We start from the raw sequence: 57,027 nt of genomic DNA on the forward strand, positions 1-57,027 counted from the left end.
GGCGGCGATCGCCGCCACGGCCGCGAAGCGCCACGACGCGCGCAGCCGCGCCACCAGCGTCAGCACCACCGGGGCCAGCAGGTAGAACTGCTCCTCGACCCCGAGCGACCAGGTCATCAGGAGCGGATTCATCTCGGCCGCCGGCCGGAAGTAATCGATCGAGCGATACAGCGTGATGTTGGACACCGAGAACACCGCGGCCACGGCGTCGCGCCCGAAGTCGTGGAACTCCTGCGGCGACGCCAGCAGCGCCATCGCCACGCCCGTGAACAGCAGCACCGCGATCAGCGCCGGCACGATGCGGCGCGCGCGCCGGTAGTAGAAGCGCGCGTAGCTGAAGCGGCCCTCGCGCGCCTCGCCGTAGATGTGGCTGCCGATCAGGTAGCCGGAGATGACGAAGAAGATGTCGACCCCGGTGAAGCCGCCGGGCAGCGGCAGGCCGAAGTGGTAAGCCACCACGCTCAGCACCGCGATCGAGCGCAGGCCGTCGATGTCGTGTCGGTAGCCGGGCTGCCGGGTCGGGGATGCCGTCATGAATGCCTCGTTGAATCGCATCGAGGGCGCGCGAAGCAATCGGCGATCCCGGTAAACGGCGCGCAGGGGGCGCTCAAAGGGCGCGGGCGCTCGCGCTCGAAACCGCGTGTTCCGGTTCCCTCCTTAGAATTGCCCCCTCCCAAGCGATGACGTCCCGATGTCGGGGCGATGACGATGACAGCTGCTGTTCGGACCGCCGCCTCGCGCGCGCCCGTGGTGATCGTGGGCGCCGGCCTGGCCGGATTGACCGTGGCCTTGCACCTCGCCGACGACGTCCCCGTCATCGTCCTGGCCAAGCGTGAACTGGGCGAGGCCGCCACGGCCTGGGCACAAGGCGGCATCGTCGGCGTGCTGGGCTCCGACGACAGCATCGAGAGCCATGTCCGCGACACGCAGGACGCCGGCGCGGGCCTGGTGGACGAGGCCACCGCCCGCTTCATCGCCGAGCGCAGTGCCGATGCCGTGGCCTGGCTGGTCGGCCAGGGCGTGCCCTTCACGCCGGACGAGCAGGGCCCGCTGGGCCTGCACCTGACCCGCGAGGGCGGCCACGCGGTGCGCCGCATCGCCCACGCCGCCGATGCCACCGGCAAGGCCATCCACGACGCGCTGCTGGCCAAGGCCGCGGCGCATCCCAACATCGAGCTGCGCCAGCGCTGGATGGCGCTGGACCTGATCACCTCCCGCCACGTGCAGCGCGAGGAGCCGTCGCGCTGCTACGGCATCTACGCGCTGGACATGGATGCGCGGCGCGTCGAGGCGATCGCCGCGCGCGCCGTGGTGATGGCCACTGGCGGCGCCGGCAAGGTCTACCGCTACACGACCAATCCGGACACCTCCACCGGCGACGGCATCGCCATGGCGTGGCGCGCGGGCTGCCGCGTGGCCAACATGGAGTTCATCCAGTTCCACCCGACCTGCCTGTACCACCCGCAGGAGCGTAGCTTCCTCATCACCGAAGCGCTGCGCGGCGAGGGCGGCCACCTGAAGCTGCCGGACGGCACGCGCTTCATGGCGCAGCACGACGAGCGCATGGAGTTGGCGCCGCGCGACGTGGTGGCGCGCGCGATCGACTTCGAGATGAAGAAGCACGGCCTGGACCACGTCTGGCTGGATGCGACCCACCTCGGCGAGGACTTTCTCAAGGAGCACTTCCCGACCATCCACGCGCGTTGCCTGGCGCTGGGCATCGACATCGCGCGCGAGCCCATCCCGGTCGTGCCGGCGGTGCACTTCACCTGCGGCGGCGTGGTGTCGGACCTGCACGGCCGCGCCGACCTGCCGGGCCTGTACACCGTCGGCGAGACCGCCTACAGCGGCCTGCACGGCGCCAACCGGCTGGCCAGCAACTCCCTGCTGGAATGCGTGGTGCTCGGCCGCACCTGCGCCACGGACATCCAGGCGCAGCCCGACACCGAGCCGGCCCCGCTGCCCGCCTGGGACGAGAGCCAGGTCGAGGACGCCGACGAGCAGGTCGTCATCGCCCACAACTGGGACGAGCTGCGGCTGCTGATGTGGAACTACGTCGGCATCGTGCGCACGACCAAGCGGCTGGAGCGCGCGCTGCACCGCATCGACCTGCTGCGCGCCGAGATCGACGATTACTACGCCAACTTCCGCGTCAGCCGCGATCTGCTGGAGTTGCGCAACCTGGTCGATTGCGCCGAGCTGATCGTGCGCTCCGCGCTGCTGCGGCACGAGAGCCGCGGCCTGCACTACAGCCGCGACTATCCGCGCACGCTGCCCGCCAGCCTGCCGACGGTGCTGGTGCGCAACGGCCATACGCGCGGCGGCGTGCGCTGATCCGTCGATCGCGCGTCGGCCGTCGGGCCGGCAACGCGTGCTCGGCGCTCAGCGCTTGGCCCGCAGCACGCTGCGCGCCTGCACGAAGTTGAAGGCGTAACCCACCGCTTCCTTGATGGCGGCGTCGACGTCGAGCCGCTCCTGCTCCGTCAGGTAGAACGAGTAATCCACCGCGTGGCGGATGTAGCGCGGCGGCAGCCGGTTCAGCGCGACGCAGGCGACGTCGGCCAGCAGCTCGGGGTCGCGGTGGATCTCGGCAAACTGCGGCGCGGTCTCCATCACCGCGGCGAACACTTCGCGTTCGTGATGGTTGTAGAGCGAGGTGAAGTCCATGAGGGCATCGTCCTGGGCAAGGCGGAATGAGCCACAGCATAGGCGCGCGCCGCACCAAATGGAAAGCCCCCGCGGACGCTCGTTCGGGCGGGGGGAGACGGGGGCGCAAGGGCGTCGCGCCGGCCCCGGCGAACGGTCGCCGGCCAACCGCGATCGAGCTGTCAGCCGTCCATCGACCGGATGATCGAGCCCTGGGGGGATCGAGGTCAGCCGATGAGCGATCGGCCAACGAGGACCCCGCCGCCGCGCGATGCGGTGATCAGGCGGCGCCGAGGCCCGGCACCAGCGCGCCGGCGGCCTGCGCGGCCTTCTTCGCCTTGAGCGCGGCGGTGAAATCCAGCATGCGGTCGATGCAGGACAGCGCCTGCGCGCGGATGGGCTCCTCGACGAAGATCTCGCCGGTGCCGCGTTCCAGGCAGTCGACGATGCCCTGCAGGCCGTTCATCGCCATCCACGGGCAGTGCGCGCAGCTCTTGCAGGTGGCGCTGTCGCCGGCCGTGGGTGCCTCGATCAGCACCTTGCCCGGCGCCAGTTGGCGCATCGCGTGCAGGATGCCCTTGTCGGTGGCGACGATGTACTCGCGCGCCTTGCCCTCGACCACCGCCTTGATCAGCGCCGAGGTCGATCCCACCACGTCCGCCTGCGCCACCACGGCGGCCGGCGATTCCGGGTGGACCAGGATCATCGCGTCGGGATGGCGCTCGCGCAGCAACTCCAGCTCCAGGCCCTTGAACTCGTCGTGGACGATGCAGGCGCCGTTCCACATCAGCATGTCGGCGCCGGTCTGCTCCTGGATGTAGCGGCCCAGGTGGCGGTCGGGCGCCCACAGGATCTTCTCGCCGCGGGCCTTCAGGTCGGCCACGATCTCCAGCGCGCAGGAGCTCGTCACCATCCAGTCCGCGCGCGCCTTCACCGCGGCGCTGGTGTTGGCGTAGACGACCACGGTCCGGTCCGGATGCGCGTCGCAGAAGGCGGCGAAGTCGTCGGCCGGGCAGCCCAGGTCCAGCGAGCAGGTCGCGTCCAGGTCCGGCATCAGCACGCGTTTCTCGGGGCTGAGGATCTTGGCGCTCTCGCCCATGAAACGCACGCCGGCCACCACCAGGGTCCGCGCCGCGTGGTCGCGGCCGAAGCGCGCCATCTCCAGCGAGTCGGAGACGATGCCGCCGGTTTCCTGCGCGAGGTCCTGCAGGTCCCCGTCGACGTAGTAGTGGGCCACCAGCACCGCGCCCTTGGCCTTGAGCAGCTCGGCGGCGCGTTGCTTGAGGGACTGGCGCTGGCTGGGGGTGAGCGGCGACTGCACCTTCGCCCAGGCTTGGGCGGTGCAGGTGGCGCCTTCCGCATCCTGGCGGGCGAAGTCGTACAGAACCTGTTCCATGGGGCGCGATTCTAGGGAAGGCGAGAGGGGGCGTCGCCGTGCGGGCCATTCGCCGCCGCCCGGGGCGCCCTCATGACGGCGTCATGGGCATGGCGACGGCGATCGCGGCGACCGTCCCCGGGGAGACCTGCCGCGGCACTAGCTCTGCCCGAAGAACCGGCTCGGCGGCATGCCGACGGTGCGCGTCACCATCGCGGAGAACGCGCTGGCGCTGGCGTAGCCGAGCTCCGCCGCGATCAGCCCCATCGGCGTCTTGCGCGCGGCCAGCCGCAGCGCCTCGGCCAGCAGCGCCTGCTGGCGCCACTGCGCGTAGCTGCTGCCCAGTTCCTGCCGGAACAGCCGCGACACGGTGCGCGCGCTGGCGCCGACCTGCGCCGCCCAGTCGTCCAGGCTGGCGTGGCGCATCGGCTCGGCCAGCACCGCCTCGCACAGCCGGCGCAGGCGCTTGTCCGCGGGCAGCGCCACGCCCAACTGCAGGCCGCGCGCGCGGCCGATCTCGTCCAGGATCAGCTTGCCGATCCAGACCTCGCGATCGGTTACTGCATCGCCGGGCCGCACCTCGTCCCGCGCCAGTTGCACGACCAGCTCGCGCAGCAGCGGGGATACCTCCAGCACCCGGTTCTGCAGCCACTGCCCGTCGTCGCTGGGCGGGTCGAGCAAATAGAGCGTGCGCAGCTCGCATTGCTCGACCGCGGTCACCGCGTGCACCAGCCCCGCCGGAATCCAGACCGCCCGCGACGGCGGCACGAGGAAAGTCGCGCGGTCGGTGCTGACCCGCACCACGCCCGACACCGAGAAGACAAGCTGTCCCCAGGCATGGAAATGCGCCTGGATGTCCATGTTGCCGTCCATGCTGCGCGACTTGGCCCGCACCGGCCGCGACGGGCCGGGCGCATAGCGGCTCGGGTCCAGCGGCGGCACGCTGGTGCGGCCGGGCACCTCGCCGTCGGACGAGGGCACGGTGCGGCGGGATTTTCGGGTCATGGCGGAAACTCGACAGAACTTGTCCGGCTATCGTAATTCCGTCGCGCCGGCCCTGTCACCATCTCGGCCATGAACACCGCCACCACCACCGCCGCGGGCGCGGGCCCGCTCGGGCTCAGCGCCGAGCAGAGCGCCAAGCGAGACATCCAGACCATCAGCCTGATCGGCCTGGCGCACGGCACGTCCCACTTCTTCCACATGCTGCTGCCGCCGCTGTTCCCCGTCTTCATGCGGGAATTCGGGCTGAGCTATTCCGAGCTCGGCCTGCTGGTCACGATCTTCTTCGTGATCTCGGGCGTGGGGCAGGCGCTGTCGGGCTTCCTGGTCGACCGCACCGGGGCGCGGCCGATCCTGTTCCTGGCGCTGGGCTGCTTCGTGCTGGCCTCGCTGGCGGCGGGCACCGCGCAGGGCTTCTCCGGGCTGGCGCTGGCGGCCGCGCTGGCGGGGCTGGGCAACTCGCCGTTCCATCCGGTGGACTTCACCATCCTGAACAAGCGCGTGTCGCAGCAGCGCCTGGGCCATGCGTTCTCGGTGCACGGCATCACCGGCAACCTCGGCTGGGCGCTGGCGCCGGTGCTGCTGATCACGATCCACGAGACCACCGGCCAGTGGCGCTACGCCTATGTGGCCACGGCGCTGTGGGCGCTGGCGGTGATCGCGCTGCTGGCGTTCAAGCGCGACGCGATCGACGACCGGCAGGGCGCCTGGGCGCATGAGAAGCCTGGTGCCGCGGCCCCCGTCGACGAGCACCCGATGGCGTTCCTGAAGCTGCCGTCGGTGTGGCTGTGCTTCTCGTTCTTCTTCTTCACGACCTCGGCGCTGAGCGCGATCCAGAGCTTTGCCTCGCCGGCGCTGTCGGCGATGTACGGCCTGAGCCTGGCCAGCACCGCCTTCGTCGTCACCGGCTACATGCTGGCCGGCGCGGCGGGCATGATCGTGGGCGGTTTCCTGGTGGCGAAGTCGCAGAACCTGGAGCGCAACATCGCCGGCGCGATGGCCGCGGCGGCCGGCCTGCTGGTGCTGACCGCGACCGGCTGGCTGCCGGCGAGCCTGGCGCTGGTGGCGGCCGCGACCGCCGGTTTCGGCACCGGCCTGGCGGGCCCGTCGCGCGACATGCTGATCAAGCGCGCCGCCCCTCCCGGCGCCACCGGCCGCGTCTACGGCACGGTGTATTCGGGCCTGGACACCGGCTTCGCGGTCGCGGCGCCGATCTTCGGCGCGATGATGGACCGCCACTGGAACAACGGCGTGTTCCTGGGCGCGGCGGCGGCGCTGCTGATGGGCGTGGGCGCGGCGAGCCTGGTGCGCAAGGGCAAGACGCACTGAGCGCCGCGCCCGGTGTCCCCACGGCCGATCGAGACATCGATCGCCAAGCCACCCGGACCTTGCGATAGCGCAAGGCCTGACCCCGCGGCGCGCCGAGGCCGCGACATCGGGCCGCCCTCGCGCTTGCAATGCCCGGGGCGCTCGCTACAGTCGGCGGCCATGGATCAACACCGTCACCCCGCCCGGCCCGCCGGGCATGCGCTGGTCGAGGCCCTGGTCGAGCAGGGCATCGATACCGTTTTCGGCGTTCCTGGAGAGTCCTACCTGGCCGTGCTCGACGGCCTGCACGAGCACCGGGAGCGCATCCGCTTCGTGGCCTGCCGCCAGGAGGGCGGCGCCGCGTTCATGGCGGAGGCGCAAGGCAAGCTGACCGGCCGACCCGGTGTCTGCTTCGTCACGCGCGGGCCCGGCGCGACCAACGCCAGCATCGGCCTGCACACCGCGTTCCAGGACTCGACGCCGATGGTCCTGTTCATCGGCCAGGTGGCGTCGGACCAGCGCGACCGCGAGGCCTTCCAGGAAGTCGACTACCGGCAGATGTTCGGGCCCGGCACGCTGGGCATGGCCAAGTGGGTCGGCGAGATCCAGGACGCCGACCGCCTGCCCGAGTACGTCGCCCGCGCCTTCCACACCGCGCAGCAGGGCCGTCCCGGTCCCGTGGTGCTGGTGCTGCCCGAGGACATGCTCACCGAGTTGACCGAAGCCCCGGTGCTGCCGCGCGCGAAGCCGGCGGTCGCCTGGCCTGCGCCGGCCGACCTGGTCCAGCTGCAGGCGCGGCTGGAAGGCGCGCAGCGGCCCTTCGTCATCGCCGGCGGCGGCGGCTGGACCCCCGAGGCCTGCGCGGCCCTGCAGGACTTCGCGCATGCGTGGCAACTGCCGGTGGGCTGCGCCTTCCGCTTCCAGGACCTCTACGACAACCGCGATCCGCTGTATGCGGGCGACGTCGGCATCGGCATCAATCCCGCGCTGGCCAGGCGCGTCGGCGAGGCCGACCTGATCGTCGCGATCGGCCCGCGCCTGGGCGAGATGACCACCGGCGGCTACACGCTGCTGAAGGCGCCGCGGCCGACGCAGCAGCTGGTGCACATCCACGCGGGATCGGAAGAGCTGGGCCGCGTCTATGCCGCGGACCAGATGATCCAGGCCAGCATGAGCGGCGCCGCGCTGGCGTTGCAGCAACTGCGTCCGCCGGGTGGTCCGGGGGAGCTGCCGTGGCTGGACTGGAGCCGCGACGCGCATGCCGACTACCAGCGCAACCAGCAGTCGCAGCCGGTGACGCCGATGGACATGGCCGAGGTCATCCACCTGATCGACCGGCTGCTGCCGGCCGAGACCATCTTCACCAACGGCGCCGGCAACTACAGCGGCTGGCTGCATCGATTCCATCGCTACACGGCCCTGCATCAGGGCGGGCGCAGCCAGCTGGCGCCGACCAGCGGCGCGATGGGTTACGGCTTCCCGGCGGCGGTCGCGGCCAGCCTGCTGCAGCGCGACCGGTGGACGGTCAACATCGCCGGCGATGGGGACTTCCTCATGAACGGCCAGGAGATGGCCACCGCGATGGCCTACGGCGCGCGGCGGCTGATCTGCGTCGTCGTCGACAACGGCAGCTACGGCACCATCCGCATGCATCAGGAGCGGGAGTACCCCGGCCGCGTCAGCGGCAGCGACCTGCACAACCCCGACTTCGCCGCGCTGGCGCGCGCCTACGGCTGGCAGGCGTTCAGCGCGACGCGCACCGAGGAAGTCGAGCCGGCGCTGCGCCAGGCCCTCGCCACGCAGGCGCCGACGCTGATCCATCTGAAGCTGCCGGTGGACGTGTCGACCAGCCGCGCCACCTTGACCGGCATCCGCGAGGCCGCGCTGAAGCGGCAGGGCGCCGCGGGCGGCTGAAGGACAATGCGCGAATGTCTTCTCCCACCATCCCCTTCGCCCTGCGCGGCGAATTCATCGAACTCGACAAGCTGCTCAAGGCCACCGGCCTGGCGGGCAGCGGCGGCACCGCCCGCCATCTGATCTCCGAAGGTCAGGTGAGCGTGGACGGGCAGGTCGAGCTGCGCAAGACCGCCAAGATCCGCGCCGGCCAGGTGGTGGTGTTCAACGGCGAGCGCATCGAGGTGCAGGCGCCGGCCTGAGCGTCACGACGTCCGACCGGTTCAAGGAATCCCCCGGCGGCACGCGCGGGGACGTTCAAGGAGTAACGCCGAATGACGACCCCGACTGCCTCGATCCGTTTCTCGACCTGCGATCTCTGCGATTCGCTCAAGGCCGACACCAGCGGAGACACGCGCTGGTTGCCCGGCAGCCTGTACCGCAGCTATGGCGCCTTCGTGCGCTTCGCCGGGCCTGTGGCAACGGTGCGATGCCTGGATGACAACTCGCTGGTGAAGGCCGCGGTGGAGAGCTTCGGTGCGGGCCGGGTGCTGGTGGTCGATGGCGGCGGGTCGCTGCGGCGCTCGCTGCTGGGTGGCAACCTCGCCGCGAGCGCGGCCAGGAACGGGTGGGCCGGCGTGCTGATCCATGGCGCCGTGCGGGACCTGGAGGAACTGCGCGCCGCCGGCGTCGGCATCTTCGCGCTCGGCCATGTGCCGATGCCGACGGAGCGCCGCGATCAGGGGCTGGCCGACATCCCGGTGCTGATCGAGGGCGTGTGGATCCGCCCCGGCGATTGGCTCTATGCCGACGAGGATGGCGTGGTGATCGCGCCGAAGGCGGTGCATTCGGTGGGGTGATGCCGATGCCGTCGCGGCATGTGTCCGGCGACGAAGTTCAGGTGGAATGGGGGCGCTGACGTTGCCATGCCGGCCACGCCGACCATCCGTGACGCGCGGCCTCCAGCAGCGATCGGGAGCGCCCGACGCGCGTCGACTTTCGCAACAGCGTCTCGTCGCCCGATTTCATGGTGATTCGTCGTTTGCCGCAGAAGTCGCGCAACCATTGCGCCTGCGCCAGATCGTCCGGAAGCTGGAGTTCTCGCAGGCCCGTCATCGTCTTCAATTGCGTCATGAACGCGCGCTGTTGATCGGGCTGCGTCAAGACCGCCGTGTCCGTGCGCGACACCGCGCGCAGGTCCAGTCTCCGGAAGGTCGGCAGCGCGGTGCCGGCGGGCAACGCGCCGTCTCGCAATGCCCACACCATCAGCGTCGGGGACGTCAGCGCCGCCACGCTTCGCCGGAAGGACTCCGGCGACGCGACCCCGTTACAGCCTACCTGCACGCACAGGGGGATCCGGTCCCGTCCGATGCGGCACGCCTTCAGCATCGCCGCCGGCGGCAGATCGACCGGCGGCATCGTCGCGGCGCCGTCGCGGGGCACGATCAGCGTGCGGATCGACGCGTCACCTTCCGCGTTCAGCACGAGCCGGGCCGTGATGAGGCGTTCGATGCTGCGGCTGGTGGTCAGGTGGCCGGCGTTGCCCCCGAACGACCATCGGGTCAGGTCGTCGAGCAACTGCGGCATCGTATCGACCGCTTCCGTCGATGCTTCCGATGCGGTTGAGGCCGTGGAGGTGGATTCGGAACTCTGCCGGTTCAGGTGGTTCAGCGCATCGCCCAGGAGTTGGAGGCGCCGCGGTCTCGGCGAATCCGGGCTGGACGCCTCGGCAGAGGTGTCCCATGTCCACGGCCCCGCCTCCACCTCCGGCGAGGTCGGGGGCGATGACGAGGTCGATGACGACGACGAGGTCGAGGTCGAGGTCGAGGTCGAGGTCGAGGTCGATGGCGACGGCGGGCGGGAGGACCCGAAGGCCGACTCGCCGCGTGGCACCGAATGGGCCAGACGGTACCCGACGGCCGTCGTGCCGCGAGGAAGCGCGATCTTGCCGAGTGGGGCGGAAAGGGTGCCCTCGTGGCCGTACAGGGTCAGCGGCCTGCCGACGACGCGCGGGAGGGGGGCACCGGCGCGACGGCTGGCGGCGACACGCTGGTCGCGGGACTCCGCGACCTCGCGCATCAACGCGCTGAACGGCAGGTCGGGGTCCGCCGCGGCGACGCAGCGGTGCCGATGCGCGGCGTGTACGCGATCGCGGCTGTCCTGATCGGTGACGAAGACCTCCAATCCATGCGGGAGCGACAACGGCCTTTCCACATCGCCCCGTGGTTGCCAGGCCATCAACCCCGTGAGGCGGGGCAGGCCGTGCATCAGCGTCTGCAACGCGGCGATCGAGCATCCGCCGGGCACCGCCAGATGATGCACGCCATCGCAGCCGTGAACATTGAAGAAGCTGACCCGGTCGAAGGCGTCTGGCGACACGTGGCGCAGGTCGGCGGCGCCATCGACCGGATGACGCAAGGTCGCGACGATGAAACGGGTTTGCCGGTCCAACTCGACGTTCGGCGGCAGGTCACGGCGGACCGGGATGTCCGCGTGCGGAAGCCAGGGGTCGAACGATTCTTGGGGGCGGGAGATCGGCATGAAATGCAGTGGCAGGATGACAAGGAGACGCCCTAGTGCGGGGCGCATCTCCGGCCACCTGCAAACCGCCGCCGGATGTCAACGGCGGGTCGGCGTCATCCACGCCACCAGGGCCTCCGCGCCCATGGGCTTGCCGAACAGCCACCCCTGCGCGACCTCGCAACCGAGCTGCAGCAGGATGTCGCGTTGCCCCTCGGTCTCCACGCCCTCCGCGACCACCGTGAGGCCCAGGGCCTTGCCGATGCCGATCACCGCGCTGGACAGCGCGCGGTCGTCGGCGTCGTGCGCCAGGTCGCGGACGAAGCTCTTGTCCAGCTTGAGTTCGGTGACGGGCAGCCGCTTCAGGTAGCTCAGGCTCGAGTACCCGGTCCCGAAATCGTCGACCGACACGCCGACGCCCATTTCGTTGAGCTGCTGCAGTTGCTCGCGCGGTCGGCTGTTGTCGTCCAGCATCAGGCGTTCGGTGACCTCCAGCGTCAGGTCCCGCGCCGCGAGGCCGTGACGCGCCAGCAGCGCGCGCGCATGGGCCGCGACGTCGTCCTGATGGAAGCGCTGCGGCGAGACGTTGACCGACATGCCGGGCACGTTCACCGCCTGCGCGCGCCACGCGGCCAGTTGCGCGCAGGCCTGGTCCAGCACCCATGCGTCCAGCGCGTTGATCAGGCCGCTTTCCTCGGCGACCGGGATGAAGCGGTCCGGCGGCACCCAGCCGCGCTGCGCGTCATGCCATCGCAGCAACGCCTCGACGCCGACGAGCTGGCGGTCCGACAGGCGCAGCTTGGGCTGGAAATGCAGTTGCAGCAGTCCGTTCGACAACGCGTGGCGCAGCGCGGCCTCGATGTCGAGCCGCTCGTCCAGCGCCTGGTTCATCGCGCGCAGGAAAAAACGCGCGCAGTCGCGGCCGGCGCGCTTGGCCTCGTACATCGCGATGTCGGCGTTCTTGAGCAACTGGTCGAGGTCGGCGCCGTCCCTCGGATAGGCGCAGACGCCGATGCTGGCGGTCATCTGCACGCGGGCATGGCTGCCGTCGAGCGGGATCGGCGCCTCCAGCGCCGCGCGCAGCTTGGCGGCCACATGCATCGCATCCTCGGCGGTGCAGCCGGGCAGCAGCGCGACGAACTCGTCGCCGCCCAGGCGCGCCAGCGTGTCGCTGTCCCGCAGCGTGTCCAGCAGTCGCGCGGAGATGTGCTTCAGCACCTGGTCGCCCACCGCGTGGCCCAGCGAATCGTTGACGGTCTTGAAGCGATCGATGTCGAGCAGCAGCAGCGCCGCAGGCGCCTCGGCGCGCGAGGCGAGCAGCAGCGTCTGGTGGGCGCGATCGGCGAGCAGCGTGCGGTTGGGCAGGCCGGTGACGCCGTCGAAGTAGGCCAGGCGTTCGATCTCGCGCTGGTGCCGGTCATGCATGAACGCGATCTGGCACAGCTGCGCGCAGGCCTGCACCATCTGGCGATGGAAGGGCGCGGCGCCGCGCGGCTCGCGGTAATACAGCGCGAAGGTGGCGACGACCAGGTCGGCGCCGACCAGGATGGGTGTCGACCAGCACGCCGCGAGGCCGTGCCCGAGCGCGAGCTCCCGGAACGGCGCCCAGAGCGGATCGTTCGCGATGTCGGTCACCTCGACCGCTTCGCGCCGCCAGGCGGCGGTGCCGCAGGAGCCCGCCTGCGGACCGACCGTCAGCCCTTCCAGCGCGCCGCTGAAGGAGGTCGGCAGGCTGGGCGCGGCGAGCGGATGCACGTTGCCGCTGTCATCGACGGACAGGACCGAGCAGATCACCTCCGGCGCCAGCGCCTCGACGCCGCGGCACAGCAGGTCCATCACCGCCTTCAGCGGGCGGCCGAGCGCGACCGCTTCCAGGACGTCCCTTTGCAGATGATCGATCCCCGCCTGGCCGTCGCGCCGACCGCCGGCCGGCTCCGCCCCGAGGGCCGCCATCGGCGCGGCCCACCTTGTCGCGTGCTGTTGTGGCATCGCTGCTCCCTGTCTGTCCGAGCAGCATGGCAGGGAAGCCGGCGCGCTTCAAGCGGCGCCGCCCCCCATGTCAACGGAAAACGTCGAGCAAACGGTCCAGGCCGCCGTCGTTGATCGCGATCATGGCCTGCGCGCGCACCGCCGGCTTGGCGTGATAGGCCACGGACAGGCCGGCCGCGCCCATCATGGGTAGGTCGTTCGCGCCATCGCCGACGGCGATGCACTGCGCCGGCGAGGCGCCGATCCGGGCGGCGCAGGCCAGCATCATGCGGCGCTTCTCCTCGCCGTCGCAGATGTCGCCCCATTCCTGCATGACGAGGCCGCCGGTGAGCCGGCCGTCGACGATCTCCAGTTCGTTGCTGCGGACGAAGTCCATGCCGAGCTCGGCGGCGACATGGCGCGTGAAGTAAGTGAAGCCGCCGGAGACCAGCACCAGGGTCAGCCCCGCGGCCTTGAGCGCGGCGCAGAGGTCGCGCGCGCCGGGGTTGAAGGTCAGGCGGTCGCGCAGGACCCGGGCCAGCGCGTCCTCGTCGACGCCCCTGAGCAGCGCCAGGCGGCGGCGCAGGCTGTCCTTGAAGTCGGTGATCTCGCCGCGCATCGCGGCCTCGGTGATCGCGGCGACCTCGTCCTTGCGGCCCGCGGCGGCGGCGATCTCGTCGATGCACTCGATCGAGATCAGCGTCGAGTCCATGTCGAAGGCGGCGAGCTTGAAGTCGGCCAGCGACAGCGGGGCGGTGAAGCCCTGCAAGACGAGGGGGGACGACGAGGCGGGCGACGAGGGCGACGAGGGAGAACAGGAAGTCATGCGAGCGAAGCCTGGGTCGGAATCTTGAAAGAGGAAAGTCCCCGCCGACGATTCAGCGCGAGCGGTCGACGGGGACGGGCGGCAGCTTAGCGCAGTCGCCGGGGTGAGCTTCAACGCGCAGGGGACGAGGTGGAGGGCATGCCGCGGGAGGAGGCCTCAGATCAACCATCACGTGATGCATCGGGCGCTCAAGAAGGTTCGATGCGGACCGGTCCAGGAGCTCGTTCCATTCAGCGCACTGCCTGGAACCGATGGCGTCGCGTGTCGTCTTCCAGCAGATTGCGCGATGACTGCCGAATCCTGGGGATGACGAATGAAAACGGCGGCCAACAGGCCGCCGTCCATATCGTCGCCGTACGCCACGGTGGCGCCGCACCTCAGGGCTGCGTCACCGGCGCCCCCAGCAACCTCAACACCTCCCGCACCGCCTGCGCCCGGTCCTTCGGATCGGTCAGCGCCTTGTCGATGCGGAGCTTCTCGTTGCCCACCAACTTGATGTTGCGGTTCTTCTGCACCAGCTCGATCACCCGCAGCGCGTCGATCGGCGGGTTGGGGCGGAAGTTGATGTTGATGACCGTCGGCGCGGCGTCGATCTTCACCACGCCGTAGGGCTTGGCCAGGACCCGCAAGCGGTGCGTGTCGAACAGCGTCTGGCCCTGCGCGGGCAGCTTGCCGAAACGGTCGGTGATCTCCTCCAGCATCGCGTCGATCTGATCGGTCTTGTCGGCCGTGGCCAGCCGCTTGTACAGCGACAGGCGCTGGTGCACGTCGCCGCAGTACGCGTCGGGCAGCAGCGCGGGCGCGTGCAGGTTGATCTCGGTCGTGGCGGACAGGGGGCTGAGCAGGTCCGGCTCGCGGCCGGCCTTGAGCGAGCGCACCGCCTCGGACAGCATCTCGTTGTAGAGCTGGAAGCCGATCTCCATCATGTTGCCGCTCTGGTGCTCGCCCAGCACCTCGCCGGCGCCGCGGATCTCCAGGTCGTGCATCGCCAGGTAGAAGCCCGAGCCCAGCTCCTCCATCGCCTGGATCGCCTCCAGCCGCTGCGCCGCCTGCTTGGTCAGGCCCTGCACGTCGGGGACCATCAGGTAGGCATAGGCCTGGTGGTGCGAGCGGCCCACGCGCCCGCGCAACTGGTGCAGCTGCGCCAGGCCGAACTTGTCGGCGCGGCTGATGACGATGGTGTTGGCGCTGGGCACGTCGATGCCGGTCTCGATGATGGTCGAGCACAGCAGGAGGTTGTGCTTGCCGCCGACGAACTCGCGCATCACCCGCTCCAGCTCGCGCTCGGGCATCTGGCCGTGCGCCACGACGATGCGGGCCTCCGGCAGCAGCTCCTCGAGCTTCATCCGGCGGTTCTCGATCGTCTCGACCTCGTTGTGCAGGAAGTAGACCTGCCCGCCGCGCTTGAGCTCGCGCAGCACCGCTTCGCGGATGGTGCCGCTGGTCTCGGCGCGCACGAAGGTCTTGATCGCCAGGCGCCGCTGCGGCGCCGTCGCGATCACGCTCAGGTCGCGCAGACCCTCCAGCGCCATGCCCAGCGTGCGCGGGATGGGCGTGGCGGTCAGCGTCAGCACGTCGACCTCGGCGCGCATCGCCTTCATCGCCTCCTTGTGGCGGACGCCGAAGCGGTGCTCCTCGTCGATCACCAGCAGGCCCAGGCGCTTGAACTTGACGTCGCCGGACAGCAGCTTGTGCGTGCCGATGACGATGTCGATCGAGCCGTCGGCCAGGCCCTCCATCGCCGCCTTGATCTCCTTGGCGGACCGGAAGCGGCTCATCTCCGCCACCTTCACCGGCCAGCGGCCGAAACGATCGGCGATGTTCTGGAAGTGCTGCTCGGCCAGCAGCGTCGTGGGCGCCAGCACCGCGACCTGCTTGCCGCCCATCACGGCCACGAAGGCCGCGCGCAACGCGACCTCGGTCTTGCCGAAGCCGACGTCGCCGCACACCAGGCGGTCCATCGGCTTGGGGCTGATCATGTCCTGGATCACCGCGTGGATGGCGGCGCGCTGGTCGGGCGTCTCCTCGAAGCCGAAACTGGCCGCGAAGGCCTCGTAGTCGTGCGGCGAGTAGCGGAACGCGTGGCCCTCCCGCGCGGCGCGGCGGGCGTAGAGGTTGAGCAGCTCCGCGGCGGTGTCGCGCACCTGCTCCGCGGCCTTGCGCCTGGCCTTGTCCCACTGGCCGGAGCCCAGCCGGTGCAGCGGCGCCTCCTCGGCGCTGACGCCGGTGTAGCGGCTGATCAGGTGCAGTTGCGCCACCGGCACGTACAGCGTCGCCTTGTCGGCGTATTCGAGGTGCAGGAACTCGCTGGCGCCGTCGCCCAGGTCGATGTTGACCAGGCCCAGGTAACGGCCGATGCCGTGGTTGGTGTGCACGACCGGGTCACCGACCTTGAGCTCGGACAGGTCCTTGATCAGCGCGTTGACGTCGCTGACCTGCTCCTGCTTGCGGCGCCGGCGCGTCGTGGGCGTGGTGGCGAAGAGCTCGGTCTCGGTGAACAGCTGGATCTGGCGCCCGTCGTCCGGCTCGTTCCAGAAGAATCCGGCCGCCAGCGGCGCCGCCGTGATCGCGAAACGTTCGTCCTTGTCGGCCTCGAATTCCGCCAGGTCCTTGACCGACGGCGGATCGATCTTGTTGTCCCGCAGCAGTTCGAGCAGGCTCTCGCGGCGGCCCTCGCTCTCGGCCAGCAGCAGCACGCGGTAGGCCGTGCTCTTCAGGTGGGCGGCCAGGCGCGCCAGCGGCTCCTGGGCGCCGCGCTCGACGCTGACGTCGGGCAGCGGCCGGGCGTAGTCGACTGCCTCGGCACCGCGCACCGACAGCACCGCATGCCGATGCGTGGCGGTGAAGAAGTCCTCGGGCCGCAGGAAGATTTCCTCGGGCGGCAGGATGGGCCGGTCGGGGTCGTGCTGCAGGAAACGGTGGCGCTCGCGGGTGTCGGTCCAGAAGCGCTGCAGCGCGTCGTCGACCTCCCCGTGCAACACCAGGCCGGCTTGCGCGGGCAGGTAGTCGAACAGGCTCGCGACCTGGTCGAAGAACAGCGGCAGGTAGTACTCGATGCCGGCGGTGGCCAGGCCCGTGTCGATGTCCTTGTAGATGCGCGACTTGGTCGGGTCGCCGTCCATCTTCTCGCGCCAGCGCGCCCGGAAGGCCTTGCGCGAGGACTCGTCCATCGGGAACTCGCGGCCGGGCAGCAGGCGCACGTCGGGCACCGGGTACAGGCTGCGCTGCGAGTCCGGGTCGAAGACGCGGATCGAGTCCACTTCATCGCCGAACAGGTCGACGCGGTAAGGCACCGGCGACCCCATCGGGAACAGGTCGATCAGGCCGCCGCGCACCGCGTATTCGCCGGGCGACACCACCTGGCTGACGTGCTGGTAGCCGCCCAGCGTCAGCTGCTGCTTCAAGCCGGACTCGTCGAGCCGCTGCTTCTGGCGGAAGTTGAAGGTCGTCGCGGCCAGGAACGACGGCGGTGCCAGCCGCGCCAGCGCGGTGGTGGCCGGCAGCACCACGACGTCGAGGTCGCGATCGGCGGTCGCCTTGCCATTGGCCTGCAGCAGCCGCCACAGCGTGGCCAGCCGTTCGGAGATCAGGTCCTGGTGCGGGCTGAAGCTGTCATACGGCAGCGTCTCCCAATCGGGGAAGACGGCCACGCGCAGTTCCGGCGCGAAGAACTTGAGCTCGTCCTCCAGCCGCTGGGTGTCGCCGGGCTCGGCGGTGACGATCAGCGTCAGCCGGCCGGCGGCCACCTGCTGCCGCGCGAAGCGCGAGAGCAGCAGCGCGTCGGCGGAGCCGGTGGGGCGGGGCAGGGTGAAGCGTTTGCCGGGGGAGAGTGGGGACAGCTGCATGGCGCACAAATGAGGACAGCCCCGGGTGGGGGCCGAGGGGAATTGTAGGGAGCGCGGCGCGCGTCGGCCGGCCGTCATGGCAGTCGTCGTACCCGGCCCGGGGTTCCTGGTGGATTCCAGGGTCGAGCGCGCGCGGCACGACCACTGTCGCCGCCTGGCGTGACGGATCGCGGTCATAGGCGGCGGGCGGCCTGCTTCGAAGAATGACGGCTTCCTTGGAGGTCGTTTTTCTATGCACAGTTCCTTCTTCTCCGGCCACGGCGCGCGGCGATCCGCCATCGCCGGCGCCGTCCTGATCTGCTGCCATCTGGCGGCACCCTCGGCAATGGCCGAAGCCGTGATCCCCTTGTCTCCAACGGCGTTGCCCGAGGGGCGGGTCGTGACCCGCGGCCGCTTCGGACCGACCTCGTCCGCGGACGGTGTCATGCGTATCCGGCAACTGGATGGCCACGGCGTGCTCGATTGGAACGCGTTCGACATCGGACGAGCCGCGAAGGTGACGTTCGAACAGCCGGGCCGCGAGTCGGTGGTCGTCAATCGCGTGGTCGGCGCCGAAGCGAGCCGTATCGAAGGCACGTTGTCGTCGAACGGTCAGGTGTTCCTCCTGAACGAATGGGGCATCCTCGTCGGGCCCGAGGCCAAGATCGATGTCGGCGGGCTCGTGCTTTCGACGGTGAAAGCCGCGGAGGAAGGCCTGATGCGCGGCGATGTCGTCATCGGTGGGCTGACCCCCACGGGCGGCGCCGAGCAGGTCCGGCAGTACGGCCGCATCCGCATCCACGACCGCGGTGTCGCGGTGCTCGCGGGTGGGCAGGTGACGATCGGAGCGGGCATCCAGGTGCCGGGCGGTCGAGTGATCGTGCGGGGGCAAGGTGTCGAGATCGCAGATTCCGCGGTCCTGATCGATGTCTCCGGCGAAGGCGCGATGTCCGCCGGGGAAATCGACATGAAGTCCGCGAAGACGTTGTCGATCATCGGTCAACTGAGGGCCGGCGCGGAGAAGGCGAGTGGCGGCGCGATTCGGCTGGCCGGCGACGACGTGGTGCTTGCGGGCAGCCTGACCACGAGAAGCCTGGCGCGTGACGGCGGCAACGTTGTTGTCACCGCGAACCGCGGCGTGGAGCAAACGTCAGCGATCCTGGCGGGCGGAGGGCGTGATGGCGGCTCGGTGCGAATCGATGCCGGACGCGGCGCGCTCACGATTCGGGAGGCGCCGTTGGTGGTCAACGGCCTGGAGGGGGCCGGGGGCAGCGTCGATTTGCGCGCCACGTCGTTCTCCATGCAGGGAGGCGAGATGCTCGCCACCGGCGCGACTCGGGGCGGGCGGGTGACGGTGGAGGCGAGCGGTGCGCCGGAGTCAGCGGTGCTCGGGATCGCCGGTCGCGTCGATCTGAATGCCAGCGCCACGCAGTCGGGCGACGGCGGAAGCGTGACGCTGAAGTCCGCAGGCGCCATCGCAGCCGCGCCGCGCGTCAACCTCCGCGTCAACGGAGCCGGGCCCCAGGGGCGTCAGGGCACGCTTGAACTGCGGGCCGGCAGGGGCAGCCCGATGGGGGCCTACCTTGACCTCGGCAAGGAGGCCGGGCGCGGCGGACAACTGAATCTGGGCGCACCCGCCTGGCTGCTGTCGGAGGTGAAGCCAGATGGCCGCTCCGGGGACGGTGCCTCGCGAAGCGACGCGGCCGGTGTCAGCGCGCCCGTCGGATTGATGGTGAGCGAGCTCTCCACTTGGCTGGACCGCGGACTGTCGGTCGAACTCGCGGCCACCGACCGGATCGAGCTGGCCCATCCGCTCGCGACCCAGGCCGTCGACTCCGGCCGCCTGACGCTGCGTGCCGCGGACATCGCGTTGAATGCCGACATTCGACGCGCGACGGGGGGCCTCGCGGCCACGCTGATCTCGCGAGCCACGCCGGGATCAATCGCGATGGCTGACGACACGCGTGTCGAGATGCCACGGTCCACCGTCACCTTCGAGGTGCCGGGGCCGGCCAGCCGCACGGATGCCACCAGCACACGGCACGGCCTGAGACTGGCCAGGGTGTCGGCGCAGGCGTTGAAGATCGAGTCACGAAGCGCCGGCCTGAGCTGGGCCGTGGCGGACAAGACCTACGACGGCACCACGCGAGCCGACGTCGAGCACGCCACTCTGCACGGCGTGAGCTTCACGCCGGACAGCAATCTGCGCGTACATGTCGATGCGACTTTCGCCGACCGGCGCGCCGCTAGGGACGTGGTGGCTACGGCCACCGTCTCGCTCACGGGCCACAACGGCGACCAGCGCACGGAGGTGCGTCTGCACGAGATCGAGATGGATCTGAGCGACACCGTGACGCGGTCGAATCGCGAGTGGGAGACGGTGGCGACCATTCGGCCCAGACTGTTGCCCGTCACCGCCGTGTCGACGCCCAAACCCTACGACGGCACACGAACGGCGCTGGTGGAGCTCGCCGTCGAGCCGCTGCCGCAGGACGAGGTCCTGGTGGCTCACGAGCGGGCCGAGTTCGACGACCCCAGGCCGGGCGTTGGCAAGACGATCACCGTCAGCGGGCTCACCCTGGGCGGAAGGGATGGCGGGAACTACAGGGTCGAGCCGTCGACCTTGACGCTTCGCGATGGTCGAATCGACGGCGTGGTGCCATCCGAACCCGTCCCACCGACGGCGATCACGCCACCGATCGCACCACCGATCACGCCACCGATCACACCACCGGTCACACCACCGGTCACACCACCGATCGCACCACCGGTCACACCACCGATCGCACCGCCGATCACGCTTCCGATCACGCCGCTAGTCACGCCACCGATCGCACCGCCGATCGCGCCGCCCGTGCCGGAGCGATCGTCGATCACGGATCGATCGAACTGGGCCTGCCCGCGGTCGTTCGACGTCGAGATGCGCGAGATCACGACCTGCGATGGACGGGCGGGCCGGACGGAGCCCTTGCTCCTGGGGCCGGATCTGCGCCTCGATGACGGCATCCGGCTTCCCGATGCGCGCCGTCCGATCTGATCGGACCTCCGCCGAAATCACCCACGCGGCGAGAGCCGCCGCCTGTCTGAGAAACCTCTGCCCGACGGCATGGAGCGCTCCTCCATGCTCGCGATAGCCATGAAGACCATGAAGACGTTCATTCCTTGTTCTTTCAACGCCCAGGCCACCGGCGGCGACGGGGCCCGACCGCGATCGAATCGCCGGTGCACGCCCCTCGGCGTGCTGGGGGGGCTCGCGCTCCTGCTCCCCAACTTGCCGGTCCTGGCCGCCGACCCCAGTCCGTCGATCGTCGCGTTGTCCTCCACCGCCGCAGGTAGCCCGCACGCGTCGACAGGCGGAACTCAGGTCGGTCCATCGATGCCGCATCGCCTTCGCATCGATGGCGTGACGGTGCTGGATGGCGCGGCGCTCGCGATCGAGCTGCAACCGATGTTGACGCACCTGGCGCCGCCCGATCGACTCGAGGCGCTGGCACGACGTGTGGAAGCTCAGGTGCGGGCGGCGGGGCGCCCATTTGCTCGGGCCTACGTGCCCTCGCAGGATCCGGCGCGAGGCGAATGGCGGATCGCCGTGGTCGAGGGACGTTACGGGCGCGTCGAACTGAACGGCGATGCGACCGGCGACGCCAGGCCGTGGTTCGCCGATCTGAGCTCGGGACTTCCCATCGGCACGGAGTTCGAGCGGCAGGTGCTCATCGCTTCGCAGTTGCCCGGCATATCGGTACGGGCCGCCCTCGGGCCGGGCGCGGCGGTGGGCGAGGGCGACGTGGTCCTGACATTGAACCGGGCGCGGCGCTGGGAGGCGGAGATCGATCTCGACAACCACGGCAATCGTCATTCGGGACGCCATCGTCTGACGGCCTCGGGGCATGTCAACGGGGTGCTGCGCTTCGGGGATCGTCTGTCCGTGGTCGCCGGTGGGAACGACGGGCGCGGGTGGCAGGGATCGGTCGGATACGGCCTGCCGATCAGCACGCGCGGGTCGCGGCTGTCCCTGTCCGGTGGCCATCATCACTACGAACTCGGCGGGGAGTTCAAGCCGCTGCGAGCAGAGGGTCAGGTCGATATCGGTGGACTCGCGGTCACGGTGCCGCTGGTGCTGACCGAATCGTCGCGCGTGAGCTGGCACATCGGCGCGGCCATGCGGCGAATGGTCAATCGGCAACGCGCCGTCGCCTTGGAGGACCCTCGGCGGTCGACGTCGGTGACAGCCGGCCTGCGGGGGGTGACATCCCTGTCTTCAGGCAGCGTCGCCTGGGGCGGCGTGGCGATGGAAGCAGGCAAGGTGCGGCTGCGCGATCCCGCCTGGGCCGCCATCGATGCAGCGGGTCCCCGCGTGGCGGGCGAGTTCCTGGTCATCTCCGCCGACGCCGCGCTGCTGAAGCAGTGGTCCGCATGGGGACTGCTGCTGAGAGCCAGCGGACAGATCGCGGACAAGAACCTCGACCCGTCGAGCAAGTTCGTTCTCGGGGGCCCGGCCAGCGTGCGCGCGTGGTCGCTCGGGGAGGTCTCGGGCGATCACGGCGTGCTTGCACAGACGGAGCTGCGTTATCGCTGGAATGCCCTGGAGCCGTTCGCCTTCATCGATGCGGGGCGCGTCAAGTTTCACCACACACCGTGGGCGGCGCCCAAGGCCAGGGTGAAGGACCGCGACGGGCGGACGCTGGCCGGAACGGGCCTGGGACTGCGCTGGCGGCACGGGCGCTGGAGCGCCGAGGGAACGGCCGCCTGGCGGCTGGCGTCCGTGTCGCAGCGTCGGTCGGCATCTGACTCCCGCGCCAAGGTGCCGCAGGTATGGGTCAGCGTGAGCTACGCCCTTTGACATCGAGCAGCAGGAGACAGCGAATGAACGTTGGAATGAGCAAACGGACGCGGACTCGATTGAGCAGCATCGCCGGGGCGATGCTGCTGGCGGGGTTGATCTCCATGGCCGGACCGGCGCGAGCCAGCCTGCCGACCGGCTACAAGGCGCGATATGGCGCGGAGGCGGTCGCCATCACCACCGATGGCAACGTGATGACGATCAAGCAGACATCGCCGGTGGTCAAGCTGGATTGGGATAGCTTCGATATCGGGACGGGTCACACGGTCGACATCTTTCAGCCGGATGCGACGTCGCTCCTCGTGAATCGGGTCGTGGGCGGAGCTGGAAGCCAGATCGACGGATCGCTGATTGCCGATGGGCGGGTGTATCTGATCAATCCCCATGGAGTGCAACTCGGCAAGAGCGCGATGGTCGAAGCCGCGGGCCTGATGGTCGCCGGCATGTGGGTCGATGAGGGGCAGATGGTGGGGGCGGGGCCCATCACCGATCTGCGCATCTCCGACCGAGGCGAGGTCGTCAATCGAGGAGCCATCGCCGTGTCCCATGGTGGTATCGCGACACTTGCCAGTGGTCGTGCCCTAGCGCAAGAAGGATGGATGGAGGCACGGCGCGGATCGATCAACCTGGTGCTCAGTCCGACGCTCGTCCTGGGAGCGATCGGCGATATCGCTGGCACGACCAACCAGCCGGCGTCCGCCGAGCGCGGCATGCGTCATGGGGGACAGACCCTAGCCTCCGGTGGGCAGATCGATATCCGCGATGGGGTTGGACCGATCAATCTGGGCGGCATGCTGCAGGCCGCTGATGGCGGGCGAGTGTCGATCTATGCACGGCATGGTCTGTCCGAGGGATCACACATCGAGCCGGAGGTCGACCACCTCCAGCTGACGATCCCGGGGCTGCGCGTCGATCAGGTCTCGAAAGGGCGGTCGATCGCCGCGGCGCAGGTGCTCGGTTGGCTCGAGGAGGGAACGGACGTCGTCCTGGGCGCGGAGGCCTACGGCAGCCTGACCGTCGATGCGCCCCTCCATTCCGACAAGCATGAGAACGGCCGGTTGCGTCTGGTCGGTCCGAGCGTCGACATCAGGAAAGACATCCGTCTGACGGGCGACATCCGAATCGAAGCGAACGGCCTCGGCGGGCGCATCGTCATGCAACCAGAAACGGCCGTGACAAGTCGAACCGGCCTGGTGAGTTTCAAAGCCCCGCCACCGGCGTCGTTTGCCGGGCCTGCCCCATTGGTGCTGGGCACCGTCGAGGCAGAGCGACTGTCGGTGGAGTCGCCGGTGTCCGTGACGTTTCAGGCTGGGAGCAAGGTCTATGACGGGACTCTCGACGTGCCCCGCGTGTCCAACGAAGAGCTGCGCGGGATCGATTTGACAGGTGGCAACCTGAGATTCGCGCCGTCATTCGTCCTCGACAGTCCGAACGTGGGCGACCGCACCGTGTCCGCGCACGTCGACATCGTCGGGTTTCATGGCGATCGGAAGACGTCTTTGAAGGTCGTCGAGGCGGACGATTCGCTCGGACGCAAGGTTCGTATCGAGCCGCGGCCGTTGGGGGTCGACATGCGCCCCGTTCGGAAGGTGTTCGACGGCAACAATGAGGCGAAGGTCGAGCTGTTTCCTGCCGACGCGCTCGCGGGAAGCGACTTGAGCGTGTCGTATCGGTCCGCCACCTTTGACAGCGCCGAACCAGGATCGCAGCGCATCCGCGTATCCGGATTGGCGCTCTCCGGGCGCGATGCGAAAAACTATCGCTTGAAGGAAACCTCCATCACCGGCCCCGGCGTCATCGACCCCAAACCCATCGAGCCGGTGACGCCTACCGTCGAGCCGATCGGGCCCACGGTACCGGAGAAGCCGGTCGATCCGCTCAAGCCCGCCTCGCCGGTGCTGCCCAGCGGCCATGTGGTGCGGCACGGCGATGTGCGCGTCGATGCCGTCGGCACGGTGATGACGATCAGGCAGACGTCGCCGGCAGCCAAGCTGGACTGGGATCACTTCGACATCGGGAAGGATCACGCGGTGCGGATCGAGCAGCCGGATGCGACCGCGTTCATCGTGAATCGAGTCACCGGCATGGGCGGCAGTCATCTGGACGGGGCATTGACGGCCGATGGTCGGGTGTATGTGATCAACCCCCATGGCATCAGCGTGGGCAAGACTGCCAACGTCGACGCGGGGGGCTTCTTGGCGTCGACGGTCGGCCTGGCGGACGACATGATGAACGGGGCGTCCGCGCCGCGGGGTCTGACCGGCGGTGATGGCGGCCTGGAGCAACGGGGCACGATCTCGGTCAGGAGGGGGGGCGTCCTCACGCTGCTGGCATCCGGATCGCTCTCGCAATCGGGACGGATCGAGGCGCCATCAGGCACGGTGCACCTGATCAGCGCCCAGGCGGCCACGCTCGACGATACCGGCAAGGTGGCCAGCATCGAGGGGGCGTTGGGGGGGCTCGACCACGCCGGGACGACGTCGGCGCATGACGGCGAGGTGCTGATTGCGGCGAATGATTCGCTTGTGCTCGACGGCGCGGTCAGCGCGGCAGGCAAGGGGCGCGTCACGTTGAGATCCGACAGTCCTGAAGTCGACTTGCGAGGTGAACTGACGCCAGGGCACCAGCTGTCGTTTGTCGATTCGATCTATCAGATTTTTGACATCGACGGGCCTGGAACTCTGGCGTCCAGCCGAATCGAACGATGGCTGAATGACGGTGTGGACGTGGAGATCGGCAGGACCGCCAGGAACGAGTTCATCTACCTGGAGAGCAGCATCACCGCCGAGAAGAACTCCCGCGGCCGTTTGACTCTGGATGCCCTCGTTTCCATTGCCGCTCCCCTCGATGTCGGCGCCGGCGATCTGGTGATCAAAGGCTCGGGCATGTCCCAGTCCGATGCGGCCCCCATCCATAGCCGCGGGGGCTCCGTGACCATCGAGAGCATCGGGGCCATCAAGCTGGGAGATGTGCAGGCTCGGACGCTCTCGATCACAAGGCCGTTGCAGGTGGACTTCCGCGCGAGCAGCAAGCCGTACGACGGCACGACCGCGGCCCAGGTCGACCGCGTGGTGTTCTCGGGCATCGATCTGGCGGAGAACGGCAATCTGAGATTCCTTCCGACCTATCGATTCGACAGCCCCGAGATCGGGCTGCGCCAGGTCGGCGCCCGGGTGGATCTCGTTGGATTCAACGGCGAGGCGAGGTCGCCGTTGAGCGTGCTTCATGGCGAGGCCGGCAGCAGGACTGCGCGCATCGAGGCCGTGGCAGAACCCACCCGACCTCCGCCGCCATGGGAGCCGACGCGCCCGCCAACACCACCGCTGCCCGAGCCAGCGGAGCCCGAGCCAGCGAAGCCCGAGCCAGCGAAGCCCGAGCCGGTGACGCCCGAGCCGGTGACGCCCGAGCCGGCGAAACCCGCCCCGATCATTCCGACGCCTCGACCGAATCCTCCGCAGGCACCGCTCCCGGCGCGTCAGGCCATCGCCTGCGCCGGCGCGCGCGATGCCCAGGATTGCGACAGATCGCTCGCGCCCACGCCGGCGGCTGCCGCATCCGCGCCTCGCGTGCGCGGCATCCGGCTGCCGCCGGAGGCGATTCGCCCGTAGCGCCGACGCTTATCCCGCCGGCGTGATCCGTATCGCCCGGCGCGTCGCCGCCGACGCCTCGCGCGGCAGGTCCAGGCTGCGCGCGCGCAACTGCCCGCAGCCGCCTTCCACGTCCTGCCCAGCCGAGTCCCGGAGCTTGGTCAGCACGCCGCGCTCGTGCAACCGGCGCGCGATGTCGCGCGCCTTGTCCCAGTCCGGGCGAACGAACGGCAGCGTCGGCACGCTGTTGTACGGAATCATGTTCAGCACGCCGTACTTGCCCTTGAGCAGCTCGACGATGCCGTCGAGCTCGTCCTCGCCGTCGTTGACGCCGTCCAGCAGCGTCCATTGGTACTGGATCGGATAACCGGTCTCGCGGGCATAACGCTCGCCGGCCTCGACGAGTTCCCGCGGCGTCAGGCGCGGCGCGCGGGGCAGCAGCTCGCGGCGCAGGGCCGGCTTGGTGGTGTGCAGCGACAGGGCCAGCGCGGGTTTGACCGGTCCGTCGCTCAGGCGCTCGAACGCGCGCGGATCGCCGACCGTCGAGAACACCAGGTTCTTGTGGCCGATGTTGCCGGCCGTGCCCAGCAGCTGGATCGCCTCCAGCACCGCGTCCAGGTTGTGGGACGGCTCGCCCATGCCCATGAACACGACCTTCTTGACGGCCCGCTGCCGCCGCGCCAACGCCACCTGCGCGACGATCTCGGCGCTGGTGACCTGCCGCAGCAGCCCGTCGCGTCCGGTCATGCAGAACTGGCAGCCCACCGCGCAACCGACCTGGCTGGAGACGCACAGCCCGTCGCGTGGCAGCAGCACGCTCTCGACCGTCTGCCCGTCCCGCAGGCCGACCAGCAGGCGCGCCGAGCCGTCCTCGCCGGGATGCGATTCCAGCAGGCGCGTCAGGCCGTGCAGTTCGTCCATCAACGCCGGCAGCGCGTCGCGCACCGCCTGGGGCAGGAAGTGCTCCAGCTTGCGTCGGCCCTCCGTCAGGGGCCGATCCTGCACCCAATGGCGCAGCACGCGCTGCACGTGCGCGTCGTTGGCGCCCAGGGCGGTCAGGCGGCGTTCGATGTCGGCGATGGCGATCACGGTGGGCAGGGGCGGCAGGACGGAGGGAAGGCCGCGGGGCGGCGCTCGCGGACGACGCCCCCGGCATTCCCGGCGAGGAGCCCGGAAACGCCGCGGGACGGCGGGAGGGACCCTGAAGGGTCGCATCGAAGGGATGGATTTTCGCCCATCGGCCCGGACGGGGCGTGCTCCCTACAATCGCGCCCCATGACTTCCTTTCCGATCGGTCTCGTGCCACGCTGCTTCGCGCTGGTGCCGGCCGCGGGCGTGGGCAGCCGTTCCGGCGCCGACCGCCCCAAGCAGTACGTGCCGCTGGCCGGCCAGGCCATGATCGCGCACACCTTGGCCGCGCTGGCCGCCGTGCCCCGCATCGACGCCACGCTGGTCGTGCTCTCTCCGGAGGACGACCAGTTCGAGGCCGCCGTGCCCGGCTTCGCGGGCGAGCGCGGCTGGATCGCCCGCGACGGCGGCGCGACGCGCGCCGACTCGGTCGCCGCCGGCCTGCGCGCGCTGCGCGCGCGCGGCGCCCAGCCGCACGACTGGGTCCTCGTCCATGACGCGGCCCGCTGCCTGCTCCGGCCCGAATGGGTCGACGCGCTGATCGACGCCTGCGACGACGACGAGGTCGGCGGGCTGCTCGCGCTGCCGGTGGCGGACACGCTCAAGCAGGCCGTGGTCGGGGCCGATGAGTCCCCGGCCGGCACCCGCGTCGCCGCCACCGTCGACCGCCGCGGCAAATGGGCCGCGCAGACGCCGCAGATGTTCCGCCTGGGCCTGCTGATGCCGGCGCTGGCCGGGCCGCTGGACGGCATCACCGACGAGGCCAGCGCCGTCGAGGCGCTGGGCCATGCGCCCCGGCTGGTGGAAGCCTCGATCGAGAATTTCAAGGTCACCTATCCCGCCGACTTCGCGTTGGCAGAACGCTTGTTGAGGAGCCGCTCATGACCGTCGAATCCGACGCCGATATCCAGGGCCTGAAGGCCGTCGGCGAGGCCGTCGCCACCGTGCTGCGCCGCATGCTCGACGCGATCCGCCCGGGCATGACCACCCGCGAGCTCGACGAGATGGGCGAGCGCTGGCTCACCGAGTTCGGCGCCAAGTCCGCGCCGCGGGTCATGTACAACTTCCCCGGCGCGACCTGCATCAGCATCAACGAGCAGGCCGCCCACGGCATCCCCGGCGACCGCGTCATCCAGAAGGGCGATGTCGTCAACGTGGACGTCTCGGCCGAGCTGAACGGCTATTTCGGCGACACCGGCGGCACGCGCATCGTCCCGCCCACGACGCCGACGAAGACGCAGCTGGTCTTCGCCGCGCAGTACGCGCTGGATCAGGCGATGAAGGAAGTGAAACCCGGCGCGAAGCTCAACCGCATCGGCCACGCCATCGAGCGCGTCGCCAAGGGCCACAAGTTCAAGATCATCGAGAACCTCTGCAGCCACGGCGTCGGCCGCTCGTTGCACGAAGAGCCCAAGAGCATCCCGGGCTATTTCGATCCCAACGACACCCGCGTGCTGACCGAGGGCATGGTCATCACCATCGAGCCCTTCCTGTCGACCAAGAGCCGCTGGGTCGACGAGGAGGCCGACGGCTGGACCCTCTCCGGCATGAAGGGCAATCTCTCCGCGCAGTTCGAGCACACGATGATCGTGACCCGCAACGGGCCGCTGGTCGTCACCCACGCGCTGCCCAATTGAGGTCACCGGGCGGGCGCCGAGCGGTCGCGAACCTTGAACATTCGAATCAACGCCCGACGGGGCGACCGAATGAACGCCTGAGCGCGCGGCTGAACGAATGCCTGACCAAACGCCTGACCAAACGCCTGATCAAACGCTTCACCACGCACACCCCGACGACATGGCTCTGAACATCCGCATCGGCGAGGGCTGGGACACCCACCAGCTCGTCACCGGCCGCCCGCTGATCCTGGGCGGCATCACCATCCCGCACACGCATGGCCTGCTGGGGCACTCGGACGCGGACGCGCTGGCGCATGCGTTGACCGACGCGCTGCTCGGCGCGGCCGCGCTGGGCGATATCGGCAAGCTGTTCCCCGACACCGCGGCCGAGTTCAAGGGCGCCGATTCGATGGTGCTGCTGGCCGAGGCCTATCGCCGAGTGCGCGAGCTGGGCTGGATCATCGGCAACCTGGACAGCACCATCGTCGCGCAGGCGCCGAAGATGGCGCCGTACATCCCGGCGATGCGTCAGCGTCTGGCCGAGGTGCTGGGCATCGATGCCGCGCAGATCAACGTGAAGGCCAAGACGGCCGAGCAGATGGGGCCGGTCGGCGAGGGCCGCGCCATCGAGACGCGCGCGGTCTGCCTGCTGGTGCGGGAGCAGCACTTCGGCGGTTGAGCGGGGCGTCGGGCCCGCGGTGCCCACGGGCGCGTCTTCTCGCGCCTGCGGTCGCACGCGTCGTCGTGCAATGGGGCGCCGGGACGACGTTCGCGCCCGGGCGCCCGCTCAGACGCTGGCGCGCTTGAGCCGCAACTGCGCGACGAACCCGCCGTCCACCGCATTGGCCAGGCGCAGTTGCGCGCCCAGGCGCTGCACCGATTTCTCGACGATCGCCAGCCCCAGCCCCGCGCCGGTGGCGGCGGTGCGGGCGCTGTCGCCGCGGTAGAACGGCGTGGTCAGCTTGGGCAGCTTGTCCGGCGGCACGCCCGGACCGTGGTCCCGCACCGTCAGCAGCACCCAGGCGCTGTCGGCCTCGGCGATGACCTCGACACGGGCCGGCTCGTCGCCGTGATGGCCGTAGCGGCGGGCGTTCTCGAACAGGTTCAGCAGGATGCGGCCCAGCTCGGTGGGGTCGGTCCAGATGCGCAGCGCCGCCGACAGCCGCACGCTGATCTGGATCTGCTGCGGATCGCGGAAGCCTTGCGCCTCGCGCTCGACCAGCTCGCGCAGGTTGAGCGCCTGCAGCTGCAGCTCGCTCGGGCGGGCGTAGTCCATGAACTTGTTGATGATGGCGTCGAGCTGGTCGATGTCCTGCGCGATGTAGATGCGCGCCTGCTCGTCGTTGACGCTCATCTCCGCTTCCAGCCGCAGGCGCGCCAGCGGCGTGCGCAGGTCGTGGGAGATGCCCGCCAGCATCACGCTGCGGTCTTCTTCCATCTTGGCCAGCTCGCGCGCCATGCGGTTGAAGCCCATGTTGACCTCGCGGATCTCGCTGGTCAGGGTGCTTTCGTCGAGGCGCGAGTCGTACTCGCCCTCGCGGATGCGGCTGGCGGCGATCGACAGCTCGCGCAGCGGCTGGTTGATCAGTCGCGCGATCGCCGCCGCGCCCAGCAGCGACGCGCCCAGCGCGATCGCGATCCACCACCAGTTGCTGGAGATGTTGGCCTGCAGCGGCGCCGCGTTGGTCTGCAGCCAGAACTGGTCGGGCCCGACGTCGAAGCGCACCCACAGCCCCGACACGCCGTTCAGCCCGCTGGCGAGCACGGTCTGCGGCCCGAGCTTGGACACCAGCTCCTTGCGCAGGCGCTGCGCGAAGGGGTTGTTCTCGTAGGGCAGCCAGCGGTCGGTGGCCTCGGCCACTTCGACCTGCACGGCCTCGCTGCGCGCCAGCGACTTCACCACCGCGACGCGGTTGATCGCATCGGTGCTGGAGAGCGCGACACGCGACAGGTTCACCAGGCCGGCCAGTTGCTGGGCGGCCTCGAGCGCCTTGGGCTCGGCCTCCAGGGCCTTGAAGGTCTGCTGCCATGCCAGCACGCCCGCCGCCAGCAGGAGGGCCAGCAGCGCGAAGGTGCGCCAGAACAGGTTCAGCGCCAGACGGGGTGGGGTCACGGGAATAGGCGGCTTTCAGTGAGCGGGGCGGGGACGGGACGGCGCCGGCCGGCCGCGCGACGTGGCGCGCGCCGCAACCGACGCGCCCGGGCGGACGCGAGCCTCAGCCCGTCACATCGTCTCGTCGGGCACGAACACGTAGCCCACGCCCCAGACGGTCTGGATGAAGCGCGGCTGGGCCGGGTCCTCTTCCAGCAGCTTGCGCAGGCGCGAGACCTGCACGTCCAGGCTGCGGTCGAAGGGTTCGAACTCCCGGCCGCGCGCCAGCATCGCCAGCTTGTCGCGAGACAGCGGCTGACGCGGATGGCGGACCAGCGCCTTGAGCATCGAGAACTCGCCGGTGGTCAGCGGCACGGCCTCGCCGTTCTTGGCCAGGCGGCGCAGCGCGAGGTCGAACTCGAACGGGCCGAACTGCACCGTCATCGGTTCCTTGGACGGCGCGCCCGGCGCTTCCGGCGGCGGGCGGCGTCGCAGCACCGCGTTGATGCGGGCCAGCAGCTCGCGGGGATTGAATGGCTTGGCCAGGTAATCGTCGGCGCCGACCTCCAGGCCGACGATGCGGTCCACCTCCTCGACCTTGGCCGTCAGCATGATGATGGGCGTGCTGTCTCCGGCGGCGCGCAGGCGGCGGCAGATCGACAGGCCGTCCTCGCCGGGCAGCATCAGGTCGAGCACGATCAGGTCGACGGTTTCGCGGGTCAGCTGCTTGTTCAGCGCCTTGCTGTCCTCGGCCAGCAGGACTTCGAAGCCCTCCTGCGAGAGATAGCGGCGCAGCAGGTCGCGGATGCGGGCATCGTCGTCCACGACCAGGATGCGGTTGGGGCGGGTTGTGCTTTGCATGGCGGCCACTCCTGAATTTGTAACAGCGGCACTGTAAGGGCAGTTTTCGGCCCTGTTTGCGGGATGCAGCAGTCCTTACGGGTTAGTTACATCTTATGTAACAGCAGCTGTCCGCTACATGACCTTGCTAGGTTGTTATGCTGGTTACCCCCTAGGACACCCGTAGGAACCCGAATGATCCGAACCTCCAAGACGCTCTCCCGCAACCGCCTGATCGCCCCGTGGGCGGCGCTGGCGATCGGTGCCGCGGCGCTGGCGCCGGCTGTTTCGCGTGCCGAACCGGCGCGTACCGACGTGCTCAACCTGAGCGCCTCCGCCACGACGGAAGTGGCGCGTGACCTGCTCCAACTGCGCTTCTCCACCACCCGCGAGGGCAAGGAAGCCGCGGCGGTGCAGAACGAACTGAAGCAGGCGCTGGACGCCGCGCTGACCGAGGCCCGCAAGGTCGCCAAGCCGGGGCAGGTCGACGTGCAGGCCGGCAACCTGTCGGTTTATCCGCGCTACGGCCAGACCAAGCCGGGCTCCGGCGGCAGCCCGCAGATCACCGGCTGGCAAGGCAGTGTCGAGTTGATGGTGCAGGGCCGCGACATGGACGCGATCTCGCGCCTGAGCGGCCGGATCCAGAGCCTGTCCATCGCCGGCGTCAGCTACGGCCTGTCGCGCGAGGCGCGCGAGAAGGTCGAAGCCGAGATCGTCGCCCAGGCGATCGCCAGCTACAAGGCCAAGGCCGGCGCCTATGCGCAGCAGTTCGGCTACACGGGCTTCCGCATCGGCGAGGTCAGCGTGAACGCCGACCAGCCGCAGGTCGTGATGATGGCCGCCGCGCCGCGCTTCAAGGCGATGTCCGCCTCCGCCGACGAGGCGCTGCCGGTCGAGTCCGGCAAGGCGACGGTGACGGTGAACGTGAACGGCAACGTCGTGATGACGCGCTGATCCCTCCTCGGCTCCGATCCATGCGAAACGCCCGGCGGTGCCGGGCGTTTTCGTTGGCGCGGGAGTGACCGAGGGCCTGGCCCGGACAGCCCCCTCCCGCGGCCGGGCGCTTACTGCGCCGTCCAGCCGCCGTCCATCGCCCAGGCCTGGCCGCGCACGTTGATGGCGGCGTCCGAGCACAGGAACACGGCCAGCGCGCCCAGTTCCTCCGGCGTCGTGAACTGCAGCGACGGCTGCTTTTCCGCCAGCAGTTGACGCTTGGCTTCGGCGGGGTCGAGTTTTTCCTTCTCGGCCCGGGTGTCGATCTGCTTCTGCACCAGCGGCGTCAGCACCCAGCCCGGGCAGATCGCGTTGACGGTGACCGGCAGCGTGGCGGTCTCCAGCGCGGCGGCCTTGGTCAGGCCGAGCAGCCCGTGCTTGGCCGCCACGTAGGCCGATTTGCCGGCCGACGCCACCAGGCCGTGCGTGGACGCGATGTTGATGACGCGGCCCCAGCCGCGCTGCTTCATGCCGGGCAGCGCCAGCCGCATCGTGTGGAAGGCGGAGCTGAGGTTGATCGCGATGATCGCGTCCCAGCGATCGGGCGGGAACTCGTCGACGTTGGCGACAAACTGGATGCCGGCGTTGTTGACGAGAATGTCGCAGCCGCCGAACTCCTGGTCGATGTACTGCATCATGGCCGCGATCTCGTCGGGCTTGCTCATGTCGGCGCCGTGATAGCCGACCTTGACGCCCAGGGCTTCCACCTCGGCCTTGGGGCCTTCGTGATCGCCGAAGCCGTTGAGCACGATGTTCGCGCCCTGCTTGGCGAGGGTCAGGGCGATCCCCAGTCCGATGCCGCTGGTGGAGCCGGTCACCAGCGCCGTCTTGTTCTTCAACATGCCAGGTCCTCTTCAGGGTTGTTAGGATGGATGCAAAGGATACGAGCGATGTCTGAACCCTTGTTGAAAAAAGTCCAGGCGCTGAGCCCTTGCGGGCTGCACCGGGTGGCGTATTGGGAGTGGGGGCAAGCCGACAACCCGCGGGTGCTGGTGTGCGTCCACGGCCTGTCGCGCCAGGGCCGCGATTTCGACGTGCTGGCGCAGCGCCTGAGCGATCGCTTCCGGGTGATCTGTCCGGACATCGTCGGCCGGGGCGAGTCGGAATGGCTGGGCGATCCGCGCAACTACCAGTTGCCGCAGTACGTGTCGGACATGGTCACGCTGCTGGCCCGGCTGGGCGTGGGGCAGGTGGATTGGCTGGGCACGTCCATGGGCGGCCTGATCGGCCTGGCGCTGGCGGCGATGCCGGCCAGCCCGATCAAGCGGCTGATCCTGAACGACGTGGGCCCGACGATCGAGTTCGCGGCGCTGCAGCGCATCGCGAGCTACCTCGGCCGCGCGCCGCAGTTCGAGACCTGTCAGCAGGGCGCGGACTATCTGCGCGGCATCTCGGAGGGTTTCGGCCCGCACACCGACGAGCAGTGGCTCGCGTTGTCGCGCGCGATGTTCAAGCCCGACGGCGACCGCTGCCGGCTGCATTACGACCCACGCATCGGCCAGGGCCTGGCCGGCCTGACGCCGGAACTGGCCAAGGCCGGCGAGGCGCAGCTCTGGGCGGCATACGACGCGGTCCGCTGTCCGACCCTGCTGCTGCGCGGCGGCGATTCGGACCTGCTGACCCGGCCCACCGCCGAACTCATGACGCAGCGTGGGCCGCGCGCCGAGCTGCATGAGTTCCCTGGCGTCGGGCATGCCCCGACGCTGGTGCAGGAGAACCAGCTCCAGGTGGTCGAGCGATTCCTCGACCGGGGATGACGTCCGGCCCGCCGCGATCGCGATGAGGACGATCGGGGCAGCCGGACACAGGTGAGAGAAGTATGAAGACCGAATTGGGCTTGCGCGCCGATCAGGCCGCACCCATCGTGGCCCTGCTCGACGGGGACCTGCCCAGCCGATTGCCGGCGGCCCAGCCCCGGCCCGAGGACAAGGCGGACCCGATCCGCCGCGCCCGCGCGTTCGCCGAGCCGCTGCTGGCCGACCATCTGCTGGGCACCGGCGAGCCGGCGCTGGCGCATGCCGACGGCGTCGCCGCGATCCTGGCCGGCGTGGGCGCGGCGCCGTCCATGCAGGCCGCGTCCTACCTCGTGTATGCCGGCGACTATCTGAACAAGCCGGAGGAGATCGTCGCCAAGGCCTTCGGCGAGAGCGACGCGAGCCTGGTCAGCCACACGCGCCGTCTGGTGCAGATCCAGCGCGCCGCGCGCGAGGCCAAGGTTCAGGAGCAACGCCAGCAGGAGCAGACCGAGCTGGTGCGCAAGATGCTGCTGGCGTTCTCCCGCGACCTGCGGGTGGTGTTGCTGCGGCTGGCGTCGCGGCTGCAGACGCTGCGCTGGTTCGCGTCCAGCAAGACGGCGTGCCCGCGCGAGCTCGCGGCCGAGTCGCTGCAGGTCTTCGCGCCGCTGGCCAACCGGCTGGGCATCTGGCAGATCAAGTGGGAGCTGGAGGACCTGGCCTTCCGCTTCCTGGAGCCGGAGCAGTATCACGACCTCGCCCGCGCGCTGCACGAGAAGCGCGTCGAGCGCGAGCAGTCGGTCGAGTCGGTCCGGGTGACCGTCGAGCGCGAACTGCGCGGCCAAGGCATCCCGGCGCAAGTGCAGGGGCGGCCCAAGCACCTCTACAGCATCTGGAAAAAGATGCGCGGCAAGGGGCTGACGCTGGAACGCGTCTTCGACCTGCGCGCGCTGCGCGTCGTGGTGCCGGAGGTAGCGGACTGCTATGCGGTGCTTGCGCGGCTGCACGAGCTCTACCAGACCGTCGACGGCGAGTTCGACGACTACATCGCCCGACCCAAGCCCAACGGCTACCAGTCGCTGCACACGGTGGTGATCGCCGGCGACGGTCGGCCGGTGGAAGTCCAGATCCGCACCCGCGCGATGCACGAGCACGCGGAGCACGGCGTCGCCGCGCACTGGGCCTACAAGGAAGCGGGGACCAAGGGCTACGCCGGCGTCAACGCGGCGGGTGAGTTCGAGGAGCAGGTCGCGCAGGCCCGCAAGGCCGTGCTGCGCCAGTTGCTGGCCTGGGAGCGGGACTACATCAGCGAGACCGGTCCGGCCTTCGACGACCGCATCTACGTCTTCACGCCGCAGGCCAATGTGATCGAGCTGTGCGCCGACGCGACCGCGATCGACTTCGCCTACGCGCTGCACACGGACCTGGGCCATCGCTGCCGCGGCGCGAAGGTCGACGGCCAGATGGTGCCGCTGAACACGCCGCTCAAGAGCGGCCAGACGGTGGAGATCATCGCGTTGAAGGAGGGGGGGCCGTCGCTGGACTGGCTCAATCCCGAGCTCGGTTATCTGCAGAGCCAGCGCAGCCGCGCCAAAGTGCGAGCCTGGTTCAACGCGCAGGTGCAGTCGCAGACGATCGCCAAGGGCCGCGAGCTGGTCGAGAAGCAGTTGCAGCGCGAGGGCAAGACGGCGGTCAAGCTGGAAGACCTCGCGGCGCGGCTCGGCTTCAAGAGCGCGGACGCGTTGTTCGAGGTGGTCGGCAAGGACGAGTACTCGCTGCGCAACATCGAGACCCTGCTGCGACCGCCGGCGCCGGAGGCGGACGAGGAAGAGCTGCTGGTCCAGCGGCACGTCAAGGGCACGGTCGAGGAGGGGCGCACGCCCAAGGGCGGGGTGCTGGTGGTCGGCGTCGATTCGCTGCTGACGAGTCTGGCGCGCTGCTGCCGGCCGGCGCCGCCGGATTCGATCGTCGGTTACGTGACGCGCGGCAAGGGCGTGGCGATCCATCGCTCCGACTGCGCCAACCTGCGGCAGATGGCGCAGACCTCGCCGGAGCGGCTGATCACCGTCGACTGGGGCGAGCCCGCGGCGGACCGCGCCGGCAAGGCGGCGCAGTATCCGGTCGACCTGGTCGTGGAGGCCGCGGACCGGCCGGGGCTGTTGCGCGACGTGCTGGAGCTGTTCGCAAAGGACAAGCTCCATGTGCTGTCGGTGAATCAGCAGAGCGGCAAGGGCAAGCCGGCGCGCAATGATCTGTCGCGGATGAACTTCACCGTCGAAGTCAGCGACGCGCAGCGCCTCCAGCAGACGCTGGTGGCCCTGTCGCAGCTGAACGGCGTGCGCAGCGCGCGGCGCCGTTGATGCGCGTCGTGCGTTTATCGCTCGTTTTCTTGCCGGTTCATCGATAAGCCGCGGAATCCGGTCTATACTGCGAGGCTCTTCAGGCGCGTAGCTCAGTTGGTTAGAGCACCACCTTGACATGGTGGGGGTCGTTGGTTCGAATCCAATCGCGCCTACCAGAACTGGTAGGCAAGTCCTTCGGGACACCTCAACGGATCGCCCGCTTCACACCGGGCGATTTGTTTTACGGACCAGCGAATTGACCACCGCTGGCCGAGTATTTCAGGCGCGTAGCTCAGTTGGTTAGAGCACCACCTTGACATGGTGGGGGTCGTTGGTTCGAATCCAATCGCGCCTACCAAATGCGGTAGGAAAAGGCCTTGAGCGAAAGCTCAGGGCCTTTTGCATTTCCGGCATCCGACTGGCGCACGCCTATGATCGGCGCCCATGTCCGAGACCGAGTCCTTCCCCCGTCCTCGTCGCCGCAAGGGCAGCGGCGCCGTTACGCTGCGGGACGTCGCGCAATTGGCGGGCGTGGCCCCGATCACCGCGTCCCGGGCGCTCAACACGCCGTCGCAGGTTTCGCAGGATGTGCTGGAGCGCGTCACCGAGGCCGTGCGCAAGACCGGCTACGTCCCCAACCTGCTGGCCGGCGCGTTGTCGTCGATGAAGAGCCGCATGGTGGGTGTCGCGGTCCCGACGATCGCCGGCCCCGTCTTTCTCGACACCGTCCAGAGCCTCACCGAGGCGCTGTTCGAAGCCGGTTACCAGGTGCTGCTCGGCCAGACCGGGTACGACAACGCCCGCGAGGACGCCTGGCTGGACGCGATGATCGGTCGACGCCCCGACGGCCTGGTGCTGACCGGCACCAGCCACTCCGAGCAGACGCGCACGCGCCTGCGCGCGTCCGGCGTGCCGGTGGTCGAGACCTGGGATCAGAGCGACGACCCCATCGACATGCTGGTCGGCTTCTCGCACGTGGAGGTGGGCCGTGCGGTGGCGAGCTACCTGCACGGGCGCGGCCATCGCCACCTGGGCGGTGTCTCCGGCAGTGACGAGCGCGCGCTGCGTCGCTTCCATGCGTTCCAGGAGCAAGCGAGGGCGCTCGGCATCGCCGAGGTGCCGGTCGCCGCGGTCGCCACGCCGACGACGCTCGGCAGCGGTCGCCGAGGGCTGGCTGATCTGCTGGATCGGCCCGGCGGGGTCGACGCGGTGTTCTGCAGTTCGGACTCGCTGGCGCTGGGCGTCATGATCGAGGCGCAGGCGCGTGGCCTGCGCGTGCCGCAGGACCTGGCCATCGTCGGTTTCGGAGACCTCGCCCTGGCGCGCGATCTGGAGCCGGCGCTGACGACGATCCGCATCGACGGTTTCGCGATCGGTCAGCAGGCGGCGCGCTTCATCCTCGATCGCGCGGATGGGCCTGTGGAGCGCCGTGCCATCGACATCGGCTTCGAGCTGGTCCAGCGCGCCAGCGCCTGAGTGAAATCCCTCATCGCGGCATCTTGACGCTTGGGGAGGTACCGTTACCATCGGCTCCATCACAATGATGGTATCGGTACCAGTCCGCTATTGGACCGGGCCAGCATGCCCTCACGGACGGAGACCAGCGAGATGAAAACGGTGTTGCGGGCGGCGGCCCTGGCCTTGACCGCGGTGGCGGCGACTTCTGCCGAAGCGGCGGACAACTGGCCGAGCCAGCCGGTCAAGGTGATCGTGCCGTTCGCGCCGGGCGGCACGTCCGACGTGCTGGCGCGCGAGATCGCGGCGCGGCTGCAGGTCTCGCTGAAGCAGACCATCGTGGTCGACAACAAGGCCGGCGCGGGCGGCGTGCTGGGCGCGGACAACGTCGCCAAGGCGGCGCCGGACGGCTACACGGTGCTGCTGGGCACGATCGCCACGCATGCGATCAATCCGGCGCTGTTGCCCAAGATGCCCTACAACGCCGCCAAGGACTTCGCGCCGGTGATCCTGCTGGGCAAGATCTCCAACGTGCTGCTGGTCGGGCCGGGGTCCTCCGCCAAGACGGTGAAGGACATCATCGCGCAGGCCAAGGCCAAACCGGGCGACCTGACCTTCGCGTCGGCGGGGCAGGGCACGTCGCAGCATCTCTCGGGGGAGGTGTTCCGTTTGCTGACGGGGGCCGATCTGACCCACGTCCCGTACAAGGGCAGCGCGCCGGCGATCCAGGACGTGATGGGCGGACAGGTGCCGATGAGTTTCGAGACCGTGACCGTGGCGTTGCCGCAGATCAAGGGCGGCAAGGTGAGGGCCCTGGCGGTGACGTCCGCCAAGCGCAGCGCGCAGCTGCCGGACGTGCCGACGCTGGCGGAGTCCGGCGTGCCGGGCTTCGACGTGTCGAGCTGGCAGGCGTTCTACATGCCCGCGGGCACGCCGCCGGCGATCGTCGCGAAGTTCAACGCCGAAGTGCAGAAGATCGTCGCGACCCCCGAGGTGAAGGCCAAGATGGAGACGCTGGGGCTGGAGTACACGCCCAACTCGCCGCAGCAGTTCGCCGAGTTCCAGAGGGCCGAGCAGGCCCGGTGGGCGAAGGTGATCAAGGATGGCAACGTCAAGCCGGACTGACCGCCGTCCGCACCCCGCACAGCAAGGGAAATCACCCGGCGGGCCGCTTGCCGATGGCCTCCTAGAATGGGTTTCAGATCCCAGAGGAGACAGCATGGTGACGGCCCGACGAGGCAAGACCGCCCCCGGCAGCGAGGATCCCTCGTCGCCCAAGGGCCTGCGGGTGCTCAAGAAGTACCCGAACCGTCGGCTCTACGACACCCAGACCAGCAGCTACATCACCTTGGCGGACGTCAAGAAGATGGTGCTGGAAGGGGCGGAGTTCGAGGTTCGTGATGCCAAGTCCGGCGACGAGCTGACGCGCTCGATCCTGCTGCAGATCATCCTGGAGGAGGAGATGGGCGGGATGCCCATGTTCTCGACGCCGCTGCTGTCGCAGATCATCCGCTTCTACGGCCATGCGATGCAGGGCCTGATGGGCGCCTACCTCGAGAAGAACCTGCAGGCCTTCACCGAAATGCAGGCACGCTTCGCCGAGCAGAGCAAGGGCGGCAGCTTCAATCCGGAGCTGTGGTCCCAGTTCATGAGCGGACAAGCGCCGATGATGCAGGGGCTGATGGGCAACTACCTGGAGCAGTCCAAGAACCTGTTCCTGCAGATGCAGGAACAGTTCCAGAACGCCGGCAACATCTTCCCCGGCGTGCCGGGGTTTCCGCCGCAGCCGCCGAAGAAGTGAAGCGGCGATAGCGCCACCGGCAGTGGTTGAGCGACGTTCGCGACGTCGGTTCAGAGACCGTGCCGCCGATGCCACTCGGCCAGCGATTCCTTCGGGTAGTGGTCGAAGCGCGGATCGTCCCGCTTGCCTTCGACGAGCACCCACGGCGCCTTCGAATCGAGCAACCCATGCACGTTCTGTGGCGGCACCGGCAGCGGTGTGTCTATCGCGCCCGCATGCGGATGAATGAGATCGGGCCAGTTGTCGTCGTACATCCAGAGCGCCGTGCCGCAGCGACCGCAGAAGTGGCGCTGGCCGGTGCTCTCCTTGCCGTCGATGATGGCGCGGTAAACCTTCAGGAAGCGCTTGCCCTTGTGCAACTTGAAGGTGCGGCGGTCGGCGCCGAGGTTGATCGCGTAGCCGCCCGTGCCGGCGGTCTTGCGGCAGATCGAGCAGTAGCAACGCATGAACGGGACCGGCTCGGTCGACTCGACACTGAACCGGACGCTGCCGCAGTGGCAGGCGCCTTCGAGGTGCATGGGGTGGTACTCCTTCTCGTCACGGGCGGCAATGCGCGTGCCGCGGTGGCGCGCCGACATGCCGGAATTCGCCGAAATGCGCTCGCCGCTTAAAATCGCTGGATGAGCGATACCTCCGTCCTGAGCCCGTCCCAGCCTGTCACGCCCGGCGCGGCTCCCAAAATCGGCTTTGTCTCCCTGGGCTGCCCCAAGGCGCTCACCGATTCCGAACTGATCCTTACCCAACTGCGGGCCGAGGGTTACGAAACCTCCAAGACCTTCGCCGGGGCCGACCTGGTGATCGTGAACACCTGCGGCTTCATCGACGACGCCGTCAAGGAAAGCCTGGACACCATCGGCGAGGCGCTGGCCGAGAACGGCAAGGTCATCGTCACCGGTTGCCTCGGCGCCAAGGCCGGCGCGAGCACCGGCAACCTGGTCCGCGAGATCCATCCGAGCGTGCTCGCCGTCACCGGCCCGCATGCGACGCAGGAAGTGATGGACGCCGTCCACACGCACGTGCCCAAGCCGCACGACCCCTTCATCGACCTCGTGCCCGAGGCGCGTGGCGTCGCCGGCATCAAGCTGACGCCCAAGCACTACGCCTATCTGAAGATCAGCGAGGGTTGCAACCACCGCTGCAGCTTCTGCATCATCCCGAGCATGCGCGGCGACCTGGTCTCGCGCCCCATCGGCGACGTGCTGTCGGAGGCGAAGGCGCTGTTCGAATCCGGCGTCAAGGAACTGCTGGTCATCAGCCAGGACACCAGTGCCTATGGCGTCGACGTCAAGTACCGCACCGGCTTCTGGGACGGCAAGCCGGTCAAGACCCGCATGTTCGATCTGGTGGCGCAGCTCGGTGAAATCGCCAAGCCCTACGGCGCGTGGGTCCGCCTGCACTACGTCTACCCGTACCCGCACGTGGACGACGTGCTGCCGATGATGGCCGAGGGCCTGATCCTGCCGTACCTGGACATTCCGTTCCAGCACGCGCATCCGGATGTGCTCAAGCGCATGAAGCGTCCGGCCAACGGCGAGAAGAACCTCGACCGCATCCTGCGCTGGCGCGAGATCTGCCCGGAGCTGGTGATCCGGTCGACCTTCATCGCCGGTTTCCCCGGCGAGACCGAGGCCGAGTTCCAGTACCTGCTGGACTTCATGCGTGAAGCGCAGATCGACCGCGCCGGCTGCTTCGCCTACTCGCCGATCGACGGCGCGCCGGCGAATGCACTGGATGGCGCGCTGCCGGACGAGGTGCGCGAGGAGCGCCGTGCGCGTTTCATGAAGGTGGCCGAGGAGGTCTCGATCGCGAAGCTGCAGCGCCGCGTCGGCGCGACGATGCAGGTGCTGGTCGACTCCGCGCCCGCGCTGGGCCGCAAGGGGGGTGTCGGTCGGTCCTACGCCGACGCGCCCGAGATCGACGGCACCGTTCGCCTGCTGCCGCCGGAGAAGCTCAGCAAGCAGCTGCGCGTCGGGGAGTTCACCCGCGCCCGCGTCGTCGCGGTCGAGGGGCACGATCTGATCGCGATGCCGATCTGATCCCGGTCAGGGGGGGCGAGCCGTCTGTCGGTGCGCCGACCATCACCCAGTTGTTCTCGGGCGCGAGGTCGAGCAGAGATGCGCCCGGTCCTGGTCGCCCGGGGCCCACGGCGCGGCGCGATGGAAGCAGTCCCCATCGCCGGAGATCGGCTGTCGTGGCGAGCTGGGGAAGGGGCGGTCTCCATCGGGGCTCCAGTGCGAGGGTCGAGGCTGGTGGCATCGCGTGAACGCGATGTGGACGGTATGTTTCGGTGGCGTGGGCAAAATGGAGGATTCGTTTCCCCAGCGAAGGTGATCCCTTGTCCAAGCCCGGCCCGTCTACAGCATTGATTCATCACCCCTTTCGCGCGCCTGACGGCTGGGATGCGGTGCCGGTCCCGGTGCACAAGGCGTCCACGGTGCTGTTCAAGAACACTGCCGAGCTGCATCAGCCACGCCTGGGCGACGGCATCAGCTATCGCTACGGCCTGCCGGGCACGCCGACGACCTACACCCTGGCGGCGCGCATCGCGACGCTGGAGCACGCCGAGCATTGCGTGCTCACGCCCAGCGGCCTCTCCGCGATCACGCTGACCAGCTTGGCGTTCCTGGTGCCTGGCGACGAGGTGCTGCTCCCCGACAACGTCTACGGCCAGAACCGCCACCTCACCACCGGCCTGCTCAGCCGGTTGGGCATCACGCATCGCTTCTACGATCCGCTCGACGTGCCGGCCTTCGAGGCCATGCTGTCCGAGCGCACGAAGCTGGTCTGGCTGGAAGCCGCCGGTTCGATCACGCTGGAGTTTCCCGATCTGATCGGCCTGTTGAAGGCTTGCCGCGCGCGCGGCGTGCTGAGCGCGCTCGACAACACCTGGGGCGCGGGGCTCGCGTTCAACGCGTTCGACATCGCGCCCGGTCACGAGCCCGGGCTCGGTGCCGACCTCTCGATGCAGGCGCTGACCAAGTACGCGTCGGGTGGCGCCGACGTGCTGATGGGGGCCGTCTGCACGCGCGATGCCGCGCTCAACCGGCAACTCGTGGCGATGCACGAGTACCTCGGCTACGGGCTCGGACAGAACGACGTCGAACTGGTCCTGCGCGGCCTGCCCAGCATCGCGTTGCGGTATCGGGCGCAGGACGCGGCGGCTCGCGATCTGGCGGCGTGGATGGCGGGGCGACCGGAGGTGGCTCGCGTGCTGCACCCGGCCTTGCCGGGGGCGCCGGGGCACGCGCACTGGGCGAGGGTGAGCCGGGGAGGCGCGGGCGCGCTGTTCTCGGCCGTGTTCAAGCCGGAGTTCGGCGCGCGCCGTGTCGATGCGTTCGTCGACGCGCTGGCCTGCTTCGGCATCGGCTACTCATGGGCGGGGCCGATGAGCCTGGCCGTGCCTTACGACCTGAGCCGCAGCCGCTCGCTGGGATTGCCGTGGACGCCGCAGGAGGGCGGCACGCTGGTGCGCTTCGCGATCGGCCTGGAGGACGTCGAGGACCTGCGCGCGGATCTGGCGCAGGCGCTGCAGGCCTTGACAGGGGATTGAAGGACCGAGGTCGCTCAGTCCTTCGACGGCGACGACACCGTGTGCCGCATCAGGCGGCCCTTCTCGCGTTCCCAGTCGCGTTTTTTCTCGGTCTCCCGCTTGTCGTGCTGCGCCTTGCCCTTGGCCAGCGCGATCTGCGCCTTGACCCGGCCGTTCTTGTAATGCAGGTCCAGCGGGATCAGCGTGAAGCCGCGCTGCTCGACCTTGCCGATCAGGCGCCGGATGTCGGCGCGGCTCATCAGCAGCTTCTTGGTCCGGTCGGCGAGCGGGTTCACGTGCGTCGACGCGGTGCGCAGCGGATTGATGCGGCAGCCGATCAGGAACAGCTCGCCCTCGCGGATGACGACGTAGCCGTCCGGCAACTGGACCTGGCCGGCGCGGATCGCCTTGACCTCCCAGCCTTCGAGGACGATGCCGGCCTCGTACTGCTCCTCGATGTGGTACTCGAATCGGGCGCGGCGGTTTTCTGCGATGGACATGGGTGTGAGCTGTTCTGCGTGGGGCGCCGGCGGGGAGGGGGCGGCCCGGATGACGGCCGCGAGACCGTCAGATGGGGTCGAACGGGCCGCCTACAATCCCGCCATTCTAAGAAGCGCCATGAAGCAAGTCCGGAAGACAGTCCTCCTTTGGTACTCGCCGCGAGAGATGTACGACCTGGTGACCCAGGTTGAACGCTACCCCGAGTTCCTGCCCTGGTGCTCCGCCGCCGAGGTCCTGGAGCGCCACGATGACGGCATGACCGCCCGCCTGTCCCTGTCCTACGCGGGCCTGCGGCACGCCTTCACGACCCGCAACACCCACGAACCCGACCGGCGCGTGCGCATGCGCCTGGTCGACGGACCGTTCTCGCTGCTCGACGGCGACTGGCAGTTCCTGCCGCTGAACCGCCCCGGCACGCCGCCCGGGGAAGAGCCGCGGGCCTGCAAGATCGAGTTCGAGCTGCGCTATGCATTCTCCAGCTTCGCGCTGGAGGCGGTGGTGAGCCCGGTCTTCGACCGTATCGCCAACACCTTCGTCGACAGCTTCGTGAAGCGCGCCGAGCAGGTTCATGGACCCCGCTGAACCGGACCAGCCCATCGCTTCGGCTTCGGTATCGGCCGACACCGCCCTGGCCGTCGACATCGTCTGGAGCCCGCACCCCGGCGAGCTCCGCGAGCAGCGCCTCTCGCTCCCGTCGGGTAGCACCCTGGCGCGCGCGTTGGCGGACAGCGGGTGGTTCGAGGCGGCTCGGCTGCCCTCCTTGACCGCGGGCATCTGGGGCCGCGTCAAGCCGCTGGACACATTGCTGCGCGAAGGTGATCGGGTCGAGGTCTACCGCCCGCTGACCGTTGACCCGAAGGAGGCGCGACGCCAGCGCTATCGGGCCACCGGCCGGCGCATCGTGACGCGGCACCGGCCGCTGGGGCGCAAGGCCTGACGCCCAGGGCCTGACGCGCAGGGCCCGAAGTCCGGGTTCAGTTGCAGTTGCTCGACACGACCGACTGCATCTGCCGCACCTGCTCCTGGCGCATCGCTTCGGTCATCGGCTGGGATTCGCCGCTCTCGGTGCCCGAGCGCAGGCGCACACCCGACTCCAGCACCCGCAGGCGGTTCTGCGCCTGACGGCAGTTCTCGGCCTTGGCCTCGTTGCGGGCCTTGTCCTCGGCGGCCTTGCGCTCGCGGTCGACCTTGTCGCGCGACGACACCTCGCTGGCCGCGCGCGCTGGCGCCGATGCGGCCGAGGCCGCCGCGGAAGCGCCCGCGGCGGCGGGCATCGCGATCGCGCGCTGCGTGTTCGACGGGCGCGACAGGATGTCCTTGTCCGCGATGCCGGGCGGGGGCGGTCGATCGCTGTATTGCACGCGCCCATCGGCATCGCGCCACTTCCATTGCGCGTGGGCGGCGGGCGCCAGCGCCAGCAGCGCCATGGCGCACAGCACACCCAGCGGGCGTCGCGAAAGTCGTTGAATCATCATGGCGTCGTTCGGCCCTTGGAGGATCGCGGCGAGACGGCCGCCGCGAGAGGCTTCGGAAGAAGCTTCGGAAAACTTTGCGGCATTCCATGGGGGAATTGCCGCCGTCGGCGAGTGTAGCGCCGGGGCCTCTCTATAATGCGCCTTTGCGTCTGGAGCTTCCCACATGCGCCTACTCGGAAAAGCGCTCACCTTCGACGATGTGTTGCTGGTGCCGGCGTTCTCCCAGGTGTTGCCGCGCGACACCAGCCTCGCCACCCAATTCACGCGTGGCATCCGCCTGAACCTTCCCCTCGTGTCCGCCGCGATGGACACCGTGACCGAAGCGCGACTGGCCATCGCCATCGCGCAAGAGGGCGGCATCGGCATCGTTCACAAGAACCTCACGCCGCAGCAGCAGGCGGCGGAAGTGGCCCGCGTCAAGCGGTACGAGTCCGGCGTGCTCCGCGACCCGATCACGATCACGCCGGAAACGACCGTCCGCCAGGTCAAGCAGCTCAGCGAGCACCACGGCATTTCGGGTTTTCCGGTGCTGGTGGGATCGAGGGTCGTCGGCATCGTCACCGGCCGCGACCTGCGCTTCGAGACCCGCATGGACGTGCCGGTCTCGGAGATCATGACCCCGGCCGAACGCCTGATCACCGTGCCCGAGGGCGCCTCGCTGAACGAGGCCAAGGCGCTGATGCACAAGCACAAGCTGGAGCGCGTGCTGGTCATCAACGATGCCTTCGAGCTGCGCGGCCTGATGACCGTCAAGGACATCACCAAGCAGACCAACTTCCCGAACGCCGCCCGTGACGACCACGGCAAGCTGCGCGTCGGCGCCGCGGTCGGCGTGGGCGACGGTACCGAGGAGCGCGTCGAGCTCCTGGTCAAGGCGGGCGTGGACGCGATCGTCGTCGACACCGCCCACGGCCACAGCAGCGGCGTCATCGAGCGCGTGCGCTGGGTCAAGAAGAACTACCCCCACGTCGAGGTCATCGGCGGCAACATCGCCACCGGCGCCGCGGCGCTGGCGCTGGTGGAGGCCGGCGCGGACGCGGTCAAGGTCGGCATCGGCCCGGGCTCGATCTGCACGACCCGCATCGTCGCGGGCGTCGGCGTGCCGCAGATCGCCGCGATCGACTTCGTCGCCACCGCGCTCAAGGGCACCGGCGTGCCGGCGATCGCCGATGGTGGCATCCGCTATTCCGGTGACATCGCCAAGGCCATCGCCGCCGGCGCGAGCACGGTGATGATGGGCGGCATGTTCGCCGGCACCGAGGAAGCCCCGGGCGAGGTCATCCTGTACCAGGGCCGCAGCTACAAGAGCTACCGCGGCATGGGCTCGATCGGCGCGATGAAGGCCGGCTCGGCGGATCGCTACTTCCAGGAAAACGACGAGACGACCAACCCCAACGCGGACAAGCTGGTGCCCGAGGGCATCGAAGGCCGCGTGCCCTACAAGGGCTCGATGGTCGCGATCGTGCACCAGATGGCGGGCGGGCTGCGGGCCTCGATGGGCTACTGCGGCTGCGCGGGCATCGCGGACATGCACGACAAGGCCGAGTTCGTCGAGATCACCTCCGCCGGTATCCGGGAGAGCCACGTCCACGACGTGCAGATCACCAAGGAAGCGCCCAACTACCGTCTGGAGTGAGTCTCTTGTCCGACTCGGCGACCCCCGGCGACGGCCCCCTGGCCGTCGCCGCACCGAACGCGCATGGCGGCCGCAAGGCCGCCATGTCGTTCATCCTGATCGCGGTGCTGATCGACATGGTGTCGATCGGCCTGATCATTCCGGTGCTGCCCCCGCTGGTCGGGACCTTCACCGAGAACGAGACCCAGCACACGCTGGCGCAGCTGGCGGTGGCCTTCGCCTTCGGCATCGCCAACTTCTTCGGCTCGCCGATCCTGGGCGGGCTCTCCGACCGTTTCGGTCGCCGCAAGGTGATGCTGATCGGCTTCAGCGGCCTGGCGCTGAGCTTCTTCGTGACCGCGCTGGCGGAGGCGCTGTGGATGCTGGTGGTGGTGCGGCTGTTCTCCGGCGCCATGCAGGCCAACGCCGCGGTCGCCAATGCCTACGTCGCCGACATCACGCCGCCCGCCGACCGGGCCAAGCGATTCGGCCTGCTGGGTGCGGCCTTCGGGATGGGGTTCATCCTGGGCCCGATCATGGGTGGGCTGCTGGGCAGCATCGACCTGCACCTGCCGTTCTACGTCGCCGGTACGCTGGCGCTGCTGAACTGGCTGTACGGCTTCTTCGTGCTGCCGGAATCCCTCGCCCCCGAGCATCGCCGGCCCTTCGACTGGCGCAAGGCCAATCCGGTCGCGGCGCTCACCCGGCTGCGCAACCTGCAGGGCATCGGCCCGCTGATCTATGTGATCGCGTTGACGGGGCTGGCGCAACTGGTGATCCAGACCAGCTGGGTGCTGTACAACCAGCACAAATTCGGCTGGGGCCCGCGCGAGAACGGCCTGTCGCTGTTCGCCGTCGGCCTGATGGCGGTGCTGGTGCAGGGCATCCTGCTGCAGCCGTTGATGCGCTGGCTGGGCCCGCGCAAGCTGGTGCTGATCGGGCTGGGCACCTCGGTGATCACCAACCTGGTCTGGGGCGTGTCGACCGAGGGCTGGATGATGGTGGCGATCCTCGCGCTGAACATCGTCGGCTACGCCGCGCCGCCGGCGATGCAGAGCCTGATCTCCAACGCCGCCGACGCCCGCACGCAGGGTGAGACGATGGGCGCGGTCGCCGCGATCAACAGCCTGATGGCGGTCGTCGCGCCGATCTGCGGCCTGGGCCTGATGGCGCTGGTGGCCGAACTCCCGAAGACCGACTGGCGCCTGGGCGCGCCGTTCTATCTGTGCGCGCTGCTGCAACTGACCTCCCTCGTCTTCGCGTGGCGGCATTTCCATGCCAGCCCGCCGGCGGCGGCGGTCGCGGCCAAGGCATGAGCCAGCGCGCGCCCTCCGATATCGAATCCTCAAGCATCGCTACAAGCTGACCATGCACGACAAAGTCCTCATCCTCGACTTCGGCTCCCAAGTGACCCAGTTGATCGCGCGCCGCGTGCGCGAGGCGCAGGTCTATTGCGAGATCCATCCCAACGACGTCAGCGACGACTTCATCCGCGCCTTCGCGCCGAAGGCGATCATCCTGTCGGGCAGCCATGCGTCGACCTACGAGGACCACGAGCTGCGTGCGCCGCAGGCGGTGTGGGACCTGGGCGTGCCGGTGCTGGGCATCTGCTACGGCATGCAGACGATGGCGGTGCAGCTCGGTGGCAAGGTCGAGTGGAGCGACCACCGCGAGTTCGGCTATGCCGAGGTGCGCGCGCACGGCCACACCAAGCTGCTGGATGGCATCCAGGACTTCAGCACGCCCGACGGCCACGGCATGCTCAAAGTCTGGATGAGCCACGGCGACAAGGTCACCGCGCTGCCGCCCGGTTTCCAGCTGATGGCGTCGACGCCGAGCTGCCCGATCGCCGGCATGGCCAACGAGGAGAAGGGCTACTACGCCTTCCAGTTCCACCCCGAGGTTACGCACACGGTGCAAGGCGCCGCGGTGTTCAACCGCTTCGTGCGCGAGATCGCGGGCTGCAAGGGCGACTGGATCATGGGCGACTACATCGCCGAGGCGGTCACCAAGATCCGCGAGCAGGTCGGTGACGAGGAAGTCATCCTGGGCCTGTCCGGCGGCGTCGACTCGTCGGTGGCCGCGGCGCTGATCCACCGCGCGATCGGCGATCAACTGACCTGCGTGTTCGTCGATCACGGCCTGCTGCGCCTGAACGAGGGCGACATGGTCATGGAGATGTTCGCGGGCAAGCTGCAGGCGAAGGTCATCCGCGTCGACGCGAGTGAGCTGTTCCTCGGCCAACTGGCCGGCGTGACCGATCCGGAGCGCAAGCGCAAGATCATCGGCGGCCTGTTCGTCGACGTGTTCAAGGCGGAGGCGGAGAAGCTCAAGGCCAATGGCCAGGGCAACAAGGGCGCGACCTTCCTGGCGCAGGGCACCATCTACCCGGACGTGGTGGAGAGCGGCGGCACCAAGACCAAGAAGGCGACGACGATCAAGAGCCATCACAACGTGGGTGGGCTGCCGGAACAACTCGGCCTGAAGCTGCTGGAGCCGCTGCGCGAGCTGTTCAAGGACGAGGTGCGCGAGCTGGGCGTGGCGCTGGGCCTGCCGCCGGAGATGGTCTACCGCCATCCGTTCCCAGGACCGGGCCTGGGCGTGCGCATCCTCGGAGAGGTGAAGCAGTCGTATGCGGACCTGCTGCGCCGCGCCGATGCGATCTTCATCGAGGAACTGCGCAACACGCGCGACGAGGCGACGGGCAAGTCCTGGTACGAACTCACCAGCCAGGCCTTCGCGGTCTTCCTGCCGGTGAAGAGCGTTGGCGTGATGGGCGACGGCCGGACCTACGACTATGTCGTCGCGCTGCGCGCGGTGCAGACCAGCGACTTCATGACCGCCGATTGGGCGGAATTGCCGTACAGCCTGCTCAAGCGCTGCTCGGGTCGCATCATCAACGAGGTGCGCGGCATCAACCGCGTGACCTACGACGTGTCCAGCAAGCCGCCAGCGACGATCGAGTGGGAATGAGCGCTGCAAGCGCGGCGCATTGAGTGAGCCAGGGCCCGGAAGGGCCCTGGCTTGCTTTCACGCGAGATACGAAGAGCCCGCCTCCGATCGCATCGCGCGGCGCGTTGACCATGCGCCAACGGGCTCCCGGGCCATGGTCTGCGACCGAGGGCCGATCTTGCGCTGAAACTGGACGAATGGCAGCGGTTCAAAGTGGGCATCACATGTGAGCACTTGGACGCGATGTCTGCGAGCGCAGGCATAGATGATCGAGTCGGCGAGCGGAAGCCGATGTCTTGCATAGACCTCATCCGTGAACAGCGCCAGTTCCTGATCGAGCGTCTCGACATGACACTGCTCGGACATGGCAATGACTCGCTCGTACGCATTGGGCACCAGCTCTCGGCGAGCCCACCGTAGAAGCTCGACGAGAACGATCGAGGGCATGATGCAGTGCTCTGGCGAGGGGAGGATCACGTCGATCCAAAGACCCAGGTCGCTTCGGGTGAGCCACTCGATCCAGGCAGACGTGTCGACCACCATCCTGTGTCTGTCCATCTGGATGACTCCTAGTATCGATCGCGGCCGTCGCGATAGGTGTCCGTGTTGGCGCCACGGGCAATGCCGTGCATCTCTTCGCGCGTCGTGGGCGGGCAGAGGAAGACACCCGTCTCCCGGCGGATGACCAGCAATTCCTGACCGGCCTCCCACCGGAAGTGCTCGTGAATCTCCTGGGGCAGATCGATGTGGTTCTCGGGCGAGATGGTGATGACGGGCGCGGGCATGTGGCCTCCAGTGCGTTCAGCGGTACAACGAAGCTTGCATTCTTCGCCTCGGGTTCCGATCGGGCTACGACGCAGACCGGTGCTCTGTCGGCCAAAGTACCTGCGCATTGATTGAACGACCTCCCTGGATGGGTCGTGTCACATGAACACTGGTTGCTGACACGCGATGACAGCGGCCCTGTCCAGAATCGTGGCCATCCATCCCGTTCGCGATTCAGGAGTTCCCCCATGGCCGACGACCACCCTGTCTACGAGCTGCGCCAGTACAAGATCGCCAAGGGCGAGCGCGAGCGTTTCATGCACCTGTTCGACGAGGCTTTCGTCGCGCCGCAGGAGGCGCTGGGCATGCGGTTGTTCGGGCAGTTCGCCGACCTGGACGATCCGGACCGTTTCGTCTGGATCCGGGGCTTCGACGACATGGCGGCGCGCGAGCGCACCTTGAACGACTTCTACTTCGGACCCGTCTGGCAGGCCCGCCGCGACGAAGCCAATCCGCTGCTCGTCGACAACGACAACGTGCTGTTGCTGCGAGGCGCCCTCGATGCCGCCGTGCCGCCGCGCATCGAGGCGGCATGGGAGGCCGGCCGCGCCCGGACGGTGGCGGCTGCTGCATCGGGGGGATTCATCGCGCTGCATGTCTGTTACCTCTGGAAGGATCCGGCGGACGCGGCGGATGGGTTCGCCGCGTTCTTCGAGCGGGACGTCGTCCGGGTCCTCGAGGCCGCCGGCCTGCCGGTCGTCGGCAGCTTCGTGCCCGAGCGCTCGGCCAACAACTTCCCGCGCCTGCCGGTGCGCGAGGGCGAGAAGGTCTTCGTCTGGATGACCCGTGCGCGGGACGCCGAGGACTGGGTCGCCCGATGGAGCGCCTGCCGCCACTCGCCCGCGTGGCGCGCGCTGGAGCCGCGCTGGCGGGACGCGCAGGAGCGCGCGCCGCAGATCCTGCGACTGCGGCCGAGCGTCGCCTCCGCGTTGCGCTGAGCGGGCCGGTCGTTATGCTGCGCGACATCGCCTTCCACCGCCGGAGCCTTCCCGCATGCGCAGCGCCCTGACCATTCTCGGCCTCGTCGTCGTCCTCACCATCGTGTTGCTGAGCGCCAAGAAACAGATGCAGGCGATGAAACACGTGGCGCCCGCCACGTCGGCATCGGTATCGGCGCCGGCGCCCGGAGCGGCGGCGAGCGATGCCTTGCCGGATCCCGCCGCCGTCGGCCGGCAGGTCGAGGACCTGATGAAGCAGGGCGAGCGGCGCGCCGCGTCCGAGGCCGACTGAGACCGGCTCGCGCCGGATGTCCCCTATGACCGTCCATGCGCTGTTCTTCTGCCTGCGGCCCGATCGGCAGACCGCGTCGCGGCTGAACGGCGTCTCGGGCGAGCTCGTCCGACGCCTCGGCCTGCGGGCGAAGCCGCCTCGCACCGAGCGCCTGCACATCACGCTGCACCACCTGGGCTGGTACGACGATCAGACCGATGAGGCGGAAACGGCGGCCGAGGTGCGCCAGCTCGCCGAAGCCGCGGCGGCCACGTTGCGCCATGAGCGGCTACGCGTCGATTTCGACCAGTTGCTGAGCTTCACCCGCAAGGCGAGGAACCTGCCGCTCGTGCTGAGCGGCGGGGCCTGTCTCGACGGGGTGCGCGCCATGCGCGCCGCCCTGGGCGCGCGTTTGCAGGCGGTGGGGCTGCGGACCGATCCCCACTTCACGCCTCACCTGACGCTGCTGTACGACGATGCGGTGGTCATGCCGCAGCCGTTGGCCGTCGAGGGATGGGACGCGGTCGAGTTCCATCTGGTGGACAGCCTGCAAGGGCTGTCGACGCATGTGGCGCTAGGGTGCTGGACGCTGGATTGACCGCGTGACCGCCAGAGCTTCCGACCATCTGACCATCCGACCATCTGACCGCGCGACCTGCTGATCGCCAGGGCTTCTGACCGCCTGACCGATGGACCGGGTCACTGACCGGCTGGTGATCGATTGGCCGATTGACCGCCCGGCCCGCCCGCGTCACCCCTCGACGATTCGTCGGGCCAGCGCTCGCAGGCTGAGCGGCGCGGACCCTTCGGCGTGGTTGCTGATCGTCACGTAGGCCGCCTGGCCGGCGTCCGCCGTCGCGCGGATGACCTTGGCCAGCACTGCCCGCGTGCCGGGATCCGGATCCATCATCTCGGCGTACTCGCCGTACTTCTTCTCCGCGTCCTCGTAGCCGAATGGACCATGTAGCCGGTTCAGGTTCCAGCGGCAGACCAGCGGTCCCGGCCACATGGCCCGCAGCAGCGGCAGTTGATCCTCGATGGTCGGCAGCTTCGGATGCAGGCCCAGGCAGTAGCGCGCGCCGGTGTCCTTCAGCACCGCGACGAAATCGGGCGTCAGCCATTCGGGATCGCGCACCTCCACGGCCACGACGCCTTCCGGCGCGGCGTCGCGCAGCGAGGGCAGTGCGGCCAGCATCGCGTGCAGGCGGTCGAGCTGCTCCGGCATGCGGTCCAGCATCGCCAGCGGCAGCGGGCTCAGCTGGAAGACCAGCGCGCCGATCCGGCCGGCCAGGCCTTCCAGGGCGGGCTCGATGAACTCCTGGATCGCCAGGCGGGGATCGAGGAAGGCGGTGTTGGTTTGACGACCGCGACCGTCCTCGCCCCGCACCTGCGCATCAGTGACGACGCTGGGCGCCTTGACGGTGAAGCGGAAGTCCTCCGGCACCTGCTGCGCATAGCGCTCGTACTGGCTCGCGGTCAGGGACTGGTAGAAGCCCCGGTCGATGCTGACGGCGCGCTGCAGCGGCTGGGCGGCGTAGGCGCCCAGGCCGTTGCGGGACAGGTTGGACTCGCCATGTCGGCCTTCCCAGACGATGCCTTGCCAGCCGGGATAGCTCCAGGAGGACGTGCCCAGCCAGATGCGCGGCGACAGCGCCGCGGCGAGCGCGCGCTGCTCGTCGTCCGGTGGCTGCGGCTGGATGCCGGCGCGACGGCGTTTGGGTGGTGCGCCGGGGACCGCCTCGTCGGGATCGGCGGCGGTCGCGGGAGCGTCGTCGGCGGACCCGGGGTCGGCGGCGCGCATGCGTGACCGTGGTCGCGCGCTCGCCGAGGTCTGCGGCGGCGGCAGATCGCCGAACAGATCGTCCTGCAGCGGCGATGGGAGCGGATCGGAGGGCGCCTCTTGCATGGGACGCCAGCATAGCCGGCGCGGCTACACTGCCGCGCGAAGGTCACCCATGTCCGAGTCCCCCCCGATCCCCTCCGCCCCGGCGGCGCCGTGGCCGTCCGCCTCGGGCGCGCCGGCCGCGTCGGCCGAATCTGTCGCCGCCGTCACCCCGCCCGTGGCCGCTGGCGCGATCGACCCGGTCGATGAATACGCGATGCGCCTGGCCCTGGACCAGGCCCAGAACGCGTGGCTGGTCGGCGAGGTGCCGGTGGGCGCCGTCATCATGCGGGCCGGTCAGGTGATCGCCACCGGCTACAACCGGCCGATCACGACGCACGATCCCACCGCCCACGCCGAGATCGTCGCGCTGCGCCACGCCGCCCAGTTGCTGGGCAACTACCGGTTGCCCGAGTGCGAGCTCTACGTGACGCTCGAACCCTGCGCGATGTGCGCGATGGCGATGATGCATGCGCGCCTGAAGCGCGTCGTCTTCGCGGCGCCGGATCCGAAGACCGGCGTCGCCGGCTCGGTGCTCGATCTCTTCGCGCAGCGGCAGTTGAACCACCACACCGCGCTGCAGGGGGGGGTGCTCGCCGAGCCCGCCGCCCAGTTGCTGCGCGACTTCTTCGCCGAGCGCCGCGAGGCCGCCCGGCAACGCCGCGACGCGCGCCGGCATGCCGAGGCCGCCGATCCGTTGGCGATGTTCGCGGTGAGCCTGGATGCGTCCACCGCGCAGGCCGCGTCCGCGGTCGCGCCCATTCCGGTCGGCGAGGCGCACGACCTGTTCCTGAATCTCGATCCCTCGCGGGACGACCCGAAGCGATGAGCTCCCTGATCCTCCATTCCCCTTCCGGCGTTCTGGCCCAGGCGCAACCGCTGCGCCGCGCGGCCAAACGGCTGGGCGCGCTCGGCTTCGAGGTGAACGTCGACGACGACGCGCTCGCCAGGCACCAGCGCTTCGCCGGCGACGACGCGACGCGCCTGGCCGCGCTGCACCGCGTGGCCGAGGCCGCGCCGTCGGTGGCGCTGGCCACGCGCGGCGGCTACGGCCTGACCCGGCTGCTGGACCGCATCGACTGGTCGCTGATCGCCCGCAGCGTCGAGCGCGGCACGCGCTGGGTCGGCCTGAGCGACCTGACCGCGCTGCAACTGGGGCTGCTCGCTCACACGAAGCAGGTCAGCTGGGCGGGTCCGCTGGCCTGCGACGACTTCGGTCGCGCCGAGGCCGATGGCGGCGTCGACGAAATCACCCGCGACTGCTTCCTCGAAGCGATGGACGGCTCGCTGGAGGCCGTCGGCTTCCGCACCGAGGCCGGGCTGGACGGCGTCGAGGCGCGCGGGACCTTGTGGGGCGGCAATCTGGCGGTGCTGTGCTCGCTGCTGGGCACGCCGCACTTTCCGCGCATCAAGGGCGGCATCCTGTTCCTGGAGGACGTGAACGAGCATCCCTACCGCATCGAACGCATGCTGCTGCAGCTCTGGCAGGCCGGCGTGCTGGACGCGCAGAAAGTGGTCGTGCTGGGCAGCTTCAGCGGCTGGAAGAAGTCGCCGCTGGACCGCGGCTACTCGATGAAGACCTGCGTGCAGGCGCTGCGCGAGCGCGTCAAGGTGCCGATCCTGACCGGCCTGCCGTTCGGCCATGTGCCGACCAAGGTCTGCTTGCCGGTCGGCGCCAAGGTGGAAATGATGGTGGAAGGGCGCGACGTCATCCTCGCCTGGGGGCACGTCGGCCCCGGCCACGATGACGGGCATGGTCGCGGACACGACCACGCGGACGATCACGGCCATGGCCACCACCACGGCCACGATCACCACGGCCACTGACCGACGTCACCTTCGCGCGCCGGGGCTGGCCGCTATGATCCGCCCCCGGCACCGGTCGGTCCCACAAGGGCACGGCCTTGGCAACAATCTGGCAATGCCGCATCAAGGGAAGACCTTCCCAAGAAGATGCGGTTTTGTTTTTGAAGGGATGACGATGTCGTCGGGGCTGTGGAGCGCGTCGCGGGACGCGGGTGGAGGCTGGCGCCGGATGCTGGCGCGGATCTCGGGCCTCGCGGCCATGGCACTGCTGGCCGCCTGCAACAACAGTCCGTACCCGACCGGCGCGGCCAGGGACAACACGCTGTACCTGTCCTTCGACGAACGCTCGCCGCGTTACCTCGATCCCACCGCCTCGTACACGGCGCCGGAAGCCGTCTACACCTACCAGATCATGGAGCCGCCCTACGGCTACCACTATCTGAAGCGTCCCTACGAGCTGATCCCCCGCGCCGCCGAGCGCGTGATCAAGCCGTACTACCTCGACGCGCAGGGCAACCGGCTGCCCGACGACGCGCCGGCCGACAAGATCGACCAGAGCGTCTACGACATGCCCGTGCGGCCGGGCGTGAAGTACGCGCCCAGCCCGGCGTTCGCGAAGGACGCGCAGGGCAACTACCTCTATCACCACCTGAACGCGAAACAGCTCGGCGACAAGCGCTCGCCGTGGCAGTTCGAGCATCAGGGCACGCGTGAACTGGAGGCCGAGGACTTCGTCTACGCGCTCAAGCGCCACGCCACGACCCGCATCGAGGCGCCGATCTTCGGCCTGTTCTCCGAGCACGTCGTCGGCCTGAAGGCGTACGGCGAGCTGATCAGGCAGGAGAACGCCAAGCTGCTCAAGGGCCTGCCCGAGAGCGCGCCCGACAAGCCCTTCCTCGACTTCCGCCGCTGGCCGCTGGCGGGCGCCCAGGCGGTGAACAAGCACCTGCTGCGCATCCGCATCAAGGGCAAGTACCCGCAGTGGTCGTACTGGATGTCGACCATCTTCCTGGCGCCTGTCCCGTGGGAGGTGGACCTGTTCTACGCCCAGCCGGGCATGGCCGAGCACGGTCTGTCCTGGAACCAGTGGCCGGTGGGGACCGGCCCCTTCATGATGACGGAGTACCAGCAGGACCGCCGCCACGTGATGTCGCGCAACCCGAACTATCACGACGACACCTACCCGTGCGAGGGCATGCCCGAGGACGGCCCCGCCGGCCGCCTGGCCGACTGCGGCAAGAAGCTGCCCTTCGTCGACAAGATCGTGGCCACCCTCATCAAGGAGCGGGTGCCGCGCAAGGAGATGTTCAAGCAGGGCTACCTGGACATGCCGGACCTGGAACGCGGCGACTGGGGCGTCGAGTTCTACGCGGACGCGAGCGACTCCGACGAGGTGGCGGCCTTCTTCAAGCAGCGCGGCTTCGCCTTCCCGCGCTCGACC

At 69.2% G+C, this 57,027-nt stretch carries 48 protein-coding genes and 2 tRNA genes (2 of these 50 cut by a window edge); 32 read left to right on the forward strand and 18 right to left on the reverse strand.

The annotated features are described in order from the left end of the window. Positions 1-534, reverse strand: the 5' portion of a protein-coding gene (locus CDN99_RS10075) for an acyltransferase family protein (RefSeq protein WP_158218807.1). Its footprint begins 1,488 nt before the window's first position; the window shows 534 of its 2,022 coding nt (coding positions 1-534); it begins with the start codon at positions 532-534; its stop codon lies off the left edge, out of view. A 174-nt stretch (positions 535-708) separates the two neighbouring features. On the opposite strand from CDN99_RS10075, the gene nadB reads away from it, so the two are divergent. After that, a complete protein-coding gene (gene nadB, locus CDN99_RS10080) occupies positions 709-2,334 on the forward strand; it encodes an L-aspartate oxidase (protein WP_088384848.1) in 1,626 nt (541 codons plus the stop codon). Between the two features lie 48 nt (positions 2,335-2,382). Here nadB and CDN99_RS10085 read toward each other — a convergent pair whose 3' ends face one another. The 3 genes from CDN99_RS10085 to CDN99_RS10095 form a co-directional block, all read right to left on the reverse strand. Beyond that, entirely contained in the window at positions 2,383-2,667 is a 285-nt protein-coding gene (locus CDN99_RS10085) for a late competence development ComFB family protein (RefSeq protein WP_088384714.1), read from the reverse strand. A 259-nt stretch (positions 2,668-2,926) separates the two neighbouring features. Continuing rightward, on the reverse strand, positions 2,927-4,042 hold the full coding sequence (gene nadA / locus CDN99_RS10090; RefSeq protein WP_088384715.1) for a quinolinate synthase NadA: 1,116 nt from the start codon (positions 4,040-4,042) through the stop codon (positions 2,927-2,929). A gap of 138 nt (positions 4,043-4,180) precedes the next feature. Continuing rightward, the gene (locus tag CDN99_RS10095; RefSeq protein ID WP_088384716.1) at positions 4,181-5,026 is read right to left on the reverse strand and encodes an AraC family transcriptional regulator; all 846 of its coding nucleotides are present in this window, start codon (positions 5,024-5,026) and stop codon (positions 4,181-4,183) included. A 69-nt stretch (positions 5,027-5,095) separates the two neighbouring features. Between CDN99_RS10095 and CDN99_RS10100 the strand changes: the two genes are divergently transcribed. The 4 genes from CDN99_RS10100 (at position 5,096) to rraA (ending at position 9,084) form a co-directional block, all read left to right on the forward strand. Beyond that, a complete protein-coding gene (locus CDN99_RS10100; RefSeq protein WP_088384717.1) occupies positions 5,096-6,352 on the forward strand; it encodes an MFS transporter in 1,257 nt (418 codons plus the stop codon). 159 nt (positions 6,353-6,511) lie between these two features. Next, positions 6,512-8,245: a thiamine pyrophosphate-binding protein gene (locus CDN99_RS10105; protein WP_088384718.1), complete on the forward strand. Its 1,734-nt coding sequence runs from the start codon at positions 6,512-6,514 to the stop codon at positions 8,243-8,245. A gap of 14 nt (positions 8,246-8,259) precedes the next feature. After that, a complete protein-coding gene (locus CDN99_RS10110; protein ID WP_088384719.1) occupies positions 8,260-8,487 on the forward strand; it encodes an RNA-binding S4 domain-containing protein in 228 nt (75 codons plus the stop codon). A 72-nt stretch (positions 8,488-8,559) separates the two neighbouring features. Beyond that, entirely contained in the window at positions 8,560-9,084 is a 525-nt protein-coding gene (rraA, locus tag CDN99_RS10115) for a ribonuclease E activity regulator RraA (protein WP_088384720.1), read from the forward strand. 37 nt (positions 9,085-9,121) lie between these two features. On the opposite strand, the gene CDN99_RS10120 is transcribed toward rraA, so the two are convergent. The 4 genes from CDN99_RS10120 to mfd all read right to left on the reverse strand — a co-directional run bounded on the left by CDN99_RS10120 (position 9,122) and on the right by mfd (position 17,383). Beyond that, positions 9,122-10,765: a hypothetical protein gene (locus CDN99_RS10120; protein WP_088384721.1), complete on the reverse strand. Its 1,644-nt coding sequence runs from the start codon at positions 10,763-10,765 to the stop codon at positions 9,122-9,124. A 78-nt stretch (positions 10,766-10,843) separates the two neighbouring features. Next, positions 10,844-12,733, reverse strand: a complete 1,890-nt coding sequence (locus tag CDN99_RS10125; protein ID WP_088384722.1) for a putative bifunctional diguanylate cyclase/phosphodiesterase — start codon at positions 12,731-12,733, stop codon at positions 10,844-10,846. 70 nt (positions 12,734-12,803) lie between these two features. Then, positions 12,804-13,538: a phosphoserine phosphatase SerB gene (serB, locus tag CDN99_RS10130; RefSeq protein WP_088384723.1), complete on the reverse strand. Its 735-nt coding sequence runs from the start codon at positions 13,536-13,538 to the stop codon at positions 12,804-12,806. 377 nt (positions 13,539-13,915) lie between these two features. Then, a complete protein-coding gene (gene mfd, locus CDN99_RS10135; protein ID WP_088384849.1) occupies positions 13,916-17,383 on the reverse strand; it encodes a transcription-repair coupling factor in 3,468 nt (1,155 codons plus the stop codon). A 232-nt stretch (positions 17,384-17,615) separates the two neighbouring features. Between mfd and CDN99_RS10140 the strand changes: the two genes are divergently transcribed. From CDN99_RS10140 to CDN99_RS10150, 3 genes are all read left to right on the forward strand, one after another. Then, positions 17,616-20,399 (forward strand): two-partner secretion domain-containing protein, encoded by a 2,784-nt coding sequence (locus CDN99_RS10140; protein WP_088384724.1) that lies wholly within the window; start codon positions 17,616-17,618, stop codon positions 20,397-20,399. Positions 20,400-20,483: 84 nt separating this feature from the next. Then, positions 20,484-22,202 (forward strand): ShlB/FhaC/HecB family hemolysin secretion/activation protein, encoded by a 1,719-nt coding sequence (locus tag CDN99_RS10145; protein WP_158218808.1) that lies wholly within the window; start codon positions 20,484-20,486, stop codon positions 22,200-22,202. Positions 22,203-22,261: 59 nt separating this feature from the next. Next, entirely contained in the window at positions 22,262-25,810 is a 3,549-nt protein-coding gene (locus tag CDN99_RS10150) for a two-partner secretion domain-containing protein (RefSeq protein ID WP_158218809.1), read from the forward strand. Positions 25,811-25,819: 9 nt separating this feature from the next. On the opposite strand, the gene CDN99_RS10155 is transcribed toward CDN99_RS10150, so the two are convergent. Continuing rightward, entirely contained in the window at positions 25,820-26,875 is a 1,056-nt protein-coding gene (locus tag CDN99_RS10155) for an RNA methyltransferase (RefSeq protein WP_088384850.1), read from the reverse strand. Positions 26,876-27,064: 189 nt separating this feature from the next. On the opposite strand from CDN99_RS10155, the gene ispD reads away from it, so the two are divergent. The 3 genes from ispD to ispF all read left to right on the forward strand — a co-directional run bounded on the left by ispD (position 27,065) and on the right by ispF (position 29,215). Further along, positions 27,065-27,802 (forward strand): 2-C-methyl-D-erythritol 4-phosphate cytidylyltransferase, encoded by a 738-nt coding sequence (gene ispD / locus CDN99_RS10160; RefSeq protein ID WP_088384727.1) that lies wholly within the window; start codon positions 27,065-27,067, stop codon positions 27,800-27,802. Continuing rightward, positions 27,799-28,554 (forward strand): type I methionyl aminopeptidase, encoded by a 756-nt coding sequence (gene map / locus CDN99_RS10165; RefSeq protein WP_088384728.1) that lies wholly within the window; start codon positions 27,799-27,801, stop codon positions 28,552-28,554. Before ispD ends, map begins: the two co-directional genes overlap by 4 nt. A gap of 160 nt (positions 28,555-28,714) precedes the next feature. Continuing rightward, a complete protein-coding gene (gene ispF / locus CDN99_RS10170) occupies positions 28,715-29,215 on the forward strand; it encodes a 2-C-methyl-D-erythritol 2,4-cyclodiphosphate synthase (protein WP_088384729.1) in 501 nt (166 codons plus the stop codon). Positions 29,216-29,323: 108 nt separating this feature from the next. Here the strand turns inward: ispF and CDN99_RS10175 are convergent, their stop codons facing one another. Beyond that, a complete protein-coding gene (locus CDN99_RS10175) occupies positions 29,324-30,649 on the reverse strand; it encodes an ATP-binding protein (RefSeq protein ID WP_238139454.1) in 1,326 nt (441 codons plus the stop codon). Between the two features lie 111 nt (positions 30,650-30,760). Beyond that, a complete protein-coding gene (gene ompR, locus CDN99_RS10180; protein WP_088384730.1) occupies positions 30,761-31,489 on the reverse strand; it encodes an osmolarity response regulator transcription factor OmpR in 729 nt (242 codons plus the stop codon). 174 nt (positions 31,490-31,663) lie between these two features. Between ompR and CDN99_RS10185 the strand changes: the two genes are divergently transcribed. Next, complete coding sequence (locus CDN99_RS10185; protein WP_088384731.1) at positions 31,664-32,422, forward strand: SIMPL domain-containing protein; 759 nt, start codon at positions 31,664-31,666, stop codon at positions 32,420-32,422. 110 nt (positions 32,423-32,532) lie between these two features. Here CDN99_RS10185 and CDN99_RS10190 read toward each other — a convergent pair whose 3' ends face one another. Then, a complete protein-coding gene (locus CDN99_RS10190) occupies positions 32,533-33,303 on the reverse strand; it encodes a 3-hydroxybutyrate dehydrogenase (protein WP_088384732.1) in 771 nt (256 codons plus the stop codon). Between the two features lie 48 nt (positions 33,304-33,351). Here CDN99_RS10190 and CDN99_RS10195 point away from each other — a divergent pair, with 48 nt between their 5' ends. The 7 genes from CDN99_RS10195 to phaR all read left to right on the forward strand — a co-directional run bounded on the left by CDN99_RS10195 (position 33,352) and on the right by phaR (position 39,792). Beyond that, a complete protein-coding gene (locus tag CDN99_RS10195; protein WP_088384733.1) occupies positions 33,352-34,218 on the forward strand; it encodes an alpha/beta fold hydrolase in 867 nt (288 codons plus the stop codon). Between the two features lie 62 nt (positions 34,219-34,280). Continuing rightward, positions 34,281-36,554: a RelA/SpoT family protein gene (locus CDN99_RS10200; protein ID WP_088384734.1), complete on the forward strand. Its 2,274-nt coding sequence runs from the start codon at positions 34,281-34,283 to the stop codon at positions 36,552-36,554. Positions 36,555-36,635: 81 nt separating this feature from the next. After that, a tRNA-Val gene (locus tag CDN99_RS10205) sits at positions 36,636-36,712 on the forward strand. Between the two features lie 105 nt (positions 36,713-36,817). After that, positions 36,818-36,894, forward strand: a tRNA-Val gene (locus tag CDN99_RS10210). A gap of 86 nt (positions 36,895-36,980) precedes the next feature. Then, positions 36,981-38,012 (forward strand): LacI family DNA-binding transcriptional regulator, encoded by a 1,032-nt coding sequence (locus CDN99_RS10215; protein WP_088384735.1) that lies wholly within the window; start codon positions 36,981-36,983, stop codon positions 38,010-38,012. Between the two features lie 132 nt (positions 38,013-38,144). Beyond that, the gene (locus CDN99_RS10220) at positions 38,145-39,116 is read left to right on the forward strand and encodes a tripartite tricarboxylate transporter substrate binding protein (RefSeq protein ID WP_088384736.1); all 972 of its coding nucleotides are present in this window, start codon (positions 38,145-38,147) and stop codon (positions 39,114-39,116) included. Between the two features lie 94 nt (positions 39,117-39,210). Next, positions 39,211-39,792, forward strand: a complete 582-nt coding sequence (phaR, locus tag CDN99_RS10225; protein WP_088384737.1) for a polyhydroxyalkanoate synthesis repressor PhaR — start codon at positions 39,211-39,213, stop codon at positions 39,790-39,792. Positions 39,793-39,842: 50 nt separating this feature from the next. Here phaR and CDN99_RS10230 read toward each other — a convergent pair whose 3' ends face one another. Further along, positions 39,843-40,310 carry a GFA family protein gene (locus tag CDN99_RS10230; protein ID WP_088384852.1) on the reverse strand — a complete coding sequence of 156 codons (468 nt, stop codon included), beginning with the start codon at positions 40,308-40,310 and terminating at the stop codon, positions 39,843-39,845. A gap of 102 nt (positions 40,311-40,412) precedes the next feature. Here CDN99_RS10230 and rimO point away from each other — a divergent pair, with 102 nt between their 5' ends. After that, positions 40,413-41,828 carry a 30S ribosomal protein S12 methylthiotransferase RimO gene (rimO, locus tag CDN99_RS10235; protein ID WP_088384738.1) on the forward strand — a complete coding sequence of 472 codons (1,416 nt, stop codon included), beginning with the start codon at positions 40,413-40,415 and terminating at the stop codon, positions 41,826-41,828. A 299-nt stretch (positions 41,829-42,127) separates the two neighbouring features. After that, positions 42,128-43,342: a PLP-dependent transferase gene (locus CDN99_RS10240; RefSeq protein ID WP_088384739.1), complete on the forward strand. Its 1,215-nt coding sequence runs from the start codon at positions 42,128-42,130 to the stop codon at positions 43,340-43,342. Between the two features lie 14 nt (positions 43,343-43,356). Here the strand turns inward: CDN99_RS10240 and smpB are convergent, their stop codons facing one another. Then, a complete protein-coding gene (smpB, locus tag CDN99_RS10245; protein WP_088384740.1) occupies positions 43,357-43,821 on the reverse strand; it encodes an SsrA-binding protein SmpB in 465 nt (154 codons plus the stop codon). Positions 43,822-43,939: 118 nt separating this feature from the next. Here smpB and CDN99_RS10250 point away from each other — a divergent pair, with 118 nt between their 5' ends. Both CDN99_RS10250 and CDN99_RS10255 read left to right on the forward strand, forming a co-directional pair. Next, positions 43,940-44,404 carry a type II toxin-antitoxin system RatA family toxin gene (locus CDN99_RS10250; RefSeq protein ID WP_088384741.1) on the forward strand — a complete coding sequence of 155 codons (465 nt, stop codon included), beginning with the start codon at positions 43,940-43,942 and terminating at the stop codon, positions 44,402-44,404. After that, positions 44,391-44,759 (forward strand): RnfH family protein, encoded by a 369-nt coding sequence (locus CDN99_RS10255; protein ID WP_169727041.1) that lies wholly within the window; start codon positions 44,391-44,393, stop codon positions 44,757-44,759. Before CDN99_RS10250 ends, CDN99_RS10255 begins: the two co-directional genes overlap by 14 nt. A 37-nt stretch (positions 44,760-44,796) precedes the next feature. Here the strand turns inward: CDN99_RS10255 and CDN99_RS10260 are convergent, their stop codons facing one another. Beyond that, the gene (locus CDN99_RS10260) at positions 44,797-45,294 is read right to left on the reverse strand and encodes a DUF4124 domain-containing protein (protein WP_158218810.1); all 498 of its coding nucleotides are present in this window, start codon (positions 45,292-45,294) and stop codon (positions 44,797-44,799) included. 166 nt (positions 45,295-45,460) lie between these two features. Between CDN99_RS10260 and guaB the strand changes: the two genes are divergently transcribed. The 3 genes from guaB to guaA are packed head-to-tail and all read left to right on the forward strand — an operon-like array spanning position 45,461 to position 49,885. Further along, entirely contained in the window at positions 45,461-46,933 is a 1,473-nt protein-coding gene (gene guaB, locus CDN99_RS10265; RefSeq protein WP_088384743.1) for an IMP dehydrogenase, read from the forward strand. After that, entirely contained in the window at positions 46,930-48,228 is a 1,299-nt protein-coding gene (locus tag CDN99_RS10270; protein ID WP_375134427.1) for an MFS transporter, read from the forward strand. Before guaB ends, CDN99_RS10270 begins: the two co-directional genes overlap by 4 nt. Positions 48,229-48,280: 52 nt before the next feature. Further along, positions 48,281-49,885, forward strand: coding sequence for a glutamine-hydrolyzing GMP synthase (gene guaA / locus CDN99_RS10275; protein WP_088384744.1), 1,605 nt, complete (start codon positions 48,281-48,283; stop codon positions 49,883-49,885). A gap of 57 nt (positions 49,886-49,942) precedes the next feature. Here guaA and CDN99_RS10280 read toward each other — a convergent pair whose 3' ends face one another. Both CDN99_RS10280 and CDN99_RS10285 read right to left on the reverse strand, forming a co-directional pair. Next, entirely contained in the window at positions 49,943-50,407 is a 465-nt protein-coding gene (locus tag CDN99_RS10280) for a type II toxin-antitoxin system VapC family toxin (RefSeq protein WP_158218811.1), read from the reverse strand. A 26-nt stretch (positions 50,408-50,433) separates the two neighbouring features. Continuing rightward, the gene (locus CDN99_RS10285) at positions 50,434-50,649 is read right to left on the reverse strand and encodes an AbrB family transcriptional regulator (RefSeq protein ID WP_088384746.1); all 216 of its coding nucleotides are present in this window, start codon (positions 50,647-50,649) and stop codon (positions 50,434-50,436) included. A gap of 228 nt (positions 50,650-50,877) precedes the next feature. Here CDN99_RS10285 and CDN99_RS10290 point away from each other — a divergent pair, with 228 nt between their 5' ends. From CDN99_RS10290 to CDN99_RS10300, 3 genes are read left to right on the forward strand one after another with little or no spacing between them, the layout of a single operon-like run. Continuing rightward, the gene (locus CDN99_RS10290) at positions 50,878-51,627 is read left to right on the forward strand and encodes an NIPSNAP family protein (RefSeq protein WP_088384747.1); all 750 of its coding nucleotides are present in this window, start codon (positions 50,878-50,880) and stop codon (positions 51,625-51,627) included. A 55-nt stretch (positions 51,628-51,682) separates the two neighbouring features. Next, a complete protein-coding gene (locus tag CDN99_RS10295; protein WP_088384748.1) occupies positions 51,683-51,919 on the forward strand; it encodes a hypothetical protein in 237 nt (78 codons plus the stop codon). 25 nt (positions 51,920-51,944) lie between these two features. Continuing rightward, positions 51,945-52,496 carry a 2'-5' RNA ligase family protein gene (locus tag CDN99_RS10300; RefSeq protein WP_158218812.1) on the forward strand — a complete coding sequence of 184 codons (552 nt, stop codon included), beginning with the start codon at positions 51,945-51,947 and terminating at the stop codon, positions 52,494-52,496. A 153-nt stretch (positions 52,497-52,649) separates the two neighbouring features. Here the strand turns inward: CDN99_RS10300 and CDN99_RS10305 are convergent, their stop codons facing one another. Next, on the reverse strand, positions 52,650-53,804 hold the full coding sequence (locus tag CDN99_RS10305; RefSeq protein ID WP_238139456.1) for a DUF72 domain-containing protein: 1,155 nt from the start codon (positions 53,802-53,804) through the stop codon (positions 52,650-52,652). 49 nt (positions 53,805-53,853) lie between these two features. Here CDN99_RS10305 and tadA point away from each other — a divergent pair, with 49 nt between their 5' ends. From tadA to CDN99_RS10320, 3 genes are all read left to right on the forward strand, one after another. After that, positions 53,854-54,609, forward strand: a complete 756-nt coding sequence (gene tadA, locus CDN99_RS10310; RefSeq protein ID WP_375134428.1) for a tRNA adenosine(34) deaminase TadA — start codon at positions 53,854-53,856, stop codon at positions 54,607-54,609. Next, complete coding sequence (locus CDN99_RS10315) at positions 54,606-55,607, forward strand: LD-carboxypeptidase (protein ID WP_088384751.1); 1,002 nt, start codon at positions 54,606-54,608, stop codon at positions 55,605-55,607. The genes tadA and CDN99_RS10315 overlap by 4 nt, the downstream gene beginning before the upstream one ends. A gap of 154 nt (positions 55,608-55,761) precedes the next feature. After that, positions 55,762-57,027, forward strand: partial view of an ABC transporter substrate-binding protein gene (locus CDN99_RS10320; RefSeq protein ID WP_162296487.1) — the 5' portion only. The gene runs 1,053 nt beyond the window's last position; 1,266 of the gene's 2,319 nt are visible here — the first part of the coding sequence; its start codon is at positions 55,762-55,764; its stop codon lies off the right edge, out of view.

The organism is Roseateles aquatilis, from assembly GCF_002205645.1.
Taxonomy (GTDB): Bacteria; Pseudomonadota; Gammaproteobacteria; order Burkholderiales; family Burkholderiaceae_C; genus Roseateles; species Roseateles aquatilis.

Bases quoted from the DNA above. Each gene is read 5' to 3' on its own strand.
- CDN99_RS10300 (WP_158218812.1), top strand. From the start codon at position 51,945: ATGACCGTCCATGCGCTGTTCTTCTGCCTGCGGCCCGATCGGCAGACC.
- CDN99_RS10280 (WP_158218811.1), bottom strand. From the start codon at position 50,407: ATGGTGGTCGACACGTCTGCCTGGATCGAGTGGCTCACCCGAAGCGAC.
- ompR (WP_088384730.1), bottom strand. From the start codon at position 31,489: ATGCAAAGCACAACCCGCCCCAACCGCATCCTGGTCGTGGACGACGAT.
- CDN99_RS10255 (WP_169727041.1), top strand. From the start codon at position 44,391: ATGGACCCCGCTGAACCGGACCAGCCCATCGCTTCGGCTTCGGTATCG.
- CDN99_RS10125 (WP_088384722.1), bottom strand. From the start codon at position 12,733: ATGCCACAACAGCACGCGACAAGGTGGGCCGCGCCGATGGCGGCCCTC.
- guaA (WP_088384744.1), top strand. From the start codon at position 48,281: ATGCACGACAAAGTCCTCATCCTCGACTTCGGCTCCCAAGTGACCCAG.
- rraA (WP_088384720.1), top strand. From the start codon at position 8,560: ATGACGACCCCGACTGCCTCGATCCGTTTCTCGACCTGCGATCTCTGC.
- CDN99_RS10230 (WP_088384852.1), bottom strand. From the start codon at position 40,310: ATGCACCTCGAAGGCGCCTGCCACTGCGGCAGCGTCCGGTTCAGTGTC.
- CDN99_RS10100 (WP_088384717.1), top strand. From the start codon at position 5,096: ATGAACACCGCCACCACCACCGCCGCGGGCGCGGGCCCGCTCGGGCTC.
- rimO (WP_088384738.1), top strand. From the start codon at position 40,413: ATGAGCGATACCTCCGTCCTGAGCCCGTCCCAGCCTGTCACGCCCGGC.
- CDN99_RS10315 (WP_088384751.1), top strand. From the start codon at position 54,606: ATGAGCTCCCTGATCCTCCATTCCCCTTCCGGCGTTCTGGCCCAGGCG.
- CDN99_RS10110 (WP_088384719.1), top strand. From the start codon at position 8,260: ATGTCTTCTCCCACCATCCCCTTCGCCCTGCGCGGCGAATTCATCGAA.
- CDN99_RS10145 (WP_158218808.1), top strand. From the start codon at position 20,484: ATGCTCGCGATAGCCATGAAGACCATGAAGACGTTCATTCCTTGTTCT.
- smpB (WP_088384740.1), bottom strand. From the start codon at position 43,821: ATGTCCATCGCAGAAAACCGCCGCGCCCGATTCGAGTACCACATCGAG.
- map (WP_088384728.1), top strand. From the start codon at position 27,799: ATGACCGTCGAATCCGACGCCGATATCCAGGGCCTGAAGGCCGTCGGC.
- CDN99_RS10305 (WP_238139456.1), bottom strand. From the start codon at position 53,804: ATGCAAGAGGCGCCCTCCGATCCGCTCCCATCGCCGCTGCAGGACGAT.
- ispF (WP_088384729.1), top strand. From the start codon at position 28,715: ATGGCTCTGAACATCCGCATCGGCGAGGGCTGGGACACCCACCAGCTC.
- CDN99_RS10295 (WP_088384748.1), top strand. From the start codon at position 51,683: ATGCGCAGCGCCCTGACCATTCTCGGCCTCGTCGTCGTCCTCACCATC.
- nadB (WP_088384848.1), top strand. From the start codon at position 709: ATGACAGCTGCTGTTCGGACCGCCGCCTCGCGCGCGCCCGTGGTGATC.
- CDN99_RS10220 (WP_088384736.1), top strand. From the start codon at position 38,145: ATGAAAACGGTGTTGCGGGCGGCGGCCCTGGCCTTGACCGCGGTGGCG.
- CDN99_RS10095 (WP_088384716.1), bottom strand. From the start codon at position 5,026: ATGACCCGAAAATCCCGCCGCACCGTGCCCTCGTCCGACGGCGAGGTG.
- CDN99_RS10190 (WP_088384732.1), bottom strand. From the start codon at position 33,303: ATGTTGAAGAACAAGACGGCGCTGGTGACCGGCTCCACCAGCGGCATC.
- nadA (WP_088384715.1), bottom strand. From the start codon at position 4,042: ATGGAACAGGTTCTGTACGACTTCGCCCGCCAGGATGCGGAAGGCGCC.
- CDN99_RS10290 (WP_088384747.1), top strand. From the start codon at position 50,878: ATGGCCGACGACCACCCTGTCTACGAGCTGCGCCAGTACAAGATCGCC.
- guaB (WP_088384743.1), top strand. From the start codon at position 45,461: ATGCGCCTACTCGGAAAAGCGCTCACCTTCGACGATGTGTTGCTGGTG.
- tadA (WP_375134428.1), top strand. From the start codon at position 53,854: ATGTCCGAGTCCCCCCCGATCCCCTCCGCCCCGGCGGCGCCGTGGCCG.
- mfd (WP_088384849.1), bottom strand. From the start codon at position 17,383: ATGCAGCTGTCCCCACTCTCCCCCGGCAAACGCTTCACCCTGCCCCGC.
- CDN99_RS10185 (WP_088384731.1), top strand. From the start codon at position 31,664: ATGATCCGAACCTCCAAGACGCTCTCCCGCAACCGCCTGATCGCCCCG.
- CDN99_RS10215 (WP_088384735.1), top strand. From the start codon at position 36,981: ATGTCCGAGACCGAGTCCTTCCCCCGTCCTCGTCGCCGCAAGGGCAGC.
- CDN99_RS10260 (WP_158218810.1), bottom strand. From the start codon at position 45,294: ATGATTCAACGACTTTCGCGACGCCCGCTGGGTGTGCTGTGCGCCATG.
- serB (WP_088384723.1), bottom strand. From the start codon at position 13,538: ATGACTTCCTGTTCTCCCTCGTCGCCCTCGTCGCCCGCCTCGTCGTCC.
- CDN99_RS10200 (WP_088384734.1), top strand. From the start codon at position 34,281: ATGAAGACCGAATTGGGCTTGCGCGCCGATCAGGCCGCACCCATCGTG.
- CDN99_RS10195 (WP_088384733.1), top strand. From the start codon at position 33,352: ATGTCTGAACCCTTGTTGAAAAAAGTCCAGGCGCTGAGCCCTTGCGGG.
- CDN99_RS10105 (WP_088384718.1), top strand. From the start codon at position 6,512: ATGGATCAACACCGTCACCCCGCCCGGCCCGCCGGGCATGCGCTGGTC.
- CDN99_RS10120 (WP_088384721.1), bottom strand. From the start codon at position 10,765: ATGCCGATCTCCCGCCCCCAAGAATCGTTCGACCCCTGGCTTCCGCAC.
- CDN99_RS10285 (WP_088384746.1), bottom strand. From the start codon at position 50,649: ATGCCCGCGCCCGTCATCACCATCTCGCCCGAGAACCACATCGATCTG.
- CDN99_RS10085 (WP_088384714.1), bottom strand. From the start codon at position 2,667: ATGGACTTCACCTCGCTCTACAACCATCACGAACGCGAAGTGTTCGCC.
- ispD (WP_088384727.1), top strand. From the start codon at position 27,065: ATGACTTCCTTTCCGATCGGTCTCGTGCCACGCTGCTTCGCGCTGGTG.
- phaR (WP_088384737.1), top strand. From the start codon at position 39,211: ATGGTGACGGCCCGACGAGGCAAGACCGCCCCCGGCAGCGAGGATCCC.
- CDN99_RS10250 (WP_088384741.1), top strand. From the start codon at position 43,940: ATGAAGCAAGTCCGGAAGACAGTCCTCCTTTGGTACTCGCCGCGAGAG.
- CDN99_RS10140 (WP_088384724.1), top strand. From the start codon at position 17,616: ATGCACAGTTCCTTCTTCTCCGGCCACGGCGCGCGGCGATCCGCCATC.